Below are 57,277 nucleotides of genomic sequence, written 5' to 3'. Positions count from 1 at the left end.
TAGGGAACGGTTAAGTTGAGACAGTGCGACAACAGGAACGTTTAATTCTTTCGCTAGCGCTTTCAATGATCGTGAAATTTCTGAAATTTCTTGAGTACGGTTGTCCTGCATTCCAGGAACTCGCATTAGTTGAAGGTAATCTATCATGATCATACTTAACCCACCCGATTCACGTGCAACTCGACGAGCACGAGAACGTAGCTCTGTTGGTGTTAACCCAGAACTATCATCGATATACATATTTTTCTTTTGAGTCAAAATACCCATTGTCGATGAAATACGCGCCCAGTCTTCATCGTCTAATTGGCCGGTACGGATTTTAGTTTGGTCCACACGAGACATTGAAGCCAACATACGCATCATTAGTTGCTCGGCTGGCATCTCTAGCGAGAAAATCAATACTGGCTTATCTTGATCCATTGCGGCATTTTCACATAAGTTCATCGCAAAGGTGGTTTTACCCATCGATGGACGCGCTGCAACAATAATTAAATCAGACCCTTGAAGACCTGCGGTTTTCTTATTGAGATCAGTAAACCCTGTCGAAACACCTGTCACACCATCTTGTGGTGTTTGGTATAAAAGCTCAATACGCTCTAAGGTTCTCTCAAGAATGGTATCGACCGTCTGTGGGCCTTCATTTTCTGTCGTACGCGCTTCTGCAATAGCAAAAACCTTACTTTCGGCCATATCCAGTAAATCTTCAGAAGTACGACCTTGAGGATCATAACCCGCGTCAGCAATTTCATTGGCTACACCAATCAAGTTACGAACCATCGCACGTTCACGAACAATATCGGCATACGCATTAATGTTAGCAGCACTTGGGGTGTTTTTTACTAAATCAGCAAGATAGGCAAAGCCACCGACAGAGTCTAATCTTTCATGACGTTCAAGGTGCTCAGAAAGAGTGATCAAATCCAATGGATTACTATTTTCTAAGATGGATTTAACTGATTCAAAAATCAATCGATGTGGTCGGCTATAGAAATCACCCGCCACTACTTTTTCTGCAACGGTATCCCAACGTTCATTATCAAGCAGTAAACCACCAAGTACAGATTGCTCTGCCTCTAATGAATGTGGCGGTACTTTTAACGCATCAACTTGAGCGTCGTGTTTACGGTTTTGATTTCGATTATCGACCATTACTGCTTTTCACCATCCTAAATTTAGCTCTACATTATAACGAAAAGAAATAGGGATGAAATAACTATCCGCCTATCTCCTGATAACCTTTCGCAAAATAAAGATTTTGACTCAAATTTAACGCTTCAATCGAAGAAAACATCTATACTATCTAGTCCTCTTTATTCTTTCTGAGATTAATACGTGTTAAAAAAAGTTTTACTTACAGGGCTTATCGCAATCAGTGCATCTGTTCATGCAAGTGAGATAGAAAAAAAAGATGCTGATACGCAACTTCCCCCATCAGAAAAAAAACAAAACGAATTTGATAATGACAGTCATAATTCAACGACACTAGATTGTAAGCTAGAACCTGTCTATGCCTCTGGGCAAACAAGTCATACTGATAATGTAAAATATTACCTATCAAAAGATGATTGCGAACTAGACTCTGACCAATTAATTATTGAAACAAAAGCCATCACCAAGATAAAACCAAGTGAAGTAAGTTCGGAAGAAGTCGATACTGCACCTCCTTCACCATGGGAAAGCCAAGTTGAATTTGGTTATCAATCAAGTAAAGGGAATGATGATTCACAATCTCTTAATGGTCGTTTAGAAGCGAGTTATACTTCTGGACAGCATCGTCACACCGGTGAAGTAAAGTATTACCTATCAAAAGACGATGGCGAAACAGATAAAGACCAATTAAGCCTTAACCTACAAAGTGACTATAAAATAAGCCCAGATTATTACCTTTATGCCAACTTTAAAGGTTTAGAAACCAAATACAGTGCCTATTTTAAAGATTATACGTTTTCAGGTGGTGTCGGTTATCAAGCAAGCAACACTGAAACCTTAGTATTAGAATTAGAATTAGGTCCTGGTTACCGTTATCAAAACCCAAATTTAGATGAAATTGATGATGATGACCTTATCTTTCCAGAAACGGTCGCCGAAGCAATCATACGAACAAACATGACATTATCATGGAAACCGATGGATGTTATTACCTTAGCTTCTGACATCACCGTAATTAGCGGTAAAAGTAACACTCGTGTCGATTCTGAAGTCAGTATCACCAATAATATTACGGAAGAAATTGCCCTGAAAATAGCACAATCTCAAGAATATTTGGATCGTGTACCTCCAGGGCTAAGTAAAACCGATTCTGTATTTTCGGTTAATTTGCTCTTTTTATTTTAAGCGTTATCTTTTATTAGTGCAGTTCTTCATGTTTCTTAACTAAGCCAAAATCAGCTAATATGGCGTAAGCCGCTGGGATCATGAAGAGTACTAATAGCGTTGATGTAAAAATACCAAATACAATAGAAACGACGAGTGGCTGAATAACCTGAGCTTGTAAACTGGTTTCAAGTAATAAAGGCAACAACCCAGCAGCAGTAGTAATTGATGTCAAAAATACCGCTCTAAACCTTTCTTGGCTCGCTTTCACAACAGATTCATACACCGAATCTCCATCATCAACATGATGTCGAATGTATTGCACTAATAAAATTGAATCATTGACCACGATGCCCGCCAAAGAAACAAATCCCATAATACTCGGCATACTTAATGGATGGTTTAATAATACATGCCCCCATAGGACACCTATCAAGGCTAGTGGAATCGCAAGCATAACCACAAAAGGTTCAAGGTAACTTCTAAATTGAAAACTCAAGATAACAAAGACACCAAATAAACCCAGCATGAATCCCGTGCCCATTGATTGTCCTGTTTCTGCGGTATCTTTCGCTTCCCCTTCAAAATCAAAACGTAAGCTTGGGTATTTTTTCTGAAGTTCAGGAGCAAGCTCTTTTCTAAATTGATTTAACACTTCGGTCGAACTCACTTGTGATGCATGAACATCACCGAAGACACTTAAGGTTCTTAATCCATTAATACGTTGAATTCGAACATAATTACGCTGAAAATCTAATGTTGCAACAGAGGCTAAAGGTATTTGGCCTCCAGTAGGTAAAATGATTGGAAAGTTTTCCAGAGTATGCAAATTACCCGCTTGTTCTTTATTTAAACGCACTTCAATTTCAATATTTTCAACACCAAGTTGGATCTCATCAGCCGTTTGTCCAAAGTAAGCAGCGCGTAATTGATTAGCAACCAATTGGCCTGTAACTCCATAGGTTTCAGCCCCCGGGCGAAGCTTCACAAGCACTTCTTCCTTGCCCATTCGCATATCATCAAGAACACCATAAACCCCTGAAAATTCATTGAGATAAGCTTGTACTTCTAAGGAGGCAGACTTTAACGTATGTAAATCATCATCCATCATGCGAATTTCAATCGCTCTACCACCCGGCCCCATCGTCGGTTGTTTATAAACCATGGTTATTGGGTCTGCTAACTCTCCAACTTCTGCACGCCACGCATCAATAAAATCATCAATGAGTGTATTTCGTTTTTCTGCCCCTAATAAATCTAAACGAATGGTCGCCAAGTGAGGACCTGATTCACTCGCGTCTGCATTAGTATTAAATTGCTGAGTGATATGCTCAACAAGTTGGCGACCCTCTTCGTTCTTTTCACTCCATTCTTTATTTAGTTTCTCTGCCGCAAAGACAATTTTATCTACTACAATTTCAGTCTGAGAAAGTGATGTTCCAGGTGGTAGGATAATTCGAGCTTCTGCAATATCACCATCTAATTCAGGAAAACCGACAAACTTAAGCGCGCCACCAGAAATGAGTGAAAAAGAAATCAATAAACTGGCAATCACGGCACCTAAAAAAGCGTAACGCCACTCTACTACCTTGGTTACTGCTTTCACTAAAGTGACATTTCTAAAGTGTTCAAAACGATCTAACACTTTCTTTTTAAAACCAGTAATTGGCTTATCTTTTTTCGCTTTATGTAAAGAGTGGCTTAAATGATTTGGAAGAATTAAAAATGCTTCAATTAGGCTCAGAGTTAATACAAGAATAAGCACTTGAGGAATAACCTTCAGTACCGCCCCCATTTCTCCTTGTAGAAACATCAAGCTACCAAAAATACACACTGTCGTTAAGAAAGAAGACAATACGCCGGGAAATACTTTTTTGACGCCGTTATACACCGCATCATCTATCTCTTGTCCCCGATCTAAATGTGAGGCAATCGATTCTGCAATTACAATGGCATCATCCATCATGATCCCTATTGCCATCAACAGGGCGACGAGTGACATAATATTAATAGAAAGCCCTAAACTCGCCATTAAAAATAAGCCACCAAGAAACGCAACCGGCAAACCTGCAGCAACCCAAAAAGAGTAACGGAAAGTAAAAAATAGCCACATGGTTAAAAATACAAGAATGATCCCTTGCCAACCATTTTTTACCATCATGGTTAATCGATCCCATAATAAAGAAGAAAGATCATTCGTCATTTCTAATGAAACACCATCAGGAGCGATGGACTGCTGATATTGAACAAACTCAGTCACACGATCTTTAATGCGCAAAGCGTCTTCTTCTTTATTTTTACTGATCTTAAGTAAGGCTGACGGCTTACCATCAAACAATACTTTTTGTTCATCAAGCTCAAAGCGATCGGTTATCGTGGCAATATCATCTAAACGGATCAATGCACCATTATCCGACGCCCCCATCACCGTTTTTGCTAATTCTTGAGGTGTTGTTTTTCTTTCATCGAAACGAATTAAAAAGTTTTTCTCTGGGGTTTCAATGTTTCCACTCGGTAATTTTACATTTTGTTCAGCCAGTTTATTCGCAATATCTCCAACATTTAAGCCAAGCTGACGAATCGCACTTTCATTTAATTCAACACGGTATTGATGATCAGAAAACCCACTAACTTCAACCAAAGAAACATCATAATCAAGCTTTAAACTTTGTTTCAATTTTTCAGCATACGCCTTCAACTCTGGCCATGTGGTATCAGCCGTAATTGCCACATCCACCACTGGTTCATTCCAATCTAGCTCTTGAACTACCGGAGATTCTATCTCTTTAGGGAAATCATTAATCGAATCAATTTGAGTTTGAACATCAACCAGCATTCGTCCTATATCTGCTTTTTCATTCAGCTTAATAACTAAACGAGCAGAACCTTCAATGGCCTCACATTTTGTTTCTTCTATATTTCCTAGGCCATCAACGGCGTCCTCCATCCGAACACAAATGCTCTCTTCCACTTCTTGTGGCGACGCACCAGGATAAACGACACCAGCCAAAATATAAGGCGGGCTAAATTCAGGAAACGTTTCACGCTTTAATTGAGATAGCGACACTAAACCAAGCAGCAATATAGAGAGCATTAATAAATTGGCGGCCGTTGGGTGTCTTGCAAAAAACTTAATCATTCCACTGGCTCCTTCTTAGGAACGACTGAACGCAGTTGCATGCCATTAATAGCAGGAAGAAGATCATTTAAGATCAATAAATCACCTTGATTAAGGTCACCAGAAATGACCACTTGATTATCTCTTCTAAAGTCTATTTTTACAGGAAGAATAATTAACTGACTGTTTTCATTTAATAAGTAAATCTTATCGCCATGAAGAGCACTTTCTGGGATCACCCATTGCAGTGAGGCCTCTCCTTCAATCAACGCTTTGACAAACATGCCATTAACCAACGGAGGTAATGAATTTGGTTTGAGCATTTTATAGTCTTGTTCGATCTCTAAAATCACACCAACAGTGGCCTGATTTGGATCGACAGTTTCACTGATACGCTCAACTTGAGCTTGCCACTGGGCATTAAAACGGCCACTGCTCAACTGCACTATCGCTTGAAGGGGTAATGAATCAATATTTGGCATCCCTTGTTCATTAGACTGAAATACACGAAAGCTTTGCGCTAAAGTTTGCATATCATGAATCGATACCTGTGCTTCCATTTCCATTGTTTTAATGCCATGGGCGATGAACATGGTTTGCTGTAGATTAACCACTTGATCCGCTTCAATATCCACCTCAGAAATACGCACATCCGTTGGTAATATAATCGACGTTTTTTCTAAAGAACGCTGTGCTTCTTTTAATTTAGCTTGATTTACTTTAACCATTGCCGCAGCTACTTTTCTTTCATCTGGCAATAATAATATTTGGTTTTGAATATCTTGAACGACTTTTTGTTGCGCTAAATAAGATTGGTTCTGTTGATCTAAATCCGATTGAGAAGTTAGCCCTTTTTTCTGTAGATTTACTTTACGACTCAATTCTTTTTTACTGATCGTTAAACGATTCTTTTCAATTTTTAACGTATTTCGGATATTTTTTTCTTCTAAATCCACTTTTGCTAACTGGGTTTGACTTGACCCTAAATCAGCTTCAGCCTGAGCAAGCTTTAATTCATAATCAAGTGGATCTATACGTAAAACCTCTGTTCCCGCTAACAAGATGTTACCTTTGTTTAGCTCAGGATGACGATAAACCACTTTACCCGATACTTCTGCAATCGCTTTCCATTCAAATTTAGGCTTTATTTTACCAAAACCAATCACTTGAGGGGCTATTGATTCAGGTTCTAACACTTGAACATTGACCATCTTTGAACGATCTTCAGGTGGCTTAATTTCTGCTGAAGGACGTAATTTAGTCACGATAATAAGCGTTATTACCCCTAACGCAACAACAGGGAAAAAGAGGTATTTTTTGTTTATTTTCATTATGTGCATCTCTTCTATTTGCTAAACGCCATGCCAGATAAAGCTAGATATTTTTTAATTGTACTATTAAGAATTAAAAATACGCCTACTTTGTATAAAAACACACCCACGCAATCGTTTTATCTCTCTTTTTTAACATTTAACCCAAAAAACATTCATATAAGGTAAAACGGCTATTTAAAGGTTGACGATATGCGCCAAATACGATATTAATTTGTTAATTAATTTTATGGATTGTATTTCAAATGAAAACAGCATCTTCTTTATCTCTTCGCCTCCTCCTGATCGTGAACATCTCACGCGGGTAGGTTGTGGAACAAAAGAAGCCATAAACCAAATTTTAAAACCCGCTGAACATGGCGGGTTTTTTTATGGAAAACCGTCGTTAAAGCGCACGACATACACAAGGAAGCAAGCCCATGAGCGATCAAGTCATTATCTTCGACACCACCTTACGAGATGGCGAACAAGCACTATCAGCGAGTTTAACCGTAAAAGAAAAATTACAGATTGCGTATGCGCTTGAGCGTCTGGGTGTTGATGTCATTGAGGCGGGTTTTCCAGTTTCATCTCCAGGTGATTTTGAATCAGTTCAAACCATTGCCAAACACATTAAAAATAGTCGAATTTGTGGTTTAGCTCGCGCCGTTCCTAAAGATATTGATGCAGCAGCAGAAGCATTGAAAGTCGCAGAAGCGTTCCGAATTCATACCTTTATTTCTACTTCTACCGTTCATGTTCAAGATAAATTACGCCGTAGCTACGATGATGTGGTTGAGATGGGCGTAAGAGCGGTTAAACACGCACGTAATTATACTGATGACGTTGAGTTTTCTTGTGAAGATGCAGGTCGTACACCGATTGATAATTTATGTCGCATGGTAGAAGCAGCCATCAATGCTGGTGCAAACACCATCAATATTCCAGACACCGTTGGCTACACTATTCCTGGTGAATTTGGCGGTATTATTCAGCAATTATTTAACCGTGTTCCAAACATCGATAAAGCCATTATCTCCGTTCATTGTCATGATGACTTGGGGATGTCTGTGGCTAACTCTATTGCTGCGGTTCAAGCCGGTGCTCGTCAAGTTGAAGGAACAATAAATGGTATTGGTGAGCGTGCAGGTAACTGTTCTCTAGAAGAAATCGCAATGATCCTGCAGACTCGTTCAGAGTATCTAGGTGTGCATACGGGTCTTAAAAATGATGAGATCCACCGCACCAGTAAGTTGGTAAGTCAGCTGTGTAATATGCCAATTCAAAGCAATAAGGCTATCGTAGGCGCAAACGCCTTTAGCCACTCTTCAGGCATTCACCAAGACGGTATGCTTAAGAATAAAAACACTTATGAAATCATGACACCAGAATCTATTGGCTTAAAAAACAAAGCATTAAACCTAACCAGTCGTTCAGGTCGTGCTGCGGTTAAGAGCCACATGGATGCAATGGGTTATAAAGACGAAGAATATAACCTAGACGCTCTATATGCTGATTTTGTGAAGCTAGCGGATCGTAAAGGCCAAGTGTTTGATTACGATTTAGAAGCCCTAATGCATTTTGCTAACTTACGTGATGAAGATGATTTCTATAAGTTGAATTACCTAAGTGTGCAATCAGGCAGTGTAATGGCGACAACCAGTATCAAGCTACTTTGTGGTGATGAAGAAAAATGTGAAGCCGCTGTCGGTAATGGCCCTGTTGATGCACTTTATCAATGTATCTACAAACTAACAGGCTATGAGATTGTTCTAGATAAGTTTGATCTAACTGCAAAAGGCGAAGGCGAAGATGGATTAGGTCAAGCGGATATTATTGCGAACTATAAAGGTCGTAAGTATCACGGTACCGGTCTAGCTACCGATATTATCGAAGCCTCTGGTCAAGCACTACTTCACGTAATAAACAGCATTCACCGCGCAGATCAAATTGCTGAGATTAAGCAAAAGAAGATTACTGCGGTTTAAGAGAGTCGAAAATAATTTTAAATCAGGGAAGTCTTTATCTTCTCTGATTAACCAAATTAAATAAAAAGATTAAAGGATTAACATGACGAATAAAACATACAAAATTGCGATTTTACCGGGCGATGGTATTGGCCCTGAAGTAATGGAACAAGCACATAAAGTTCTGGATGCAATTGAGAAAAAACACGCAATTTCATTTTCACGCGAGCAGCATGATGTTGGTGGTATTGCGATTGATAACCATGGTTGTCCGCTACCAGAGAGCACAGTAAAAGGTTGTGAAGAATCAGATGCCGTATTATTTGGTTCGGTTGGTGGCCCTAAGTGGGAAAACTTACCACCTAACGATCAACCTGAGCGTGGTGCCCTACTTCCTCTGCGTAAACATTTCCAACTATTCTGTAATCTTCGTCCTGCGCAAATTCATAAAGGATTAGAAAATTTCTCTCCACTGCGTGCTGATATTTCTGGTAATGGTTTTGATATCGTCGTGGTTCGTGAGTTGACTGGCGGCATCTATTTTGGTCAGCCAAAAGGTCGTGAAGGCGAAGGTCCTCAAGAAAAAGCCTACGATACTGAAATTTACCACCGCTACGAAATCGAACGTATTGCAAAGATTGCCTTTGAATCAGCTCGTCTACGTAATAAAAACGTTTATTCAATTGATAAAGCTAACGTTCTACAAAGCTCCATTCTATGGCGTGAAGTGGTAGAGGAAGTGGCACAAGATTACCCAGATGTAAAACTAAGCCATATGTACATTGATAACGCGACCATGCAGTTAATCAAAGATCCTTCTCAGTTTGATGTAATGCTATGTTCAAACATCTTTGGTGACATTATCTCTGATGAGTGCGCGATGATCACAGGCTCTATGGGTATGCTTCCTTCTGCAAGCCTAAATAAAGATAACTTTGGTTTGTATGAACCAGCAGGTGGTTCAGCACCAGATATCGCAGGTAAAAACATCGCAAACCCAGTGGCTCAGATCTTATCTGCTGCACTGATGTTACGTTACAGCCTAGGTGAAGAAGAAGCAGCACAAAGTATTGAAGCTGCCGTATCTAAAGCGCTGTCAGCAGGTGAACTTACGGCAGATCTTGCTGGTGATAAACCCGCACTAACTACCTCAGCAATGGGCGATAAAATCGCTGAATACATTTTGAATTCGTAATTCAAGGAAGAAGCAATGTCTAACGCAAAAACATTATACGAAAAAGTTTATGATGCCCATGTTGCTGTAGCAGCAAAAGGCGAAACCCCGATTCTATACATCGATCGTCACTTGGTGCACGAAGTGACTTCGCCACAAGCGTTTGATGGGTTACGTGAAAAAGGTCGTAAAGTTCGTCAAGTAGGTAAAACTTTCGCAACAATGGATCATAATGTATCGACACAAACCAAAGACATTAATGCCTCTGGTGAAATGGCTCGAATCCAAATGGAGACGCTATCAAAAAACTGTGAAGAGTTTGGCGTGACCCTTTACGATCTAAACCATAAATACCAAGGTATTGTGCACGTTATGGGCCCAGAGCTCGGTATTACTTTACCAGGTATGACGATTGTGTGTGGTGATTCACACACTGCAACCCACGGCGCATTTGGTTCGTTAGCATTTGGTATTGGTACCTCTGAAGTAGAGCATGTATTAGCGACACAAACGCTAAAACAAGCACGTGCTAAAACCATGAAAATCGAAGTCAAAGGCAAAGTAGCTGAAGGCATTACGGCAAAAGATATCGTGCTTGCGATCATAGGTAAAACAACGGCTGCTGGTGGTACTGGCTACGTGGTTGAATTCTGTGGAGAAGCGATTACCGACCTTACGATGGAAGGTCGTATGACGGTATGTAACATGGCAATCGAATTAGGTGCTAAAGCAGGCCTTATCGCACCAGACCAAACGACATTCGACTACATTACTGACCGTAAATTCTCACCTCAAGGCGAAGACTTAACGGCGGCTATTCAATACTGGTCATCACTAAAAACGGACGATGACGCTGAGTTTGATGCTGTAGTAACACTTGAAGCCGCTGACATTAAACCTCAAGTAACTTGGGGCACCAACCCAGGTCAAGTCATTGCCGTTGATCAACCAATCCCTGCTCCTGAGAGTTTTTCTGACCCAGTAGAAAAAGCGTCAGCTGAAAAAGCACTGGCTTACATGGGACTTGAAGCGGGTAAATCTCTGTCTGATTACAATGTAGATAAAGTGTTTGTTGGCTCTTGTACTAACTCACGCATCGAAGACATGCGCGCTGCTGCCGCCGTAGCAAAAGGGAATAAAGTGGCTGCTCATGTTCAAGCGTTAATTGTTCCAGGTTCTGAGCAAGTAAAAGCACAAGCAGAAAAAGAAGGTCTAGATGTGATCTTTAAAGAGGCAGGTTTTGAATGGCGCTTACCGGGTTGCTCTATGTGTCTTGCAATGAATAACGATCGTTTAGGTCCACAAGAGCGTTGTGCATCAACATCTAACCGTAACTTTGAAGGTCGCCAAGGCCGTGATGGTCGAACTCACCTAGTTAGCCCAGCAATGGCAGCAGCAGCGGCAATTGCAGGCCACTTTGTTGATATTCGCACTGTTACAGCACAAGCATAAAGGAATTTACTATGTCAGGTTTTAAGCAACATACAGGTCTAGTCGTTCCTTTAAATACGGCAAACATTGATACCGATGCGATCATTCCAAAGCAGTTTCTACAAAAAGTAAACCGCACTGGTTTTGGTAAACACTTATTCCATGACTGGCGATTTCTTGATGATGCTGGTGAGCAAGCAAACCCTGAGTTTGTGATGAATGCACCACGTTACCAAGGCGCAAGTATTCTCCTTGCTCGTGAGAATTTTGGTTGTGGTTCATCTCGTGAACACGCCCCTTGGGCATTAGCTGATTATGGTATTCAAGTCATGATCACCCCAAGCTTTGCCGATATTTTTTATGGTAACTCAATCAATAACCAGATGATCCCAGTTCGTTTAACGGACATTGAAGTGGATGAAATTTTCCAATTCGTTGAAGCAAACGAAGGCGCAGAAATCACCGTTGATTTAGAAGCGATGTTAGTAACCGCTAACGGGAAACAATACAACTTTGAAATTGATGAATTCCGTCGCCACTGTTTATTAAATGGTTTAGACAATATAGGTTTAACGCTGCAACACGCTGATAAAATCTCAGAATATGAAGCGAAGATCCCAAGCTTCTTGAAATAGGATTCAGGATTCGTATTCAGGAAATATTAGAGGTTGATATGAACGTATCAACCTCTTTTTTGTCTATAAAACACAGGCCATCTATAATACATAATTATTAGTAAACAAAAGTCAGGTACCTTTTATGAAAACCCTTATCTCCTCGTTACTTTTGCTTTTCTCATTCAATACTTTTGCAGCACCAAAATCTGAATTATGGGATTATTGGGATGCAAGTAATGAAAAAAATGCCACCACTATTTCACACCAATATTGGCAGCAAACATTAGATAAATACCTAGAAAATCAAGGGGAATACTCTCTTTTTGATTATGCTAATGTAACTAATTCTGATGAGAAAATCTTAAATAGTTATTTACGCCAAATGCGCCGAATTGACCCTAGAAAGTATAAGAAATCTGAGCAATATGCTTATTGGGTAAATCTTTATAATGCCATCACTGTAAAAATTATTTTAGATAACTATCCAATCAAGTCGATTACAAAATTGGGAGGGCTGTTTAGTTTTGGACCTTGGGATGAAGAAGTGATTACGGTCGCAGGTAAAGCCTTAACCTTAAATGACATTGAGCATCGAATTCTTCGCCCAATTTGGAACGACCCAAGAACCCACTATGCGGTGAATTGTGCCAGTTTTGGTTGCCCTAACCTACAGGCAAAAGTATTCACAGCAAACAACAGCGAACAATTACTGAATAAAGCCGCCACAGAATTTATTAATAGTAAAAAAGGCGTACTTATTACTAATAACAAAGTTCAACTTTCATCTATCTATGAGTGGTTCGTTCTCGATTTTGGCAATCAACAGCAACTTTTTGCACACCTAAAAAAATATCGCCCAGAATTAAAACCATTCAAAGGCGATATCAGTTATGAGTACGATTGGGATCTGAATAAACAATAATATTGTTCATTCAAATAAAGGGATTATTTCATCCCTTTTGCTTTCTTAATTAAATCGTACGCACCTTGGATTTCTTGTGCTTTTTCTTTTGCCATGTTCATCATTTCAGGTGGTAAGCCTTTCGCTACTAACTTATCAGGGTGATGTTCATTCATTAGCTTACGATGCGCGCGCTTAATTGCTTTCGCATCGGCATCCTCACTAACACCTAATAAATTATATGCATCTTTCAGTTGATCTGCTGAACTGGCTTTTTGCCACTGTCCATGACTTTGATGTGAACCACCCTGCTGACCAGAGAAGCCTCCACCTTGTTGAAAACGAAAAGCGGCTTCTTGCATCTTTAAGCGTTTTTCAAGTTGTTCAGCACTAAAACCAAGTTCTTCAGCAACAATATGTAAGATGTCACGCTCACTTGGGTGAATATCACCGTCAGCAATCGCTGATGCAATTTGCAGTTCTAAAAAGAATTGCAATAGGTCATAACGACCACCGGTGATCGACCGAATTTTTTGCAGCGTTTCTCGCAATGGAAAGTCATTATCTTTACCTTCAATGAACGCTTCTTGTGCTTCTTTCTTTTGAGAAGCACTTAAGTTCATACGATCCATCATCATAGATGCTAATTGGATCTCTTGTGCTGTCACTTGCCCTTTTGCTTTCGCAACGTGCCCCATAACAGCAAAAGCAGCATGGAAAAACTCCGCTTGCTTTTGAGTTTGAGAAGCACCGCCAGTTTGAAAGGTAAAACCGCTGTTTGCCATGCGTTTTGCTTTATCAAATTGATGACCAATAAAGAGCCCTAATGCCGCGCCAAAAAAGCCGCCAAATAGGAAACCAAAAAAACCACCTAATATTTTGCCAAATATTTGCATTTTATATTCCAATTAATGAATTATTCTATTTTTACTCTGTCACACTCTGAGCAAACGCAGCCTGTTACTTTACAACCATTAATAGATGATAGCGACATCTTATGGGTGGTTTGGGTATGGCTTTTGCTTTATTATAAACAACTGACTCTGTCTAGTCTCTTTGAGTATATCAGCGGATTAATATAACGAACAGGAACGTCTAACTCGATGCCTTTTACCTCTCGCAGCCTACTTGCTTCATTTGCTGGATGCCTTCTTTACGGTTCTCCCGTCATCGCTGATGATGGAAGTAAACCTGTATCTCCAGAAAGTAGCATAATCTTCCCTTTGCAATCTGACACAGTAAACTCCTGTGAAGTACCAGATAAAACCTCAAAAGAGGAAGAAGATCAACAACCTGTGCTTATTCAAGCAGACAGCGTTGAAGCCAGTAATAATTCAAAAGCGACCTATAAAGGTAACGTTCATATTATTAAAGGCCGTCAAGAGATCAAAGCAGACAGTATTACTTTGCATCAACAAGAGAATATTGCTATTGCAGAGGGCAATGTAGATTACTCAAGCATGGATATGAGGTCAACATCGGATAAGGTCACGACTGATTTAACCACCGAAGACACCACCATGATCAACACTTCCTATAGAATGGCGTGTCAACCAATTCGAGGAGAAGCAAGTAGAGTATTAAAAACAGGACAAGCCATTTATCAACTTGAAGATGCTTCTTTTACCACTTGCCCGGCTGACGATAACAGTTGGCGTTTTAAAGCCAGTGATATCGAACTTGATCAATCTGATGAATGGGCAACATTCTACAATGCTCGCTTTGAAGTACTTGATGTCCCTATTTTATATCTTCCTTATGTCACCGTTCCTGTCGGCGATACTCGAAAAACAGGTCTACTAATACCTAGCGCTGGCTTAGACAGTAAAAATGGCTTTGAACTATCCATTCCTATCTATTGGAATATAGCACCAAATTATGACGCCACTACGACCCTTAATTATATGGAAAAACGTGGTACTCAATTCGAAGGTGAATTTCGTTATTTAGAAAACTTTGGTGAAGGTACTGTCGACCTTGAATACCTTAATGACGATGCTAAATTTAAAGATAAAGGCTCTCGTTGGGGAATCAGTTGGAATCATTCAGGAATATATGAGAAGAATTGGAAATTTGATGTTGAATACGCTCAAGTCAGTGATATTGATTATTTTCAAGACTTAAGTTCTAGCATTGGTACGCGAGATGAAGGTCAATTACAACAATCAGGTGAGGTCTCCTATCGAACTCAAGATTGGGATATGACCATGCGTGTTCGTGACTTCCAAGTATTAGTCGATGATCAAAATCCATATCGCTTAATGCCACAACTTGAATTTAATTATTACGCTCCACAGCTTTATAAAGAGCTGGATTTCACCCTACATAGTCATATAAGTAAGTTTGAAACTGATGATCCATCAAAACCATCTGCAACTCGTGTGCACATGGAGCCCAAATTAAGCTTACCATTAAGCTCAACTTGGTGGTCATTAACACCAGAAGCAAGCCTGCTTTATACATATTATTCACAAGAATTTGATTCAAAAAGTGCATCATTATCTGATTTAGAAGAAGAAACAGACAGAACAATTCCTGAAGTTCGCATCAATGGTGCGATTTATTTAGACAGCACACATAAATTTTTAGGTGAATACTTACAAACCTTAGAACCTAAAATACAATACCTGTATGTTCCAGAGGTCGATCAAAGTGAAATCTACGGTGGTACCGGTGATGGAGGCTATGACAGCAACAAATTACAACTAGACTACTACGGACTATTTAGAGATCGTCAATACAGTGGTGTTGATTACATTGCACAAGCTAACCAATTTAGTATTGGTGCAACATCGCGATTTTATGATAATTCTTATAAAGAGCGTATGAATATTTCTTTTGGTCAAATCCTCTACCTTTCAGGTACAGGTACTAAAAACGACAATAATGACAGTAAAAACTCGTCAGCTTGGGCAATTGAAAGCGACTTTAATTATGATGATTATCTATTTTATCATGGCGGCATTCAATATGACTCGAATGAGGATGAACTTCAAGTCGCAAACAGTACTTTGGAATATCGAGTACCTAAAGGATACGTTCAAGTAAATTATCGTTATGTAAGTAAAAACTACATTGAAAGTAACGTGAACTTTGAAGACTCTTTAGAAAAGATTACACAGTTCGGTATTTATCAAGCAGGACTACTCACTCAATATAATATTGGTAATAATTGGGCCCTACAAGGCCAATATTTCCATGATACAAAAGAAGACCAAATGATAGAAGCACTGGTCGGCGCTATGTATATGAGTGATTGTTGGTCATTTGGCTTAACTTACAGTAATCAATTAATTGCTCCAAACTCTGATACTCCAGGAACAATAGGTTCTTACCAACCAGAATATGAAAGTAATGTAATGCTTTCAATTGGTATTAGAGGATTAGGTACAAACACAGCTGTAACCTCAGGTTCTGCAACCAATGCTTTAGGCTATGGTCGCCCATTTTATTTAAATAATTAATTTATACGGACATACATGAAATACCTTTTCTCTAACGGTATTTCATGCTCCTTACTCTTGGATGACACTATGAAAAACTGGAAATTCCCATTGGTTAGCACCTTATTATTAATGCTAACCATCAATGTACAAGCAGCACCGGTTGAACTTGACCGAGTGGTGGCGATTGTTGACGAAGGCGTAGTCCTTCAAAGTGATATTGATACTTCACTAAAAACAATAAAAATAAACGCTCAAGAAAAAAATCAACCTTTACCAGAAGAATCTATACTTCGTGAACAAGTTCTTGAAAAGCTTATTGTAGATACGATTCAAACTCAACAAGCTGAAAAAATGGGCATTCGAATTGATGATACTCGCTTAGAAGATGCGTTGAAAAGTATTGCAAAAGAAAACAATATGACACTTGCTCAACTACAGCAGAAAACAGCCGCACAAGGGCTGTCTTATGCTAGTTTTCGAGAGCAAATTCGTAAAGAGATAGCAGCAAGTGAAGCTCGAAATGCGCAAGTTCGTCGTCGTATAAACATATTGCCACAAGAAGTAGAAAGTCTCGCCTTATTACTATCAGAAGAAACTCAGGCTACCGTTCAATACAAAATAAGCCATATTCAACTACGAATAGAAGATGGTGCAACTCAAGCGGATAAAGAAGCGTTAGAGCAACAAGCAAAAGATCTAACGGAACGATTAAAGCAAGGTGCTGATTTCGCTACCATGGCATACACTTATTCAAAAGGTCCGAAAGCACTACAAGGTGGCGATTGGGGTTGGATGCGTAAAGAAGAAATGCCTACCATCTTCGCAGACCAAATTACCGGCGAAGGTAAAAATAGTATTATTGGCCCTTTCCGTTCAGGCGTTGGTTTTCATATTCTTAAAATCGATGATGTAAAAGGGCTTGAAACAATCGCAGTAACCGAAGTAAATGCACGCCATATCTTAATCAAGACCTCGGTAATCATGAGTGATGAAGGTGCACAACGTCAGCTAAATAATATTATCGCAGACATTAAAGCAGGTAATGATACCTTTGCCGAAATGGCTAAACGCTATAGCCAAGATCCAGGCTCTGCCGCAAAAGATGGTGAATTAGGCTTCCAAACCCCTGATTTATACGTTCCTGAATTTAAGCACCAAATAGAAACATTACCAATAGGGCAGATAAGTGCACCATTTAAAACAGTTCATGGCTGGCATATTGCTGAAGTATTAGAGCGTCGCCAAGTTGATAGAACGGATGCAGCAATGAAAAATAAAGCTTACCGCATTCTAATGAACCGTAAGTTTAACGAAGAATCAGGTGCTTGGTTACAAGAAATAAGAGCAAGTGCTTACGTCGAAATATTACAAGATAATGATAGCAGTGATGAAAATGAATAATATTAAACGTATAGCTATCACCCCAGGTGAGCCCGCGGGTATTGGTCCAGATCTTGTTCTTACTATTGCACAACAAGATTGGCCTCATCAGTTGGTTATCTGTGGTAATCGAACGGCATTAGAACAAAGAGCAAAACAATTAAAGTTATCAATTAATATTGAAAACTACGATGTAAATACACCCGCAAAATCTCATCGTGCTGGGACATTAATTGTAGATAACATCGAATTAGGCACAGACGTTATTGCTGGTCAGCTAAATGAAGTGAATGGTCACTATGTATTAGAAACCTTAACGCGCGCCGCTCAAGGTAATATGGATGGTGAGTTTGATGCCGTAGTTACCGGCCCAGTACACAAAGGGGTAATTAATCGTGCAGGTGTTGCTTTTAGTGGCCATACCGAGTTCTTTGCCGAATTATCTAATACACAACAAGTTGTAATGATGCTAGCAACAGAGGGACTTCGCGTTGCGTTAGTAACTACTCACATACCTTTAGCTTATGTCGCTAAAGCAATTACTGATGACCGATTAAAACAAGTCATTCGAATCTTACATCAAGATTTAATCACTAAGTTTGGCATCATTAACCCTGCTATTTTTGTCTGTGGATTAAATCCGCATGCAGGTGAAGATGGCTGTCTTGGTCGCGAAGAAATTGATATCATAGCGCCTGCATTAAATGAATTACGTGAAGAAGAAGGCATGAACTTAATCGGTCCATTGCCAGCAGACACGTTATTTCAAGATAAATACCTACAAGAAGCGGACGCGGTACTCGCTATGTATCACGATCAAGGGCTTCCTGTGCTAAAATTTAAAGGCTTTGGAAAATCGGTAAACATTACGTTAGGTTTACCTTTCATCCGAACCTCCGTAGACCATGGTACTGCATTGGAATTAGCAGGTACTGGAAAAGCAGATGCAGGAAGCTTTATTACCGCACTTACCCATGCAATTGAACTGGTAGAAAATAAATGAGTACAAGAAATGATGTCCATTTAGGCCATAAAGCGAAGAAACGCTTTGGTCAGAACTTCTTAAATGACCCTTATGTGATCGATGGAATCGTATCTGCAATTAATCCTCTACCAGGCCAAAACCTAGTAGAAATTGGTCCAGGTCTTGGTGCTATCACTGAACCTGTTGGCCGTGAAATTGACAAATTTACCGTTATTGAACTTGACCGTGACTTGGCTGCTCGTTTACGTACGCACCCAGAACTAGGTAGCAAACTAACGATTCATGAAGGCGACGCAATGCGCTTCGACTTCACGCAACTTATCCAAGAAGGTAATAAATTACGTATTTTTGGTAACTTGCCATATAACATCTCAACACCTTTAATGTTCCACCTTTTTGAGTTTCATAAAGACATCCAAGACATGCACTTTATGCTACAAAAAGAAGTGGTTAACCGTCTAGCTGCGGGTCCTGGGACTAAAGCTTATGGTCGCCTAACCGTTATGGCACAATATTACTGTAGAGTAATGCCTGTACTTGAAGTGCCACCAACAGCATTTGTTCCACCACCGAAAGTTGATTCTGCGGTTGTTCGCTTAGTGCCTTATGAAGTACTTCCATATCCGGCAAAAAACCTAAAGTGGCTTGATCGTGTATGTCGTGAAGGCTTTAATCAGCGTCGTAAAACAGTTCGTAACTGTTTTAAAGCATTACTAACTAGAGAGCAGCTAGAAGAATTAGGCATCAATCCTACTCTTCGCCCTGAAAACTTAACGTTAGAACAATTTGTAACGATGGCAAACTGGTTAAATGATAACTTCCAAGCTGAATCAAAAGAATCAGCTTAAGTCTTTATACATGACTAACAACTAGTAAATAAAAGGTGACTTCATTGTCACCTTTTTTCTATCTATTTTATACCCAACTAATAAAAGGAAAGGGACATGGCAACGTATTTTGTGGGTGATATTCAAGGGTGTTTAGACGAACTACTTTTACTTTTAGAACAGGTTAATTTCGATAGAGAATACGACCAGCTCTGGTTAACTGGCGATCTTGTTGCTCGCGGACCTAAATCATTAGAAACCCTTCGCTTTGTAAAATCATTAGGGAAAGCCGCTGTCACCATTCTTGGAAACCATGACCTTCACTTACTTGCTGTATCTCAGGGCATTTCTCGTGTCAAAGAGAAAGATAAAACCGCCCCTATTTTCTCCGCGCCAGACAGTAAAGAATTATTAACGTGGTTACGCCAACAACCTTTATTAGCCATTCACCCTGAGCATAATATTGTAATGAGTCATGCTGGTATTTCTCCTCAATGGGACATCAATATAGCGATGGAATGCGCTCGTGAAGTTGAAGCGATTTTACAATCAGATAAATGGGTTTGGTTATTAGAGAATATGTACGAAAACCATCCTGATTTATGGCGAGCAGATCTTACTGGTATCGAGCGTTATCGCTATATTATCAACGCCTTTACACGCATGCGTTTTTGTTTTAATGACGCAAGATTAGATATGGATTGTAAACAACCTCCACAGGACTTATCAGCAGAAGATAAAGATAAATTAGTCCCTTGGTTTGAGTTAAGCTCCCGCCTTCCTCTAACTCATAGAGTCATATTTGGTCATTGGGCTGCTCTGATGGGGTATGATGGAAATGACGTGATAGCGTTGGATACAGGTTGTGTTTGGGGTGAGTATATGACGATGTATCGTGTTGATGATGGGAAGTATTTTACGCAGAAGGCAATAGAGCAGTAACGAGATACGAGGACGCTACGCTCGAGGGACGAGTAAGTACAGAAACTAGAAACGATACGCTTCGCTGACTAGAGACTATAAGAGCAAAGAATGAGGTTTCCGGAAAATCAAAAGCGAGTACACCTGAAACCTGCAAGCGAAGCGATCTGAACCCTGCTCTTATAGAAGCGAAGCGGTCTAGTTTCTAGTTAGCCTAGCGTATAGTCTCTATCGTTCAAGAACCACAAATTCCATATCATATTTATTCTTTTCATCTTTCAAATACGTTTCAGAATGAGCCGGCTTCCAACCCTCACCCCAATCTGGAAATTGAGTATCACCTTCGATATCAGCATCGATAAACGTAAGATACAGTTTGTCAGCATCAGCAAGACAGGCTTGATAAATTGAACCACCACCAATGACCATTAGCTCGTCAATATCACCAGCGACTTGTTTCGCTTCATCAATTGAAGTCACACAAGTGACCCCTTCAATCTTCAGATTCACATCGCGGCTTAATACAATATTTAAACGACCCGGCAAAGGGCGACCAATCGATTCATAGGTTTTACGCCCCATTACAATTGGCTTACCCATAGTGCATTGCTTAAACCATCCAAAATCAGCAGGTAAGTGCCATGGCATTTGGTTATCAATACCAATAATACGATTCTTTGCCATTGCGGCGATCATGCTAATTTTCAAAACTATTCCTTATATATTCAGATTTAAACAATCGACTTTCTACGGTAAAACAGTAGACCAGGCATAGCAAGACCAATTGCTAATGCTGCTATTGTAAATAAAGTTTTAACTAGATTATCAATCATCAACCCCCACAGTTCCGGTGAATAACCAAGATGGTTAATCTCTACAACAGCAATCATTGCCTTAAAGGCAAAAACACCAGGGATCATCGGAATTAGTGCTGCTACGGTAAATACTTTAGGATGAGCAAGAAAACGATGAGACCAATGTACTCCGATCATACCCACCGTTGTTGCGGCGCATAGTGTCGCCCACTCTAATGGTGCACCATAATGCATTAGTAAGAATCGAGTACCATGTCCAATTGCTCCACCAATTGCACAATATTTTAAAGCCTTTACCGGTACATTAAAAACGAGAGCAAAACCTACCGCGGGGATCATTGCAAAAAACATATCGTTTAATAATGCTAAGAATAATTCAACCATCGCATTCGTCATTATATTGTCCATCAGTTAATCCACCCCCATACGCCGACTAAATTCATAGCACCAACAATACCAATACTGGTTGATAACGTAAGCAGAGTGGCAAATGTCCAACGCGCAATTCCCATATTCACGTAGCCTTTCACCATATCTGCAACAGCATTAATTAAGGGAAAACCGGGAACCAACATCAAAACAGAAGAAGCCATTGCAAGAAAGGGAGTATTTCCAATATTAAAAACAACAGCTTGAGAAGAAATAATAGTAGTAACGAAGGCTGTTATGCCGAAGTTCAGTAATGGATTGAAGTGCCGATGCCCAATCTCTTGTCTAACAATCATCCCTAAAGAAGAAGCAAGAAATGTCATTATAAAAACAGGCCAATCACCACCGGCTAAGCGACAAAAACTGGCGCAAGATAATCCAATCATCACAACTACAAGCCAACGATTATATCTTTCCGGACTAATCGCATCTAACTTTATAGCGGCTTCATGTCTATCTAATAAGCCTTTTTCAGACATAATGCAGATCCGTTGGATCTCTGTCACGGCTCTCATATTTATACCGCGATCTGGCGCTCTACGAGCTGTTGTCATGCAATGTTCATTTATCACTGTCGTAATTACAAGTGAGCTTGCTGATAGTGATATTTCAACGTCATCAGCTCCAACTGCAAGTCCTAATCGTCGACTCACATCTGAAACTAAGCTACTTTCAGCACCATGTTGAAGTAACATTTGCCCAGTTTTGGCGACTAGGCGTGATATTTCCCTTTGCTTTTCGTCCATTTTCTTCGTAATAGTTAACTAAATGAACCTCCATTCTAAGCTATTCATTTTTATCTTTAATGACTTAAATAAAAAAAACCGCAACAAGTGCGGTTTTTTATAATAATTATCTTGATTAAGACTTAATCACGAGCATAGATAACATGACCGTCATCTTCTTCGTCATCCCAATCATCATCATCGTCACCGTCTTCAGTAACTACGTTTTTACCTGACATTGCGTCTTTATGGTAATCATCCCACATGAAGTCAACTTTAAGCTCTGCTTTTTCTTCATCTGTCATAATTTCTTTTGGTAAAGTATCCATAAAGTCAGACAGCTCATTACAAACTTCTTGAGTACCTGTACGACTTACCGCAGCAATCTTAAAGTGAGCGCCTTCCCAAGCTAACGCTTCTAAGATCTCAGAGATCTTTTCATTCGCTTCTTCTTCAAGAAGAAGATCCGTCTTGTTAAATAATAACCAACGAGGTTTTCTAGCTACTTTTTCACTGTAACGCTCTAACTCATCAATGATAGTTAATGCATTTTGAACAGGATCACTGCCATCAATAGGAAGAATATCAATCACATGAAGCAAGACACGACAACGCTCAAGGTGTTTCAAGAAACGAACACCAAGGCCTGCACCTTCAGCTGCACCTTCAATCAGACCAGGAATATCCGCAATAACGAAGCTCTTATTACCACGAGCACGAACCACACCTAAGCTAGGGATAAGGGTCGTAAATGGATAATCAGCTACTTTTGGTTTTGCTGCAGATACTGCACGAATAAAGGTTGATTTACCGGCATTTGGTAAACCAAGCATACCAACATCAGCAAGCAAAAGAAGCTCTAGACGAAGCTCACGAACTTCACCTTTTGTTCCCATTGTCTTTTGACGAGGAGCACGGTTAACCGATGATTTAAAACGAGTATTACCTAAACCATGCCAGCCGCCTTTAGCAACCATGATCTTCATACCGTGAGCCATTAGTTCTGCAACTTTCTCACCAGTATCAATATCAATAGCACGCGTACCTACAGGTACTTTCAACGTAATGTCTGCACCACGTCGACCAGTACTATTAGTACCACCACCATTTTTACCACGCTCAGCGTCGTAAAAACGATTGAAGCGGTAATCAATAAGTGTATTTAGGTTTTCATCCGCTTCTAGGTAAACATCACCACCGTCGCCGCCATCACCGCCATCAGGGCCGCCTTTAGCAACAAACTTTTCACGCCAAAAACTAACAGTACCGTTACCGCCGTCGCCTGCATCTACTTTAATTGTCGCTTCATCAACGAATTTCATTTTCTTCTCCGAGCTGTAGCGCTGGTAATCTTTTCAGTAATTGTCCATTCTGATACAAGCTTTTCACTGTAAATCAAAATGACATTATGAGAATGGATCTTCTATGATCTTTACGCTACGTAATATATAAACATAGTCACTAGTTAAGTATTCTAGCATTTAAACTCATTAGTAATACCAACCTAATAGAAGTATAAATGACAAAATAATTAACTGGTGACTATCCATAAATAAAAAGCCCCGCCAAGTGGCAGGGCTTTTAAAATTAGTTTTTAAAAACGATTATTCAGCGTCGATAGAAACGAATTTACGGTTTTTAGGACCTTTAACTTCAAATTTCACTTTACCTTCAGATAGAGCGAATAGAGTATGGTCTTTACCGATGCCTACGTTAGTACCAGCGTGGAATTTAGTACCACGCTGACGAACGATGATGTTACCTGCAAGAACAGATTCGCCACCGAAACGCTTAACACCAAGACGTTTACTTTCTGAATCGCGGCCGTTACGAGTAGAACCGCCAGCTTTTTTATGTGCCATTTTTTATTCTCCTTAAATTAAGCGCTGATGCCAGTGATTCTGACTTCAGTGAACCATTGACGATGGCCCTGTTGCTTACGAGAATGCTTACGACGACGGAACTTAACGATTTTAATTTTATCGCCACGACCGTGCTGAACTACTTCCGCAGTTACTTTACCGCCAGCTACTAAAGGTGCACCAACAGTGATTTCTTCACCGTTAGCAATCATAAGAACGTTGTCGAAATCAACTGTTGCGCCAGTCTCAACGTCTAATTTTTCCAAGCGAAGAGTTTGACCTTCACTTACACGGTGTTGTTTACCACCAGATTGGAAAACAGCGTACATATTTTACTCCGCTACTTTCGCACTACCATATATTTTGTTTACTCAACAATTTTGGTGTGCGTTAAACTTGTCATCAATAGGGTCCGGATTCTACGCGAATGATTTCAATCTGACAACCCAAAATTGAAGAAAAATGATGAAAAGATAAACGAAATAGTCAATCGGCTAAAAGAGAGGAATTTTCGACTGTATTGCTACCCTCAATTTAGTGTATTATTTATGTAATCACTTATTACAATAAAGCCTAACTTAGGCCCTAACCTTGCTGGAAGAATAATGGATTTTAAAGCTATCCAAGCCCTCACGGCTGATGACATGGCAATCGTAAATGAAACCATCCTAGCTCAACTGAATTCAGACGTTGCGCTTATCAACCAACTTGGTTTTTACATTGTAAGCGGCGGTGGTAAACGCTTGCGTCCAGTGCTTGCCATTTTATCTGCAAAAGCACTTGGATACGAAGGTAAAGATCACACTATGGCTGCGGCCTTTATTGAGTTTATTCATACTGCCACGCTGCTTCACGATGACGTGGTAGATGAATCAGATATGCGTCGCGGAAAAGCAACAGCTAACGCTGAATTTGGTAATGCTGCAAGCGTACTCGTTGGTGACTTTATCTACACTCGCTCATTTCAAATGATGACAAGCCTAGGATCCATAAAGATCCTTAGTCTTATGAGTGAATCTGTTAACGTGATCGCCGAAGGTGAAGTACTTCAATTAATGAATTGTAATGATCCTAACACCACCGAAGAAAGCTATATGCAGGTTATCTATTCTAAAACCGCTCGTTTATTTGAAGCTGCAACTCAGATTGGCGCGATCCTAAATGATGCACCCCAAGAGATCGAAACCGCATTACAAAACTACGGTAAATACTTAGGTACCGCTTTCCAATTGATCGATGACGTAATGGATTACACCTCAGACGGTGAAGACATGGGTAAAAATGTCGGTGACGATCTTGCTGAAGGAAAACCAACCCTTCCTCTATTACATGCAATGAATCATGGTAATAAAGAGCAAGCGGCAATGATCCGTGAAGCAATAGAAAACGGAAACGGCTTAGATAAACTAGAACCTATTCTTGCCTGTATGAAAGAAGTAGGATCTTTAGAATACACAAAACAAAAAGCCGATGAAGAAGCGGATAAAGCAATTGCTGAATTAACCATGTTGCCAGAGTCTGAATATAAAGAGGCATTAAAAGCGTTAGCCCATTTAGCGGTAAAACGCAGTAAGTAGTCTTAATAAAAATACAATATAAAAAGGGCAGATAGATCACTATCTGCCCTTTTTTAAATCAGTTAATAATTCGTTATTTAACGAACTCTTCACCAATCGTAATATCGCCTTTCAATGTTTCTAGCATATTAGAAAGTGCTTCTTGCTCAAATGCACTCAGTTCACCATAAGACTGAACTTCTTCTACGCCATTTTTACCAAGTAGGATTGGTTGTGCAAAGAAACGAGTATGCTCGCCATTACCTTCAACATAAGCACATTCAACAACACCTTTCTCACCACTAAGCGCTCTTACTAGCGATAAACCAAAACGACATGCCGCTTGGCCCATTGAAAGTGTCGCAGAACCACCACCGGCTTTTGCTTCTACTACTTCAGTACCCGCATTTTGAATGCGCGGCGTTAATGCAGCAACCTCTTCAGCAGTAAACTCAACCCCTTCAACTTGAGAAAGAAGAGGAAGTATTGTAACCCCTGAATGACCGCCAATAACAGGAACACGGATCTCTCTTGGATCTTTATCTTTTAGCTCAGCGACAAACGTTTCAGAACGGATCACATCCAGTGTTGTAATACCAAACAGTTTATTCTTATCGTATACACCTGCTTTTTTAAGTACTTCTGCAGCTATTGCTACTGTTGTATTTACAGGGTTAGTGATAATACCAATGCATGCATTTGGGCATGTCACTGCAATTTTTTCAGCTAATGACTTCACGATGCCAGCATTTATATTGAAAAGATCTGAACGATCCATACCTGGTTTACGGGCAACACCTGCTGAGATTAAAACAACATCTGCATTATCAAGAGCAGGTGTTGGATCTTCACCACAGTAACCTTTAATAGAAACAGGTGTTGGGATATGGCTAAGATCCGCAGCCACACCTGGCGTTACTGGTGCAATATCATAAAGCGCAAGATCAGATCCTGCAGGTAATTGATTCTTAAGAAGTAATGCTAAAGCTTGTCCGATGCCACCTGCGGCGCCAATAACAGCAACTTTCATGTTGGTTCTCCTTGAGTATGTAGAGGTAATATTTTTATTATTAATTTATTTTCAAACTGAAAGTGACGTTATAGCAAGCTTAAATTAAATTCAATGCTATTCGCTTCGCTTTGCGACCTTACGCAATGACATCCTAATCGTGCTATAAATTCCCCGCGACTCTACTTGCATTTATCCTTGTTTGTAAATGAAATTGTCTTACGAATTAGAGATATTGAATCAGGTAAAGTGAATAATACATGAGTAAGTATTCACAGAAATGCCATTATGATTTGGTTATACCTAAATAATTATGCGAGAATAGTTAGAATTATTGCAAAAAGAATCAGACATCATGCGAAATAGTGAAAAGCAAGAACTACTAGTTAAAGAATTTAAATCCATTCTGAAAGCAGAACGATTTGGTTCGCAAGGTGAAATAGTTGATGCGCTTCGAAACTCAGGTTTCGATAACATCAATCAATCAAAAGTTTCACGAATGCTAACTAAATTTGGCGCTGTTCGTACTCGTAATGCAAAAATGGAAATGGTGTACTGCCTTCCTATTGAACTGGGTGTACCAACGGTTTCAAGTTCTTTACGTGAACTGGTTATGGATATTGATTATAACAATGCGCTGGTAGTCATTCATACTGGACCTGGTGCAGCTCAGTTAATTGCTCGCTTATTAGATTCTTTGGGGAAATCTGAAGGTATTTTAGGTGTTGTTGCTGGTGATGATACTATCTTCATTACACCAACAAGAAGCATCGAAGTATCAAAACTATTCGATTCTGTTTGTGATCTATTCGAATACAGTATTTAAAAATCAATTCTTTAATAAAGATCGCTTTTGAGATAAAAACGATCTTTTTCCTACAAGTTCTCCTCATAAAACTCACCATCAAATGCTAAATAAATGTTAACACCGCACATTATGCTAACTATTAATAGAATCAATAGTTATTTATTTCACAGTTTTGACATAATTTAATTAACACTATTTTAAAAAGTACGCATTAGTTTGCTATCATTCATACGCCATTTCTGTAACAGGAAATTTAAAGCGCTTCACAATGAAGTGAATAAATACGGTTTCTTACTCTCATTATCTCTCTCGTTTTAGAGATTATTTTAAATAGCAAAGAAACTCCATAATAAAGGAAGGGAATAACATGGCATTAGGAAAAGTACTTAAAGCAAGCGCTATCGCTACAGCAATGATAGGTGCGAGCATGGGTAGCGTAAGTGCTCAAGAATTTATTACGATTGGTACAGGTTCAGTAACTGGTGTTTACTACCCAACGGGTGGTGCTATCTGTAAATTAGTAAACAAAGATCGTAAAGAGCATAATGTTCGTTGTTCTGTTGAATCTACTGGTGGTTCTATCTACAACGTAAATACGATGCGTTCAGGCGAACTAGACTTTGGTATCGTTCAATCAGATTGGCAGTACCATGGTTATAACGGCACAAGCAAATTTGAAGCTCAAGGCCCTTACAAGAAACTGCGTGCTATGTTCTCTCTTCATACCGAACCTTTTAACATTATCGCTCGTACTGATTCAGGCATTAACAACGTCGCTGACCTTGAAGGAAAACGTGTAAACATTGGTAACCCAGGCTCTGGTGACCGTGCAACAATGGGTGTTGTTATGGATGCAATGGGTTGGACAAATGATAGCTTTAAGCTTGCTTCAGAACTAAAAGGATCTGAGCGCTCTCAAGCACTTTGTGACAACAAAATTGATGCATTTATCTATATGGTTGGTCACCCAAATGGTTCAATCAAAGAAGCAACAACATCATGTGATGCAAAACTAGTATCCGCGACTGGTCCTAAAATTGATAAGATCGTAGCTGATAACCCTTACTACGCATACAGTACAGTTCCTGCTGGCATGTACCGTGGCACGGAAGGCGATGTAAATAGTTTTGGTGTAGCTGCAACAATGGTGACTACTTCAGATGTTTCTGATGACGTTGCCTACAGCGTAGCAAAGGCTGTATTTGAAAACTTCAATACATTCAAACGTCTTCACCCTGCATTTGCAACACTGAAAAAAGAAGACATGGTAAAAGCCGGTCTTTCTATCCCGCTACACCCAGGTGCAGTGAAATATTACAAAGAAGTTGGTCTACTAAAATAGTATTTCTTCTGCGTGCGCGACATGTAATAAATAGCGCAACTATAAATCGAAGAGGCCAAATGGTCTCTTCGTTTCTTCGCAACACTTCTGATCTTTCCATGCAACGGATAACAATTAATAAGAAAACGGATTTGAAGATCAGTTCTTTCTAGCCTATATATTGGCTACATCCAGTAATCTAATACTTAATGATTGAGTATTAGCTTCGACCATCACTAAGGAAAAGTACATGACGCAGTCGTCACAAGATGTGCAAGAAATGGTGGCCCAATCTGATACTGGTGCTCGTTCACCGCACGGATTATCTGGCCGTATTTTATGGTTTGTTCCACTATGTTGGTCTTTATTCCAACTTTGGTATGCTTCCCCTTTACCGTTCATTTTTGATTTCGGCATACTTAACGATACAGAAGCTCGTTCAATACATTTAGCATTCGCTATCTTTTTAGCTTTCACTGCTTATCCTGCACTTAAAAATTCACCAAGAGATCGTATTCCTGCAATAGATTGGGTTCTTGCTTTTGCAGGTAGTTTTTCTGCTGCTTATATTTATATTTTCTATGCTCAATTGGCCGATCGTTCTGGTGCACCAACAACCCCTGATATTATTGCTTCAGTCGTAGGTATGGTGCTATTACTTGAAGCAACTCGACGAGCTTTAGGTCCACCACTAATGGTTGTAGCAGCCGTGTTCTTGCTTTACACCTTTGCTGGTCCTCATATGCCAGATGTGATCGCACATAAAGGCGCAAGCTTAAATAAAGCAATGTCACATCTATGGTTAACAACAGAAGGTGTTTTTGGTGTTGCCTTAGGCGTTTCAACCTCTTTCGTTTTCTTGTTTGTACTTTTTGGTGCCATGCTAGAAAAGGCGGGGGCTGGTGCTTACTTCATTAAAGTCGCCTTCTCTTTACTTGGTCATATGAAAGGCGGTCCTGCAAAAGCAGCCGTTGTGGCTTCTGGTTTATCAGGCCTTGTTTCTGGTTCATCGATTGCAAACGTAGTAACAACGGGAACTTTTACTATCCCATTAATGAAACGAGTGGGATTCTCTGGCGAAAAAGCGGGGGCCGTTGAAGTTGCCGCATCAACAAATGGTCAATTAACACCACCAATTATGGGCGCTGCTGCATTCTTGATGGTTGAATATGTTGGTATCTCTTATGTTGAAGTAATTAAAGCCGCTTTATTGCCAGCCTTAATCTCTTATATTGCACTGCTTTATATTGTTCACCTTGAAGCCTGTAAAGCTGGGATGAAAGGTCTTCCTCGTCGCCATACTCCAACATTAGTACATAGCTTATTGTCTTTTACAGGCACGATTCTTGGCTTGTGCGTCATGAGTGCAGCCGTGTATTACGGTATTGGTTGGACAAAAGATGTCTTCGGTGCCGCAGCAACACCAATTGTCACTGTTGCCCTACTGCTTTCTTATGTCGGCTTAGTTAGTATTTCTGCTAGATATCAAGAGCATGCCATGATGGATATTGATGAAGAACTGACTGAAGTTCCGGATCCCGGTCCAACCATCAAATCAGGCTTACATTTCTTATTACCTATTGTGGTATTAGTTTGGTGTTTGACCGTTGAACGCTTCTCTCCAGGATTATCTGCATTTTGGGCATCTGTATTTATGATCTTCATTTTACTGACTCAACGCCCATTAATAGGCTTCTTTGCTAAAGAAGGTAATGCCGTAAACCACGTAAAACAAGGGTTTGATGACTTACTAGAAAGTTTGGTCTCTGGAGCTCGAAACATGATCGGTATCGGCGTTGCTACAGCAGCAGCAGGTACCGTCGTGGGGGTTGTCACCTTAACGGGTATTGGTCTAGTAATGACTGATTTCGTTGAGTTTATTTCTGGTGGCAATATTATTCTTATGTTGTTATTTACTGCCGTGATCAGTTTGATTTTAGGTATGGGTCTACCAACAACAGCTAACTATATTGTTGTCTCTACCTTAATGGCTCCTGTTATCGTGACTTTAGGCGCTGCTCACGGTTTAATTATCCCATTAATTGCCGTACATCTATTCGTGTTCTATTTTGGTATTTTAGCCGATGATACACCGCCTGTGGGTCTTGCTGCATTCGCAGCCGCTGCAATAGCAAAATCAGACCCAATACGTACCGGTATTCAAGGTTTCACTTACGATATCCGTACCGCGATATTGCCTTTCATGTTTGTTTTTAATACGCAATTACTGTTAATGGGGATCGATTCTTGGTGGCACTTAGCTCTCACCATTATTTCATCAATCATTGCGATGTTGACCTTCTCTGCTGCAACGCAAGGCTGGTGGTTTACAAAAACAAAATGGTGGGAAGTTGTTCTATTACTCTTAATCACGTTCTCATTATTCCGTCCCGGTTTTTGGTGGGATAAGATCTATCCTGCTAAAGATTATTATCAAGGTATTGAGATTGCTCAAATTGCTGAAGACCTAAATGTGGGACAATCCCTCACATTAGAAGTTGTTGGTCAAAACCTTGAAGGCGATGTCATTAGTAAAACGGTTCGTTTACCTTTTGAAGATCGAGCCGTCTCTGGTGAAGAACGAGTCAGCTCTATGGGTCTAATGTTATCTGAAATTGATAATAAGATGATTGTAGATATGGTCGAATTTGGCAGCCCAGCCGAAGCTTCAGGTATAGATTTTGATTGGGAAATAAAGAATGTGGTTCTTGATGCAGACCGCCCATTAAAAGAGTGGGTATTTGTACCAACCCTTCTTCTTCTGTTTGCACTTGGCTTTAATCAGCGTCGTCGAGCTAAAAAGGAAAACTTGGCGGCATAAATTAATGAATGGAATCTAAGGGGAGAAGAACTCCCCTAATTAGGTAATAAAAAATTATGTATAAACAAATTTTGGTTCCAGTAGATTTAAATGACAAAGGCTTCGCTGATAAAGCGGTTGAACTTGCAGTTTGGCACGCAAAACATTCTAACGCTGAACTGCATTTATTAAATGTGTTACCTGGGATCCATATGTCAATGGTGTCGACTTATTTTCCTAAAGGTGCAGCAAAGCAAATGAAGGAAGATGTGTCAAAGCAACTGAATGAATTTGCGGCTAAGTTTGTAGACGAAGACGTGGTATACAGAGTACACGTTGCAGAAGGCAAACCTTATGTCACTATTTTAGATTACGCTGAACGCCTAGGTGCAGATCTAATCGTAATGCCAAGCCATAAACGATCTAAAATTGATAAAGTAATGTTGGGGTCTGTGGCGAGCAAAGTCGTAGAAAACTCACCAATTAATGTTATGGTTGTTAAACCTCAGGGTTAATTTTCCTATAACTGAAAATAAAAAAGGAGCCGGTGAGCTCCTTTTTTTTAGTTATATATTAAACGGCTACTGCTTAGGTAACGTTTTATAGTCAGGTCTTATTGGCGCAATATTCATTGAATCTAATACGCCTGATTTCGCTTCAGGATAAAACTCACAAGGTGCGAATAAACTGATGAATTTTTCCGTTTCTGGATGGTAAAAGCTCAGCTCAGCAGAGTGCAGTTGCAAACGCTCAGAAGACGCCAGAGCCTCTTCACAAGCATAAAACTCATCTCCGACAATCTCATGCCCCTCTTCCATCATATGCACTCGCAGTTGATGAGAACGGCCCGTAATCGGTAATAAGCGCACTAATGTTGTCTTATCTTCAACTTGTATCACTTGATACCCAGTTTGTGAGGGCTTTCCATGCTCGTAACACACCATTTGGCGTGGACGATTTGGCCAATCACAAATTAACGGTAAATCGATATGCCCTTCTGTTTTCTCAACTTTTCCCCATACTCGTGCGTAATACACTTTATGAGTTAAGCGATACTGAAACTGCTTTTTAATGTGCCTTTCCGCTTCTTTATATAAAGCAAAAATCATCAGCCCAGACGTCGACATATCAAGGCGGTGCACAAGCTGAGCATCTGGAAACTCAGCAATAACACGAGACCATACACTGTCATAGTGCTCTGGAGCTCTGCCGGGATTAGAGAGTAATCCCGCAGGTTTATTCACCGCAAGAATCGCTTCATCTTGATAAACAATATTAAGCGGTTCCATTGGTGGGTTGTACTCAAGCATTGCCATGATTAGTTATGGCTCACGACGATTAAACGCAGTGAATCAAGCTGTACTTGAGCTTTACCAATATAAGCTGAAAGCTCGCTCATTTGTGTTTCAATTTGAGTTAACTCTTCATCGCGAATATTTGGGTTTACTGCCTTTAACGCTTGCAAACGCTCTAGCTCAGTATTTAATGCCGTTTTCATTTCAGCGTTTGCATCGACTCGGACAGCTTCAATACGATCTTCAATGCTAACTTCAGCTTTATCAATCAGCGCGTGAATGTCTTTTTGCACAGAGTTAACCAGCTTACTTGCCATATGGCGATTAACAGGACTGAGTTGACGGTTAAAGCTTTCAAATTCAACTTGAGCCGATAAATCATTACCTTTGCTATCCATCATCAAACGAATTGGCGTCTTAGGTAAGAAGCGCCCAATACCACTTTGCTTAGGTGCTTGTGCATCCACCACATAGATCAATTCAAGTAATAATGTACCTACTGGTAAGGCTTTGTTTTTCAATAAAGAAACAGCCGTTGCACCGACACCCTCGGTAAGAACTAAATCAATGCCACCTTGAATCATTGGATGTTCCCAACTGATTAAGTTCATATCCTCACGAGATAGTGCTGTTTCACGATCAAACGTGATAGTACAACCTTCATAAGGTAAACCTGGGTAGCTCGACACCAACATATTTTCTGCAGGTGTAACAACAATGGCATTTTCACCTTTGTCATCCTGATTCAAACCAATAGTATCAAACAGGTTTAATGCAAAATTAACTAGATTAATATCGCCATCTGTCGCCGCAATTTTTTCGGCAAGTTTTTTTGCTTTATCACCACCATTAGAATGAACTTCTAATAAACGATCTCGCCCTTGTTCTAACTGTACTTTTAACGCTTTGTTTAATGCCGCTGACTCTTCAATCAGAGGTTCTAATCCATCTGATTTACCCGTTGCTAAAATAGCGATAATCGCATCCGAGAATTTTTCATACACAGCACGACCAGTAGGACAGGTTTCACCAAAGGCATTAAGGCCTTCATCAAACCAACGAGCCAGTAATTCTTGAGATGTGCCTTGTAGATACGGAACATGGATTTCAATATCACGTTTTTGACCAATACGGTCCAAACGACCAATACGTTGCTCAAGTAGATCAGGATTAAACGGTAGATCAAACATCACTAATTGATTAGCAAACTGGAAGTTACGACCTTCAGAACCGATTTCAGAACAGATAAGAACCTGAGCCCCACCTTCTTCTTGTGCAAAATAAGCAGCGGCTTTATCTCGTTCGATAATAGACATGCCTTCATGGAAAACCGTACCACGAATACCTTCACGCTCACGTAATGCTTGTTCTAGTTGCAATGCAGTTGAAGCACGAGAAGCGATAATCAATACTTTCTCGTTACGGTTTTCTTTTAGTAATTCAAGCAACCAGTTTACACGGGGATCAAACTGCCACCACGTCGCACTATCACCTTCAAATTCTTGAAAGATTTCTTCTGGATAAAGCATTTTCATTGCACGAGCTTCATCACTCATGCGGCCGCCCATCATAGTCGCAACACGCATTGACGTTGCGTACTGCGATGGTAGAGGCATTGGCATTAAATTTAAGTTACGTAATGGGAAACCTTTAATTGCAGCACGAGTATTACGGAATAACACACGCCCTGTACCATGACGATCCATTAAGTTATCGACTAACTCTTGACGTGCCTTTGCTTGTTCTTCTTCTGATGCAGAAGATTCAATAATTCTAAATAGAGGCTCAGCATCTTGCTCAGAAAGCAGATCTGCAATGCGATTTTTCGCTTCATTCGATAGCTTATCACCACTCATTAACGCTGTGACCGCATCAGCAACAGGCTGATATTGACGCTCTTCTTCAACAAACGCGTCATAATCGTAGAAACGATCTGGATCTAATAAACGTAAACGAGCAAAGTGGCTTTCATGACCTAGCTGTTCAGGCGTTGCCGTTAGCAGTAAAACACCTGCCGTTTCTTCTGCAATCGCTTCAATCACTTGATATTCACGGCTTGGTTTTGTTTGATTCCACTCAAGGTGATGTGCTTCATCGACAACAAGAAGATCCCAATCAGCTTCAACCACTTGCTCAAATCGACGTTTACTTCTGCGAATAAAATCTAATGAACACAATACAAGTTGTGCCGTATCAAATGGGTTTTCTGAATCCGCATAAGACTCAATGCAACGCTCTTCATCAAAAATAGAAAAATGCAGGTTGAAACGACGCATCATTTCGACCAACCATTGATGTTGCAACGTTTCAGGAACAACAATTAATACACGCTCTGCACGACCAGAAAGTACTTGTTGGTGAATGATCATACCGGCTTCAATCGTTTTACCTAAACCCACTTCATCGGCAAGTAAAACACGAGGGGCATAACGACGGCCAACTTCTTGAGCAATATATAGCTGATGAGGGATCAAACCAGCACGCATACCACACAAACCACGCATTGGGTTTTTATGTTGTTCATATTGATTTTTAAGTGCACGGAAACGTAGCGCAAAACGATCCATACGGTCAATTTGACCAGCGAATAATTTATCTTGAGGTTTATTAAAACGGATTTGGTGGCTTAATAACGTTTCTCGAAGAACTACGTTTGCTTCATCAGTATCTGTTCTTGTACCAATATAAGTTAATAATCCACCCTCTTCGATAACGTCTTCAACTTCCAAAGACCAACCTTCATGACTTTCAATTGTATCGCCTTTATTGAACATCACTCGGGTAACGGGTGCATCCTGTTTTGCGTATAAACGGTTTTCTTCTGATGCGGCAAAAAGTATAGATACGGTTCTATCGTCAACAGCAACCACTGTTCCTAAACCCAAATCACTTTCTGTATCACTGATCCAACGTTGGCCCAAAGCAAATGACATAGTAGTAATACACCTCAAAATTAATTAATTTATTTTATATAGAGTGAGAATTTATAATGAACCGAGAATAGACAGCCTTAAAATGGCGAGGTTCAAAAGGGCGCCAATCTTACTGTATGAGAGCAGTTAGGTCACGCCTATTTATCATAAAACTGAGTGTAGTCGATTATACCCAATTTGAGAGTGAAAAGTTTACTTAACCGCTTGTAAGTATCGCACTAATTGCATCGGATTATCTTGCGTTTCTAGGTCGCTCATATTTCCATAACTCAATATTTTCTGCTGACATATAAAAGCATAATGAGAAGCCAATGCTTTTGCATCCTGCAAACTGTGCGTTACCATCAGTACAGTTAAATTTTGTGTTTCAATTAATTGCTTTATCAACAAAATCATCTCCTCTTTTAACATGGGGTCAAGAGCAGAAAAAGGCTCATCTAAGAGTAACACTGGCTTCTTTTGAACAAGACATCGAGCTAATGCTACACGCTGTTTTTGTCCTCCTGAAAGTTGATCAGGCAAACGATGTAATAATGTATCGACACCAACTTGTTGAGCTGCATTTTGTACCTGATTTTTCTCAATATCTGTCAGACGCAAATTTGCTTTTATACCCAAACCAATATTATCTGCAATCGATAAATGGGCAAAAAGATTATGCTCTTGAAATAGCATCGACAATGGGCGTTGATGAGGCGCTTGTGATAACAAGGATTGTTGCTCAATAGTGATATCACCAGATTCAGGTGTAATAAATCCTGCTAATAAACTGAGTAATGTACTTTTCCCTGCGCCACTAGGCCCTAGAATTGCAACGACATCACCTTGATTTACTGCCAACTCAAATTCAAACAACTCTGAATGGTAACGATATTTCACATCAGAAAAACTTAACATTATGCTTCACCTTGATCCTTAGAGGAAAATAGCCATTCCACGATGCTAAATACCCCCACACTCAAAACTAATAAACTTAGAGAAATAACGGCGGCAGCCTCCATTTGATAGCTACCTAATAATTGAAATAGGTATAACGGCAAGGTTCTAAAATCTTGACTGCCAAACAAGGCGATAGCACTTAAATCTCCTACTGACATAATAAATGCTATCGCAAATGCATGAGCCATTGGCTTTCTTAACGCTCGCCATTCAATCAATCGAAAACGAGTAAATCCGTAAAGCCCTAAGCTTGCTGATAATAGTTGATATTGTTGTGCAATATGAAGTAATGGTTGAGCTAATGTTTTTATCACATAAGGCAGAGCCATTAATGCATTAACCAGTACCACAACCCAAATCGCTATTGAAAATACGTCCGTTATGTTTCGCAACAATAAAAATAACCCAGTGCTAATCACTAATCCTGGGGTGACTAAGATCATCGTCCCGATCAAATCTAATTTATCCGCTAATAAACGCTTTTGATTTAGTCTTAATGCTCTTGTCGTATGCAATAAAATAACGCCAAAAACCATAGCTAGTATTGCTGCACTTAACGCTACAATCAAAGAGTTGACCAATGCCAACCAAAATTCAGACGATGTTAGCACTGTTATCAACGCTGAATTTAGACCACTAATCACAACCATAAATAGCGGCGGTAATAAGAATAAAATAAGAAATACAATCCAAACTCTATCCCATAGTCGCTCTTTGGTTGAATCTTGATATAGCACTGCTTGATGTATAGACGCCGAATCAACAGCTACCGATGTTGAAAAACGTTGGATAATTAAAGAAAGTACGCCGCATAATAACATCTGCCACAAAGCTAAAATTGCACCTGATTGTAAATCAAAATCAAATTTAATTGCTTGATAAATAGCGAGTTCAATTGTCGTTGACTTAGGCCCCCCCCCTAACGCCATGACCGTAGCAAAACTGGTAAAGCACAACATAAAAACCAAACCAGCAACATGAGGAAGTTGCTGTTTAACTCTAGGCCAAGCAACCAATCTATACTTATTCCAACCAGCTAATCCTAAATGAGCCGATAATTGGTGCTGCTCAGTAGGAATTGAATCTAAGGTTTGTAAAAAAAGTCGTGTCGCAAAGGGAAAATTAAAAAAAACATGCGCCAGTAAAATGCCATTTAAACCATAAATAGAAAAAGGAAGTGAATAACCAAAAGACGCCAATAGATCAGCAAGGAGACCGCTATTCCCATAGATAGACAATAAACCAAACACACCAACCAACACTGGTAAAACAAGCGTTGTAGCACAGAGTTTTAGCAACAAGCCTCGACCTAAAAATTGTCGACGTGATAATGCATATGCGGTCGGAATCGCAAGACTAATACTAAGTAAAGTGGATAGAAATGCTTGGTATAAACTAAATTTCGTAATATAGCGGTAATAAGGATCAAACCAAATTAGACTTAAATCCAAGCTTGGTGATTCAAAAAACAAAGCACTGATCGCTCCACCAACAAAGCCAACGATAACAATTGCAATGAAATATCCCAAAACAGGGACAGAGTTATAAGAAGAGGTAATTTTCATAGTTGCCAAAAGAAAGGAGCACAATAGTGCCCCTTATTTCAATATTAGAATGTCAGGGCGTGTTGCCACTCACGGATCCATGATTTACGTTGTTGCGAAATCACTTGTGAATTAAATGACAGTGCTTTACTTGGTACTGTTAAGCTATCAAACCCCTTAGGTAAAGCGACATCCGTCACAGGATACATCCAGTTACCTGTTGGCATCGCTGATTGAAACTTATCACTTAAAACAAATTCAAGGAACTCATCCGCTAGTTTATTATTTTGAGAGCTTTTTACTTTCGCCGCCACTTCTACTTGAGTGTAGTGACCTTCAGAAAAATTAGCCGCTGCAAATCTATCGTCTTTTTCAGCAACCAAATGATACGCTGGAGAAGAGGTATAAGATAAAACTAAATCAGATTCGCCTTCTAAAAACATATTGTAAGCTTCAGACCAACCTTTAGTTACGGTAACCGTTTTCTTAGCCAGTTGTTTCCATGCTTGCGGCGCATCATCACCATAGACTGATTTCATCCACAGCAATAAACCTTGACCTGGTGTTGACGTTCTTGGGTCTTGATAAATAACTTTTAAATCATCACGAGTTTCAACTAACTCTTTTAAACTTTTTGGTGGATTTTTTACTTTTTCTTTATTGTAAACAAAGGCAAAGTAACCAAAGTCATAAGGAACAAAGGTAGTATCGTTCCAGCCACCCGGTAAAGTGACAGAATCGGTATTAACTTGATGCTGAGCTAATAACCCTGTCGCCTTCGCTTCTGCCATTAAGTTATTATCTAAACCTAACACGACATCTGCTTTTGCATTTTTTCCTTCTAAACGAAGTCGATTCAAAATAGAAACACCATCATCAAGTGCAACCAATTTTAAATCACAACCACATTGCGCTTCAAAAGCCGCTTCAATGGTTGGTCCTGGGCCCCAATCAGCGGCAAAAGAATCATAGGTATAAACAGTTAGGGTATCTGCAGCAGAAACAGAAAAAGAAGATGCCGCGACGATAGCTAACGCTGTCGGCAATAATTTAAATGGAGAGGAAATAGAAAGAGTGTTCATTATGTGCGCTTACATCCTTTTGAGCGGCACAGAATTAAGTTGATATTCTCAAGGAGGATGTCATCTCAATCCCTACGCCAGCATTATCTGATTCAGGTAGTACGGGTTTAAGCCAGTATTCTCCAATACTCACTAATCTCAGCTAGTCGCTCCCCGATGAGAGGCCATATTGTATGTGTGAATGATTTAATGAGCCAGAGGTTTATTAAACCTTCTGGCGCTGATCATATCCCCAGCGAGGAACAAGCCCTTGCTCTACACCTAAATGGTCTAATATCCGGGCAACCATAAAATCAATTAAGTCTTCAATAGATTTAGGTTGATGATAAAAGCCTGGCGCTGCTGGCATAATCGTTGTGCCCATTTGAGATAGCTTCAACATATTCTCTAAATGCAACGTTGAAAATGGGGTTTCTCGGACAACAAGAATTAATTGACCACGTTCCTTTAATACGACATCAGCAGCGCGTTCAATAAGATTATCTGAAATACCGTGAGCAATAGAGGCAACACTACCTGCAGAGCACGGGCACACAATCATTTGTTTTGGTGCCGCTGAACCTGAAGCGACAGGAGAGAACCAATCTTCTTTGCCGCACACTGTTAAATTCTCAGCCTTACAGGCTAAGTGCTCAACCAAAGCCACTTTCATTGCATCAGGGCCACTTGGTAGCTTTAAATCATGCTCTGTTGCCATCACTACTCGAGCAGCTGACGATATTAAAAAATAAACATGATAATCAGCAGCAAGTAAGCACTCTAACAGCCTTAATCCATAAGGAGCGCCTGATGCTCCTGTCATGGCTAATGTGATCGCTTTCTTTTTGGATTTCATTTATTGGCTCAACTTATCAAGTAATTTACCGTGAATGCCTTCAAAACCACCATTGCTCATGACTAATATCTGATCGCCTGGTTGTGCTTCTGCCACAATCATATCAACAAAGCAGTCAATATCATTATGGGTATAAGCGGGCTGAGTGCATTGTTGTGCAACATCATCTACCGACCAAGTGATATTATCTGGCTGGAAAAGATAAACCGAATCGGCTGCATGCAGAGAAGCCGCCAACGTATCTTTGTGAACGCCTAATTTCATGGTGCTTGATCGAGGCTCTAGTACCGCAATAATTTTCTTATCGCCCACTTTATTACGTAAGCCACCTAGCGTTAGATCAATCGCTGTCGGATGATGTGCGAAATCATCATAAACGCTCACACCATTCACTTCACCTTTCAACTCAAGACGACGCTTAGTATTAATGAATTTACCTAACGCTTCACAAGCTAAATCGGGAGTAACACCCACATGACGAGCAGAAGCTACCACCATCAATGCATTACTGACATTATGATCGCCGACTAAATCCCAATCAACCTGACCAACTTTCTCATCTTCAAAGTAAAGTTCAAATGAACTGCCGTCTTTCTTAAGCTTATTGGCTTTCCATTGACCACCTTCACCAGTAAATTCAAGCTCACTCCAACAACCTTGAGCGAGTACTTGCTCTAGTGGCTTATCTTGTGTTGGTGCAAAAATACGTCCGGTACTTGGAACCGTTCTAATTAAATGGTGGAATTGACGCTGAATAGCAGCAAGATCATCAAAAATATCCGCATGATCAAACTCTAGGTTATTCAGCACTAAAGTTCGTGGACGGTAATGAACAAACTTTGAACGTTTATCAAAAAAAGCACTGTCATATTCATCCGCTTCAACGACAAAAAACATACTTTCGCCTAATCGAGCGGATTCTCCAAAATTACCAAGTACGCCACCAACTAAGAAACCAGGTTTGTAACCACACTCTTCAAGAACCCATGCAAGCATACTTGCTGTCGTTGTTTTACCATGCGTTCCTGCAACAGCCATAACCCAGCGATCTTGCAATAGAAACTCTTGTAACCATTGTGGCCCTGAGGTGTATTTAAGATTTTTATCTAATACATACTCGACACAAGGGTTACCACGACTCATCGCATTACCAATCACAACAAGGTCTGGAGCAGGATCTAGCTGACTTGGATTAAAGCCTTCAATAATCTCAATGCCTTGAGATTCTAATAACGTACTCATCGGGGGATATACGTTAGCATCGCATCCCGTAACTTTATGCCCAAGTTGACGAGCCAATGTTGCTGCGCCTCCCATGAAGGTGCCACAAATACCAAGAATATGAATATGCATAATAAAAAACCGTCTTATATTAAATTAAGTGAGTAACCTCGATACAGAGTTACTTCAATACTCTTAAAAAGTTCTATGTTATAGAATGAATTACAGCAAACAGTAACACAACTACTGTAAAAATAAATCAGTACCTAACCCCACTTATCATTGATATCTAATAACAGAGAATAAAGGAATAACTATGTCTGAAATAAGAACCCTCGGTGAGTTTATTGTTGCAAAGCAACATGACTTTCCTCATGCAAGTGGAGAGTTATCATCACTAATTGGTTCAATTAAGTTGGCTGCTAAAATTGTAAACCGTGAAATTAACAAAGCTGGACTTGTTGATATTACTGGTGCTTCTGGTGAAGAAAATATTCAAGGTGAACAACAACAAAAACTGGACCTTTACGCTAACGATAAATTTAAAGCCGCATTAGAAAATCGAGATCAAGTCTGTGGCGTTGCGAGTGAAGAAGAAGATGAAGCGGTTGCTTTTAATAAAGAACTAAATCAAAACGCTAAATACGTCGTATTAATGGATCCATTAGATGGCTCATCAAATATTGATGTAAATGTCTCTGTAGGTACTATTTTCTCTATATACCGTCGTATATCCCCAATTGGAACTCCGGCAATAGAAGAAGATTTCCTCCAACCAGGTAATAAACAAGTAGCTGCGGGTTATATTATCTATGGCTCTTCTACCATGCTTGTTTACACAACAGGAAATGGTGTTCATGGGTTTACTTATGACCCATCCCTTGGGGTATTTTGTTTATCTCATGAGAATATGAAAGTCCCTGAAGATGGAAGTATCTATTCTATTAATGAGGGGAATTACATTCGATTCCCTGAAGGAGTTAAACAATATCTAAAGTATTGCCAAGAAATAAAACCAGAAGATAACCGCCCATATACTTCACGTTATATCGGGTCTCTTGTTGCAGATTTCCATAGGAACTTACTTAAAGGTGGGATCTATCTCTACCCAAGTACTCAAGCTTACCCAAATGGTAAATTAAGACTACTTTATGAATGTAATCCAATGGCAATGCTAATCGAGGAAGCGGGGGGTAAAGCGACAGATGGTGAGCAACGTATCCTTGATATCAAACCAACAGAATTGCACCAACGTGTTCCCTTCTTTGTTGGGTCTATCAATATGGTAAATAAAGTTCAGGATTTTCTGGATGAATGGCAAGATTAATAATTAATTTCATATAGTTCAGATACAAAAAAACCGAGTCCTAAGACTCGGTTTTTTCTTGAAACTACTACTGATTACTCAGCTGCAGCTTCTACTTCTGGGCGATCTACAAGCTCAATGTAAGCCATTGGCGCTTTATCACCTGTACGGAAACCGCACTTCAGAATACGAGTATAACCACCAGCACGTTGTGCAAAGCGTGGACCTAACTCGGTAAATAGTTTTGCTACAACTTCGTTATCACGAGTGCGAGCAAACGCTAGACGACGGTTAGCAACACTGTCTGTCTTAGCTAATGTAATCAAAGGCTCAACTACACGACGAAGCTCTTTTGCTTTTGGTACAGTCGTCTTGATAATCTCGTGACGAACCAAAGAGCAAGCCATATTGCTAAACATAGCTTTACGGTGGCTGCTGTTGCGGTTGAGTTGACGACCACTCTTACGATGGCGCATGACCTAATCCTTCTAACTAGATAATTAGTGAACTGATTAATCTTCAGCGATAGACGCTGGTGGCCAATTCTCTAGGCGCATGCCCAAAGAAAGTCCACGTGAAGCTAGAACATCTTTAATTTCAGTTAAAGACTTCTTACCAAGGTTTGGCGTTTTAAGTAGCTCAACCTCAGTGCGCTGCACCAGATCACCAATGTAGTGAATCGCTTCTGCTTTCAAACAGTTAGCAGAGCGAACCGTTAGTTCAAGATCGTCTACAGGACGCAGTAGGATCGGATCGAACTCTGGCTTTTCTTCTTTCTCTTCAGGAACTCGTACATCACGAAGATCTACAAATGCATCCAGTTGTTCAGCTAAAATTGTAGCTGCACGACGGATAGCTTCCTCAGGATCAAGTGTACCATTTGTTTCCATATCGATAACAAGTTTGTCTAAGTCAGTACGTTGCTCAACACGTGCCGCTTCAACCGAGTAAGAAATTTTATCTACTGGGCTGTAAGTTGCATCGATAAGCAAACGACCAATTGGACGCTCATCTTCTTCAGTATGGATACGCGCTGTTGACGGTACATAGCCGCGACCACGCTCTACCTTGATTCTCATGCTGATTTCAGCATTGTCATCAGTTAAGTGGCAGATTACATGCTCTGGGTTCGCAATCTCAACATCACCATCATGGGTGATGTCACCTGCAACAACAGGGCCTGCACCAGACTTGTTAAGAGTAATGATAACTTCATCTTTACCCTCAACCTTAACGGCAAGGCCTTTAAGGTTTAGAAGGATTTCAAGGATATCTTCCTGAACACCTTCTTTGGTGCTGTACTCATGTAATACGCCTTCGATTTCTACTTCAGTTACGGCACAACCCGGCATTGAAGATAGTAAAATACGACGTAGAGCGTTACCTAGAGTGTGGCCAAAACCACGCTCTAATGGCTCAAGAGTTACTTTTGCGTGAGTCTGGCTAACTTGTTCTATGTCAACTAGACGCGGCTTTAGAAATTCTGTTACAGAACCCTGCATTGTGTCCTCTCTTTATTTAAACCTTACTTAGAGTAAAGCTCGACGATCAAGTGTTCGTTGATGTCGGCAGACAAATCAGAACGTTCAGGAAGACGCTTAAACGTACCTTCCATTTTGCCAGCATCTACTTCAATCCAAGTTGGTTTTTCGCGTTGTTCAGCAACTTCTAGAGCAGCTTTAATACGTGATTGCAGTTTAGCTTTCTCACGAATTGAAACAACGTCGTTAGCCGCAACTTTGAAAGAAGGAACGTTAACTACTTTACCATTAACTAGAATAGACTTATGGCTAACTAGTTGACGAGATTCGGCACGTGTAGAACCAAAACCCATACGGTAAACTACGTTATCTAGACGACCTTCAAGAAGTTGAAGTAGGTTTTCACCTGTGTTGCCTTTAATACGAGCAGCATCTTTGTAGTAGTTACGGAATTGTTTTTCTAGAACGCCATACATACGACGAACTTTTTGCTTCTCACGAAGCTGAACGCCATATTCAGATAGACGACCGCGACGAGCGCCGTGTACACCTGGAGCGTTATCGATCTTACACTTGGTATCGATCGCACGTACGCCTGATTTAAGGAATAAATCAGTGCCTTCGCGACGGCTAAGCTTCAGCTTAGGACCCAAATATCTTGCCATGTTCTTTCTCCAATATTCCTAGAAACGAAACTTAAACGCGACGTTTCTTAGGTGGACGACAACCGTTATGAGGGATCGGAGTAGCATCAACAATATTAGTGATGCGGTATCCAGCAGCGTTTAACGCACGGATAGTTGACTCACGACCAGGACCAGGGCCCTTAACCATAACTTCAAGGTTCTTAACGCCATATTCTTTGGCCATTTCACCACAACGCTCAGCAGCAACTTGTGCAGCAAACGGTGTAGATTTACGAGAACCACGGAAACCAGAACCACCTGCAGTAGCCCAAGCTAGTGCATTACCTTGACGGTCAGTAATGGTTACGATTGTATTATTGAAAGAAGCATGGATGTGCGCTACGCCATCCGCTACTTGCTTGCGAACGCGCTTACGAGCGCGAGTAGGTTGTTTTGCCATTGTACTCTCTACCTTATCCGATTATTTTTTGATCGGCTTGCGCGGACCTTTACGGGTACGTGCGTTGGTTTTAGTACGCTGTCCACGTAATGGTAGACTGCGACGGTGACGAAGACCACGATAACAACCAAGATCCATAAGACGCTTAATGTTCATCGATACTTCACGACGTAAGTCGCCTTCGACAGTGTATTTGGCAACACCATCACGCAGAATATCAATCTGCTCATCATTCAGTTCACTGATCTTAACATCTTCAGCAATACCAACTGCAGCTAAAATAGCTTGCGAGCGAGTCTTACCGATGCCGTAGATTGCAGTCAATGCAATTACAGCGTGTTTATGATCAGGAATGTTAATGCCTGCTATACGGGCCACTATTCACTCCTAGTACTTTTTCTTAAGAAGAGTCACAACAAAGCCCGATGAGGATACGTTGTGACTATAACTACTTCTTTTGCACACAAAAGGTAGGCCGAGAATAATACTCGGCCTAACTTAATATATCAAGTAAAAATTTCTGCTAATTAACCTTGGCGTTGTTTATGCTTTGGTTCAACACAAATTATACGCACAACACCGTTGCGCTTAATAACTTTACAGTTGCGGCAGATTTTCTTAACGGAAGCACGAACTTTCATTGCTAAACTCCGTAAATGGACCTGAAATTAACGGCCGTAGCCTTTCAGATTAGCTTTCTTCAAAACGGACTCATACTGCTGAGACATCAGATGAGTCTGAACCTGTGCCATAAAGTCCATGATAACAACAACTACGATTAGTAGGGAAGTACCGCCGAAATAAAAGCGAACGTTCCAAGCTATCATCATAAACTCAGGGATCAGACAGATAAAGGTAATATACATCGCACCAGCTAAGGTTAAGCGAGTCATAACTTTATCAATATATTTCGTTGTCTGTTCACCTGGGCGGATTCCGGGTACGAATGCACCAGACTTCTTCAAGTTATCAGCTGTTTCACGTGGGTTAAAAACCAACGCTGTATAGAAGAAACAGAAGAAGATAATTGCTGCTGCATAAAGCATTACATATAAAGGCTGACCAGGGCTTAACGCCATGGAAACATCAGTTAACCAACCGAATGTTCCTTCACCATTACCACCAAACCACTGAGCCAATGTCCCAGGGAATAGTATAATACTTGATGCAAATATTGCAGGAATTACACCAGCCATATTAATTTTAAGAGGCAAGTGAGTACTTTGAGCTGCAAATACCTTACGGCCTTGCTGACGTTTCGCATAGTTAACGACGATACGACGTTGACCACGCTCCATGAACACTACAAAGTATATTACTGCAAACGATAACACTGCAATTAGTAATAGAAGAAGCACGTGCAGTTCACCTTGACGCGCCTGCTGGATCGTTTCACCGATAGCTGGTGGTAGACCTGCAACGATACCTGTGAAAATAATCAAAGATATACCGTTACCGATGCCACGCTCAGTAATTTGTTCGCCTAACCACATTAAGAACATGGTACCAGTTACTAAACTTACTGTAGCTGTCAGATAGAACATCATGTCAGGGTTAGAAACTAACCCTGGAATCATGCTTGGTAGACCGGTTGCAATACCAATTGCTTGGAATGTAGCCAGAACCAAGGTGCCATAACGTGTGTACTGATTTATCTTACGACGACCAGACTCACCTTCTTTTTTCAATTCTGCTAGAGGTGGATGAACAACTGTTAACAGTTGAACAACGATAGATGCCGAAATATACGGCATAATACCTAGAGCAAGAATTGAGGCACGCGACAGTGCACCACCAGAAAACATGTTAAACAGTTCAATGATGGTACCCTGCTGCTGTTCGAAAAGATCAGCAAGGACAGCAGCGTCAATCCCAGGAATTGGCACAAATGAGCCAGCTCGGAACACTAAAAGCGCACCTATAACAAATAACAGACGCGATTTCAGTTCAGCTAGGCCGTTCTGAGCACTATTTACTTCTTTTCCTGGTTTCTTTGCCATTGTACCTCATCCTTCGAGGATTATTCCTCGATCTTACCGCCTGCAGCTTCAATCGCAGCTTTAGCGCCTTTCGTTACGCGTAGACCTTTAACAGTTACAGCAGTAGCGATTTCACCAGAAAGTACAACTTTCGCGAACACAATGTTCTTAGTGATTACGTTAGCAGCTTTAAGGCTGTTTAGATCGATAACGTTACCTTCAACTTTAGCAAGTTCGCTTAAACGAACCTCTGCAGTCACTAGGCTCTTACGTGAAGTAAAGCCAAATTTAGGTAGACGTTGTTTCAGAGGCATTTGACCACCTTCAAAACCAACACGAACTTTACCGCCAGAGCGTGATTTTTGACCTTTATGGCCACGGCCAGCAGTTTTACCTAGGCCTGAACCGATACCGCGACCTACGCGCTTCTTAGAAGCGTTAGAGCCAGCAGCCGGTGATAGAGTATTCAAAAACATTACTGATTACTCCTCAATATTAACCATATAGCGAACTTTGTTGATCATACCGCGGTTACACGGAGTATCAGCAATTTCTACTGTATGGTTGATGCGACGAAGACCTAGACCTTTAAGACACAAAATGTGCTTAGGTAGGCGACCGATAGAGCTTTTAGTCTGAGTTACTTTGATAGTTTTAGACATGGTACTTACTCCGAAATAGATTCAACAGTTAGACCACGCTTAGCAGCTACCATTTCAGGTGACTTAACACTAGTTAGACCAGCAACCGTTGCGCGAACAACGTTAATTGGGTTAGTAGAGCCGTAAGCTTTAGCTAGTACGTTGCGGACACCCACAACTTCTAGTACTGCACGCATAGCACCACCAGCAATGATACCTGTACCTTCTGAAGCAGGTTGCATGTACACTTTAGAACCAGTGTGGCGACCTTTAACAGAGTGGTGAAGAGTACCTTCGTTAAGTGCAATCGTAAACATGTTACGACGTGCTTTTTCCATTGATTTTTGAATCGCTGCAGGTACTTCACGGGCTTTGCCGTAACCGAAACCTACACGACCATTACCGTCACCAACTACTGTTAGTGCAGTAAAGCTAAAGATTCGACCGCCTTTAACCGTTTTAGAAACACGGTTAACAGCAATTAGCTTCTCGTTCAAATCTGTAGCTTGTTGTTGTTCTTTAGCCATCTTCCAACCCTACCTTAGAATTTCAGACCAGCTTCGCGAGCAGAATCTGCTAGCGCCGCTACTCGGCCGTGGTATTGGAAACCAGAACGATCGAAAGCAACATTAGTAATGCCTTTTTCGATAGCGCGCTCAGCAATTAGTTTACCAATTGCTTCAGCAGCAGCTTTGTTGCTGGTGTTTCCAAGTTGCTCACGGATTGCCTTTTCTACAGTAGAAGCGGCAGCGATAACCTCTGAGCCGTTTGGTGCGATTACCTGAGCATACGTATGACGCGGAGTACGATGCACTACAAGGCGAGTTGCACACAGTTCAGCAATCTTACGACGTGCACGTGTAGCACGACGGATGCGAGATGCTTTCTTATCCATAGTGATACCCTACTTCTTCTTAGCTTCTTTAGTACGCACGATTTCATCGGCGTAACGAACACCCTTGCCTTTATAAGGCTCAGGTCGACGGTATGAACGAAGGTCCGCAGCAACTTGACCAACTACTTGCTTATCACAACCAGTTATAACGATCTCAGTTTGAGTTGGACACTCAGCTTTAATACCTTCCGGCAGAGCATGCTCTACTGGATGTGAGAAGCCAAGAGTAAGGCCTACAGCGTTGCCTTTCATAGCAGCACGGTAACCTACGCCTTTAAGAATTAGCTTCTTAGTAAAGCCTTCATTTACACCAATAACCATATTGTTTACTAGTGCACGAGCTGTACCAGCTTGTGCCCAAGCATTGGTAACGCCTTCGCGTGGACCAAATACAATAGAGTTATCTTCTTGTGAAACAACTACAGCGTTATTAAGAACGCGAGTTAGTTCACCTTTACCACCTTTAATAGTGATTTCCTGGCCGTTCAGTTTAACTTCTACGCCAGCAGGAAGAACCACAGGTGCTTTAGCAACACGAGACATATCCTACTCCTATTAAGCTACGTAGCAGATAATTTCGCCACCAAGACCAGCTTTACGCGCAGCGCGGTCAGACATAAGGCCTTTTGATGTAGAAACAACAGCAATACCAAGACCACCCATAACAGATGGTAACGCGTCGTTCTTCTTGTAAACACGAAGACCTGGACGAGAAACTCGTTGGATTTGCTCGATAACTGGTTTAGCTTGGAAATACTTAAGAGTAATTTCTAGCTCAGGTTTGATTTCGCCTTCAACAGCGAATTCAGCGATGTAGCCTTCAGCTTTAAGTAGTGCAGCAATTGCAACTTTAAGCTTTGAAGAAGGCATTTTAACAGCAACTTTATTTGCTGATTGACCGTTGCGAACGCGGGTCAGCATATCCGAAATCGGATCTTGCATGCTCATAAGATTTACTCCAAATGATTAAGTGGCAATTACCAGCTAGCCTTACGAAGACCCGGAATCTCGCCTTTCATGCAAGCTTCGCGAACCTTAATACGGCTTAAACCGAATTTACGTAGGTAACCGTGTGGACGACCAGTTTGGTTGCAACGATTACGCTGACGAGATGCACTTGAATCACGAGGTAGAGCTTGCAATTTAAGAACTGCATCCCAACGCTCTTCTTCAGAAGCATTTACATCGCTAATTAGAACTTTTAACGCAGCACGCTTTTGAGCGAACTGAGCTACAAGTTTTGCACGTTTAGCTTCACGTGCTTTCATAGATTGTTTAGCCATAACAGTAACCCTTCACCTTACTTACGGAATGGGAAGTTAAAGGCAGTCAGCAGAGCTCGGCCTTCCGCATCTGTATTCGCTGACGTCGTGATAGTAATATCAAGACCGCGTACACGATCAACTTTATCATAGTCGATCTCAGGGAAGATTATTTGCTCGCGAACGCCCATGCTGTAGTTACCGCGACCGTCAAAAGACTTCGCGCTAACACCACGGAAATCACGTACTCGTGGAAGAGCAATAGAGATTAAACGCTCTAAAAACTCCCACATACGTTCGCCACGCAGGGTTACTTTACAACCGATTGGGTAGCCTTCACGGATTTTGAAACCAGCAACAGATTTACGTGCTTTTGTAATCAATGGCTTTTGGCCAGAGATAATTGCCATATCGGCAGCAGCGTTTTCTAGTAGCTTCTTATCGTTGATTGCTTCACCAACACCCATATTTAGGGTGATTTTTTCAACCCTAGGGACTTGCATGACGCTTGTGTAGCTGAACTCTTTGGTAAGCTCAGCGACTACAGACGACTTGTAGTAATCATGCAGTTTCGCCATAGTAGAACTCCAAATTACTTCTATTAATTAGAAACAGTTTCGCCGTTAGATTTAAAGAAACGAACTTTCTTACCATCTTCAAAACGGAAACCGATACGGTCCGCTTTACCAGTAGCTTCATTGTAGACTGCGATGTTAGAAGCATCAATTGCTGCTTCTTTCTCGACGATACCACCTTGTTGACCAAGAGCCGGAACAGGCTTCTGGTGTTTTTTAACAAGATTAATACCTTCAACAATAACTTTACCAGTTTCAAGAACCTTAGTTACTTTACCTTTCTTGCCTTTATCTTTACCGACAAGAACGATTACTTCGTCATTACGACGGATTTTAGCTGCCATCTGACCGCTCCTTACAGAACTTCTGGTGCTAGTGAAACAATTTTCATGAATTTCGCATTGCGAAGTTCACGAGTCACTGGACCAAAGATACGTGTACCGACTGGTTGCTCAGTAGTGTCATTCAACAATACGCAAGCGTTACGGTCAAAGCGAATGATAGAACCGTCTGGGCGACGAACGCCTTTACGGGTGCGCACTACTACCGCCTTCAGAACATCACCTTTTTTAACTTTACCGCGAGGAATTGCTTCCTTAACAGTAACTTTAATGACGTCTCCGATATGTGCATAACGGCGGTGAGAGCCACCCAGGACCTTAATACACATTACCTTGCGCGCGCCAGAGTTATCTGCAGCGTCAAGTGTACTTTGCATTTGGATCATTGTTAGTGCTCCGCTAAATATTTAAATAGACCCATCACGGGTCGGACTGCCTCTCTTAAAGAGGATGGGGAGTGTATCACCATTCTTTTCATAAAGGTAGTCAAAAAATAAACAGCTCCAAAAAAAATCAATTGGAGCTGTTTACATGTATCGCTATCAAATCAGCAAAAATTAAGCTTTTGCTTTTTCAATAATGTTTACCAGAGTCCAAGACTTAGTCTTAGACAGTGGACGACATTCATGAATCGCAACTAGGTCGCCAAGGCCACATTCGTTGTTTTCATCATGTGCGTGAAGCTTAGTCGTACGCTTGATGTATTTACCGTAGATCGGGTGTTTCACCATGCGTTCAATAGCAACAACAATAGACTTGTCCATTTTGTCGCTAATTACACGACCTTGCATAGTACGAATTTTCTCGCTCATTATGCGCCAGCCTTCTCATTCAGTAAAGTTTTAACACGTGCGATATCACGGCGTACAGCTTTAAGAGTATGAGTTTGCTGTAGTTGACCAGTCGCAGCTTGCATACGCAAGTTAAACTGTTCACGTAGCAATTTCAAAAGCTCTTCATTTAGCTCTTCAACGTTTTTCTCGCGTAGATCTTGTGCTTTCATCACATCACCTGCTTAGTTACAAAAGTAGTTTTGATAGGCAGTTTACGTGCCGCTAGGCGGAACGCTTCACGTGCCAACTCTTCAGGTACGCCGTTCATTTCGTACATAACCTTTCCAGGTTGGATTTGGGCTACCCAGTACTCAACGTTACCTTTACCCTTACCTTGACGAACTTCAAGCGGTTTTTCTGTGATAGGTTTGTCTGGGAACACACGGATCCAGATTTGACCTTGACGTTTAACATGACGTGTCATAGCACGACGTGCCGCTTCGATCTGACGTGCAGTTAGACGACCACGGCCTACAGCTTTAAGACCGAATTCGCCGAAGCTCACTTCAGTACCTTTAGCAAGACCACGGTTACGACCAGTCATAACCTTACGGAACTTAGTACGTTTTGGTTGTAGCATCAGTCAGCTCCTTACTTACGGCTTCTACGCTGCTTCTTAGGCTTGTCAGCCTTAGGCTCTACTGCATTAGCAGCTGGCATACCGCCTAGAACTTCACCTTTGAAGATCCAAACTTTAACGCCGATCACACCGTATTGGGTGTGAGCCGAAGAAGTTGCGTAATCAATGTCAGCACGTAAAGTATGTAGAGGTACACGACCTTCACGATACCATTCAGAACGTGCGATTTCAGCACCGCCAAGACGGCCGCCTACTTGTACTTTGATGCCTTGAGCGCCTAGACGCATTGCATTTTGTACCGCACGCTTCATAGCGCGACGGAACATAACACGACGTTCTAGTTGAGAAGCAATGCTGTCAGCTACAAGTTGAGCGTCTAGCTCTGGCTTGCGAACTTCTGCAATGTTGATTTGCGCTGGAACACCGGCAATTTTTGCTACGCCTGCGCGTAGTTTTTCTACGTCTTCGCCTTTCTTACCGATTACTACGCCTGGACGAGCAGTGTGAATAGTCACACGGATGCTCTTCGCAGGACGCTCGATAACGATGCGAGATAGAGATGCTTTTTTCAGTTCTTTAGTAAGATACTGACGTACCTTGAAGTCGCCGTCTAGGTTGTCAGCGAACTCTTGGCTACTAGCAAACCATGTAGCATTCCAAGGCTTAACGATGCCAAGACGAATACCATTAGGATGTACTTTTTGACCCATTTGCTTAATCTCCTAGTCTTTAACGATCAGCTACAACGATAGTGATGTGGCTTGAACGCTTCAAGATGCGATCTGCACGACCTTTAGCACGAGGCATAATACGCTTCATGATAGGGCCTTCGTCTACGAAGATTTTAGCGACATTTAGATCGTCGATATCTGCACCTTCGTTGTGTTCAGCGTTTGCGATAGCAGACTCAACAACTTTTTTAATTAATACTGCAGCTTTTTTATTGCTGAAAGTAAGAATTTCAAGAGCTTGGTCTACTGATTTCCCACGAATTTGGTCCGCAACTAAGCGAGCCTTTTGTGGAGAAATGCTGGCAAAACGATGTTTAGCAATAGCTTCCATATTCTACCTCCTAACGCTTTTTAGCTTTCTTATCTGCAGCATGGCCGCGATAAGTACGAGTAGGTGCAAATTCGCCCAGCTTGTGACCAATCATGTCTTCTGTAACGAAAACTGGTACATGCTGGCGACCATTATGGACAGCGATGGTCAAATTGATCATAGTTGGAATGATCATTGAACGACGGGACCAAGTCTTAATAGGCTTTTTGTCTCCGCTTTCCACCGCTTTCTCTACCTTCTTCAGCAAGTGTAGGTCAATGAAAGGACCTTTCTTGAGAGAACGTGGCATGGCGATTCCTCTTTATATATTATTTGTTACGACGACGTACAATGTACTTGTCAGTAGATTTATTCTTACGAGTCTTGAAGCCCTTAGTTGGCATACCCCAAGGTGATACTGGGTGACGACCGCCTGATGTACGACCTTCACCACCACCATGTGGGTGATCAACTGGGTTCATTGCAACACCACGTACCGTTGGACGAACACCGCGCCAGCGTGTAGCACCGGCTTTGCCTAGCTCACGTAGCATGTGTTCAGAGTTACCAACTTCACCGATAGTCGCACGACCTTCAGAAAGAACTTTACGCATCTCACCAGAGCGTAGACGTAATGTCACGTAAGCGCCATCACGAGCAATGATTTGTGCGTATGCACCAGCAGAACGTGCAACTTGCGCGCCCTTACCAGGTTTTAATTCAACACAGTGAACAGTAGAACCTACTGGGATGTTGCGCAATGGTAAGCAGTTACCTGCTTTGATTGGCGCATCAACACCTGATTGAACTGTATCGCCGGCTTTAAGACCTTTTGGTGCGATAATGTAACGACGCTCACCGTCTGCGAACAGAACTAGTGCAATATTTGCACTACGGTTTGGATCGTATTCTAAACGTTCAACGATAGCTGGAATGCCATCTTTAGTACGTTTAAAGTCAATTAGACGGTAGTGTTGCTTATGACCACCACCAACGTGACGTACTGTAATACGACCGTTATTGTTACGACCACCAGATTTAGATTTTTTCTCTAAAAGAGGTGCGTATGGCTTACCCTTATGTAGGTCAGCGTTAACGATTTTTACAACGTGACGACGACCAGGGGAAGTCGGCTTACATTTAACAATAGCCATTTTTAACTACTCCTGTTATTCCGCGCCGCCAACGAAGTCTAGGTCTTGACCTTCTTTCAAGATTACGTACGCTTTTTTCACGTCTGAACGACGGCCTTGGCGTGCACCTTGACGTTTGGTCTTGCCCTTAGTGATAAGGGTATTTACAGACTTAACTTCAACTTCAAACAACTTTTGTACAGCTGCTTTAATCTCTTTCTTAGTTGCATTGATTGCTACTTTGAAAACAATAGTGTTATTGCCTTCAGCAGCCATCGTTGCTTTTTCAGAGATATGTGGGCCGCGTAGGACTTTTAGTAGACGCTCTTCACTGATCATGCCAGCATCTCCTCAACTTGCTTGACTGCAGCTGCAGTCATTAGAACCTTGTTGAATGCAACTAGGCTTACTGGATCAATACCAGCAACGTCACGTGCGTCAACTTTATATAGGTTACGAGCAGCTAAGAATAGATTCTCGTCTACTTCGCCAGTTACGATAAGAACATCGTTAAGCTCAAGTTCTTTAAGCTTAGCAACTAGCTCTTTTGTCTTTGGTGCTTCAATTGAGAAGTCTTCAACAACGATCAAACGATCTTGACGAACTAACTCAGAAAGAATGCTCTTTAGAGCACCGCGGTACATTTTTTTGTTTACTTTTAAGCTGTGATCTTGTGGTTTCGCAGCAAAAGTAACACCACCTGAACGCCAGATTGGGCTACGAATCGTACCCGCACGAGCTCGGCCTGTACCTTTTTGACGCCATGGCTTAGCGCCACCGCCAGATACTTCTGAACGTGTTTTTTGAGCGCGTGTACCTTGACGAGCACCTGCTGCATAAGCAACAACTACTTGGTGTACAAGAGCTTCGTTAAACTCACGTCCGAAAGTAGTTTCGGATACAGTTAGTGCCGCAGCACCTTTAACCATAAGTTCCATTACATACTCCTAAGACGTTATGCTTTAACAGCTGGTTTAACGATCACGTTGCCACCTGTTGAGCCTGGTACTGCACCTTTAATAAGAAGCAGATTGCGCTCAGCGTCAACACGTACGATCTCTAGGTTTTGAGTAGTACAACGCTCAGCACCCATGTGACCTGCCATTTTTTTGCCTTTAAATACGCGACCTGGAGTTTGACATTGGCCAATTGAACCCGGAGCACGGTGAGACAAAGAGTTACCGTGAGTCATATCTTGAGTACGGAAGTTCCAACGCTTAACAGCGCCTTGGAAGCCCTTACCTTTAGATGTACCAGTAACGTCTACTTTTTTGATTTCGTTAAAGATTTCAACACTTAGCTCAGCGCCAACTGCGAATTCTTCACCGCTTTCTAAACGGAATTCCCAAAGACCGCGACCTGCTTCAACACCTGCTTTCGCAAAGTGACCAGCTTCAGGCTTAGATACGCGGTTAGCTTTCTTAGAACCACAAGTAACTTGAATTGCGTTGTAGCCATCAGTTTCTACAGTTTTCACTTGAGAAACACGGTTAACTTCAACTTCAACAACTGTTACTGGGATAGAAACGCCTTCTTCGGTAAAGATGCGGGTCATGCCCACTTTACGACCGACTAGACCAATCATAATAATCTCCCCTTAACCTAGGCTAATTTGAACATCAACACCAGCAGCAAGGTCTAAACGCATTAGTGCGTCAACAGTTTTATCTGTTGGCTCAACAATGTCGATTAAACGCTTGTGAGTACGAATTTCGTACTGGTCACGTGCGTCTTTGTTAACGTGAGGAGAAGTAAGAACAGTAAAACGCTCTTTACGAGTAGGAAGTGGAATAGGACCACGAACCTGAGCGCCAGTGCGCTTAGCTGTTTCAACGATTTCCGCCGTAGACTGATCGATTAACTTGTAATCGAATGCTTTTAGGCGAATACGTATACGTTGGTTCTGCATGAGACAGAGCTCCAATAATAAATACACAAACAATATCGCCACTCAATCCCGTTAAAACGAGAGAATGCCGATTGATTTATGTGAAACCATAGGTCCAAAATTAGGACACATTGTCAGTTAACTTATATTACAATTTATTTTAATGATTACTCAAAAAATAAGCTCTAATAATATTAACCGCGAACATAAGCTGAGTATTCATTCTAAGTACTAACCCTACTCTGTAGGAATCAGCACTTTCCTCGCTGCTCATTGGTTCACAACCGACTTAAGCCAGTGCGTTGCATTATACAGATCACACTTTTAGATGCAAGCATTGTTTGAAAAACAAACGAAAAAAATATAACCAGAAACGATACGCTTTGCTAACTAGAAACTATAAGAGAAAAAAGCAAACACAGCCCCCCCCTCTCTGAATGATATTTTCATTTTCAACATATCAAATTAATACCAACATAATTAAATGCTTATTATTGGTAGGACTAGGCTTGGCTTTCTCTTATAGTTTCTAGAGCAAAGCTTTCTAGTTAGCGAAGCCTATAATCTTTTCTTACAGGCAACAAAAAGGGAAGCCTAAGCTTCCCTTTTTTTTAGTCATGCGATTTATCGCAAAATCTTTAGCTATTAAGCGAAGATTTTAGCAACAACACC

63 protein-coding genes and 1 riboswitch (1 of these 64 cut by a window edge) are annotated in these 57,277 nt (G+C 40.9%); of the genes, 17 read left to right on the top strand and 46 right to left on the bottom strand.

The window, feature by feature from the left end:
- Window positions 1-1,149, bottom strand: the 5' portion of a protein-coding gene (locus A6E06_RS14965) for a replicative DNA helicase (RefSeq protein WP_065592228.1). 249 nt of this gene lie to the left of the window's left edge; the window shows 1,149 of its 1,398 coding nt (coding positions 1-1,149); the start codon lies at window positions 1,147-1,149; its stop codon lies off the left edge, out of view.
- 459 nt (window positions 1,150-1,608) lie between these two features.
- Between A6E06_RS14965 and A6E06_RS14960 the strand changes: the two genes are divergently transcribed.
- Entirely contained in the window at window positions 1,609-2,334 is a 726-nt protein-coding gene (locus A6E06_RS14960) for a YdiY family protein (RefSeq protein ID WP_255310679.1), read from the top strand.
- A gap of 13 nt (window positions 2,335-2,347) precedes the next feature.
- Here the strand turns inward: A6E06_RS14960 and A6E06_RS14955 are convergent, their stop codons facing one another.
- Together A6E06_RS14955 and A6E06_RS14950 are read right to left on the bottom strand one after the other, a co-directional pair.
- Window positions 2,348-5,452 carry an efflux RND transporter permease subunit gene (locus A6E06_RS14955; RefSeq protein WP_065592230.1) on the bottom strand — a complete coding sequence of 1,035 codons (3,105 nt, stop codon included), beginning with the start codon at window positions 5,450-5,452 and terminating at the stop codon, window positions 2,348-2,350.
- The gene (locus A6E06_RS14950; RefSeq protein ID WP_065592231.1) at window positions 5,449-6,762 is read right to left on the bottom strand and encodes an efflux RND transporter periplasmic adaptor subunit; all 1,314 of its coding nucleotides are present in this window, start codon (window positions 6,760-6,762) and stop codon (window positions 5,449-5,451) included. The genes A6E06_RS14955 and A6E06_RS14950 overlap by 4 nt, the downstream gene beginning before the upstream one ends.
- Window positions 6,763-7,181: 419 nt before the next feature.
- Here A6E06_RS14950 and leuA point away from each other — a divergent pair, with 419 nt between their 5' ends.
- The 5 genes from leuA (at window position 7,182) to A6E06_RS14925 (ending at window position 12,852) form a co-directional block, all read left to right on the top strand.
- Window positions 7,182-8,729: a 2-isopropylmalate synthase gene (leuA, locus tag A6E06_RS14945; RefSeq protein WP_065592232.1), complete on the top strand. Its 1,548-nt coding sequence runs from the start codon at window positions 7,182-7,184 to the stop codon at window positions 8,727-8,729.
- Window positions 8,730-8,811: 82 nt separating this feature from the next.
- Window positions 8,812-9,903, top strand: coding sequence for a 3-isopropylmalate dehydrogenase (gene leuB, locus A6E06_RS14940; protein WP_065592233.1), 1,092 nt, complete (start codon window positions 8,812-8,814; stop codon window positions 9,901-9,903).
- A 15-nt stretch (window positions 9,904-9,918) separates the two neighbouring features.
- Window positions 9,919-11,334, top strand: a complete 1,416-nt coding sequence (leuC, locus tag A6E06_RS14935; RefSeq protein WP_065592234.1) for a 3-isopropylmalate dehydratase large subunit — start codon at window positions 9,919-9,921, stop codon at window positions 11,332-11,334.
- 11 nt (window positions 11,335-11,345) lie between these two features.
- Complete coding sequence (gene leuD, locus A6E06_RS14930) at window positions 11,346-11,948, top strand: 3-isopropylmalate dehydratase small subunit (RefSeq protein WP_065592235.1); 603 nt, start codon at window positions 11,346-11,348, stop codon at window positions 11,946-11,948.
- A 124-nt stretch (window positions 11,949-12,072) separates the two neighbouring features.
- A complete protein-coding gene (locus A6E06_RS14925) occupies window positions 12,073-12,852 on the top strand; it encodes a DUF547 domain-containing protein (protein ID WP_065592236.1) in 780 nt (259 codons plus the stop codon).
- Window positions 12,853-12,875: 23 nt separating this feature from the next.
- Here the strand turns inward: A6E06_RS14925 and djlA are convergent, their stop codons facing one another.
- Window positions 12,876-13,727, bottom strand: a complete 852-nt coding sequence (djlA, locus tag A6E06_RS14920) for a co-chaperone DjlA (RefSeq protein ID WP_065592237.1) — start codon at window positions 13,725-13,727, stop codon at window positions 12,876-12,878.
- A 207-nt stretch (window positions 13,728-13,934) separates the two neighbouring features.
- Between djlA and lptD the strand changes: the two genes are divergently transcribed.
- The 5 genes from lptD (at window position 13,935) to apaH (ending at window position 20,411) form a co-directional block, all read left to right on the top strand.
- Window positions 13,935-16,295, top strand: coding sequence for an LPS assembly protein LptD (gene lptD, locus A6E06_RS14915; protein WP_065592238.1), 2,361 nt, complete (start codon window positions 13,935-13,937; stop codon window positions 16,293-16,295).
- A gap of 69 nt (window positions 16,296-16,364) precedes the next feature.
- Window positions 16,365-17,678: a peptidylprolyl isomerase SurA gene (surA, locus tag A6E06_RS14910; RefSeq protein ID WP_065592239.1), complete on the top strand. Its 1,314-nt coding sequence runs from the start codon at window positions 16,365-16,367 to the stop codon at window positions 17,676-17,678.
- Window positions 17,671-18,660: a 4-hydroxythreonine-4-phosphate dehydrogenase PdxA gene (gene pdxA, locus A6E06_RS14905; protein ID WP_083190355.1), complete on the top strand. Its 990-nt coding sequence runs from the start codon at window positions 17,671-17,673 to the stop codon at window positions 18,658-18,660. The genes surA and pdxA overlap by 8 nt, the downstream gene beginning before the upstream one ends.
- Window positions 18,657-19,490: a 16S rRNA (adenine(1518)-N(6)/adenine(1519)-N(6))-dimethyltransferase RsmA gene (rsmA, locus tag A6E06_RS14900; RefSeq protein WP_065592241.1), complete on the top strand. Its 834-nt coding sequence runs from the start codon at window positions 18,657-18,659 to the stop codon at window positions 19,488-19,490. The genes pdxA and rsmA overlap by 4 nt, the downstream gene beginning before the upstream one ends.
- A gap of 96 nt (window positions 19,491-19,586) precedes the next feature.
- Window positions 19,587-20,411: a bis(5'-nucleosyl)-tetraphosphatase (symmetrical) ApaH gene (gene apaH / locus A6E06_RS14895; protein ID WP_065592242.1), complete on the top strand. Its 825-nt coding sequence runs from the start codon at window positions 19,587-19,589 to the stop codon at window positions 20,409-20,411.
- A 207-nt stretch (window positions 20,412-20,618) separates the two neighbouring features.
- Here apaH and folA read toward each other — a convergent pair whose 3' ends face one another.
- The 6 genes from folA to rplU all read right to left on the bottom strand — a co-directional run bounded on the left by folA (window position 20,619) and on the right by rplU (window position 24,550).
- Window positions 20,619-21,098 carry a type 3 dihydrofolate reductase gene (gene folA / locus A6E06_RS14890; RefSeq protein WP_065592243.1) on the bottom strand — a complete coding sequence of 160 codons (480 nt, stop codon included), beginning with the start codon at window positions 21,096-21,098 and terminating at the stop codon, window positions 20,619-20,621.
- 23 nt (window positions 21,099-21,121) lie between these two features.
- On the bottom strand, window positions 21,122-21,613 hold the full coding sequence (locus tag A6E06_RS14885; protein ID WP_065592244.1) for a threonine/serine exporter family protein: 492 nt from the start codon (window positions 21,611-21,613) through the stop codon (window positions 21,122-21,124).
- Window positions 21,613-22,380 (bottom strand): threonine/serine exporter ThrE family protein, encoded by a 768-nt coding sequence (locus A6E06_RS14880; RefSeq protein WP_065592245.1) that lies wholly within the window; start codon window positions 22,378-22,380, stop codon window positions 21,613-21,615. Before A6E06_RS14880 ends, A6E06_RS14885 begins: the two co-directional genes overlap by 1 nt.
- A gap of 122 nt (window positions 22,381-22,502) precedes the next feature.
- A complete protein-coding gene (gene cgtA, locus A6E06_RS14875) occupies window positions 22,503-23,681 on the bottom strand; it encodes an Obg family GTPase CgtA (RefSeq protein WP_065592246.1) in 1,179 nt (392 codons plus the stop codon).
- Window positions 23,682-23,963: 282 nt separating this feature from the next.
- Window positions 23,964-24,221, bottom strand: coding sequence for a 50S ribosomal protein L27 (gene rpmA / locus A6E06_RS14870; RefSeq protein ID WP_012549189.1), 258 nt, complete (start codon window positions 24,219-24,221; stop codon window positions 23,964-23,966).
- 17 nt (window positions 24,222-24,238) lie between these two features.
- A complete protein-coding gene (gene rplU, locus A6E06_RS14865) occupies window positions 24,239-24,550 on the bottom strand; it encodes a 50S ribosomal protein L21 (RefSeq protein ID WP_060993942.1) in 312 nt (103 codons plus the stop codon).
- Window positions 24,551-24,826: 276 nt separating this feature from the next.
- On the opposite strand from rplU, the gene ispB reads away from it, so the two are divergent.
- Window positions 24,827-25,798: an octaprenyl diphosphate synthase gene (gene ispB / locus A6E06_RS14860; RefSeq protein WP_065592247.1), complete on the top strand. Its 972-nt coding sequence runs from the start codon at window positions 24,827-24,829 to the stop codon at window positions 25,796-25,798.
- A gap of 73 nt (window positions 25,799-25,871) precedes the next feature.
- On the opposite strand, the gene mdh is transcribed toward ispB, so the two are convergent.
- Window positions 25,872-26,807, bottom strand: coding sequence for a malate dehydrogenase (gene mdh, locus A6E06_RS14855; protein ID WP_065592248.1), 936 nt, complete (start codon window positions 26,805-26,807; stop codon window positions 25,872-25,874).
- Between the two features lie 334 nt (window positions 26,808-27,141).
- Between mdh and argR the strand changes: the two genes are divergently transcribed.
- From argR to A6E06_RS14835, 4 genes are all read left to right on the top strand, one after another.
- Window positions 27,142-27,612 (top strand): transcriptional regulator ArgR, encoded by a 471-nt coding sequence (gene argR / locus A6E06_RS14850; protein ID WP_065592249.1) that lies wholly within the window; start codon window positions 27,142-27,144, stop codon window positions 27,610-27,612.
- 349 nt (window positions 27,613-27,961) lie between these two features.
- Window positions 27,962-28,936, top strand: coding sequence for a TAXI family TRAP transporter solute-binding subunit (locus A6E06_RS14845; protein ID WP_065592250.1), 975 nt, complete (start codon window positions 27,962-27,964; stop codon window positions 28,934-28,936).
- 229 nt (window positions 28,937-29,165) lie between these two features.
- The gene (locus A6E06_RS14840) at window positions 29,166-31,736 is read left to right on the top strand and encodes a TRAP transporter permease (RefSeq protein WP_065592251.1); all 2,571 of its coding nucleotides are present in this window, start codon (window positions 29,166-29,168) and stop codon (window positions 31,734-31,736) included.
- 56 nt (window positions 31,737-31,792) lie between these two features.
- Window positions 31,793-32,230: a universal stress protein gene (locus tag A6E06_RS14835; RefSeq protein WP_065592252.1), complete on the top strand. Its 438-nt coding sequence runs from the start codon at window positions 31,793-31,795 to the stop codon at window positions 32,228-32,230.
- A 66-nt stretch (window positions 32,231-32,296) separates the two neighbouring features.
- On the opposite strand, the gene A6E06_RS14830 is transcribed toward A6E06_RS14835, so the two are convergent.
- The 7 genes from A6E06_RS14830 to mpl all read right to left on the bottom strand — a co-directional run bounded on the left by A6E06_RS14830 (window position 32,297) and on the right by mpl (window position 41,696).
- Window positions 32,297-33,031 (bottom strand): pseudouridine synthase, encoded by a 735-nt coding sequence (locus A6E06_RS14830; RefSeq protein ID WP_065592253.1) that lies wholly within the window; start codon window positions 33,029-33,031, stop codon window positions 32,297-32,299.
- A gap of 2 nt (window positions 33,032-33,033) precedes the next feature.
- On the bottom strand, window positions 33,034-35,943 hold the full coding sequence (rapA, locus tag A6E06_RS14825) for an RNA polymerase-associated protein RapA (RefSeq protein ID WP_065592254.1): 2,910 nt from the start codon (window positions 35,941-35,943) through the stop codon (window positions 33,034-33,036).
- Between the two features lie 192 nt (window positions 35,944-36,135).
- Window positions 36,136-36,840 carry a thiamine ABC transporter ATP-binding protein gene (gene thiQ, locus A6E06_RS14820; protein ID WP_065592255.1) on the bottom strand — a complete coding sequence of 235 codons (705 nt, stop codon included), beginning with the start codon at window positions 36,838-36,840 and terminating at the stop codon, window positions 36,136-36,138.
- Window positions 36,840-38,447 (bottom strand): thiamine/thiamine pyrophosphate ABC transporter permease ThiP, encoded by a 1,608-nt coding sequence (gene thiP / locus A6E06_RS14815; RefSeq protein ID WP_065592256.1) that lies wholly within the window; start codon window positions 38,445-38,447, stop codon window positions 36,840-36,842. Before thiP ends, thiQ begins: the two co-directional genes overlap by 1 nt.
- 44 nt (window positions 38,448-38,491) lie before the next feature.
- Window positions 38,492-39,508 (bottom strand): thiamine ABC transporter substrate binding subunit, encoded by a 1,017-nt coding sequence (thiB, locus tag A6E06_RS14810; protein WP_065592257.1) that lies wholly within the window; start codon window positions 39,506-39,508, stop codon window positions 38,492-38,494.
- Window positions 39,509-39,560: 52 nt separating this feature from the next.
- Window positions 39,561-39,674, bottom strand: a riboswitch (TPP riboswitch).
- A gap of 39 nt (window positions 39,675-39,713) precedes the next feature.
- Entirely contained in the window at window positions 39,714-40,343 is a 630-nt protein-coding gene (locus A6E06_RS14805; protein ID WP_065592258.1) for a flavin prenyltransferase UbiX, read from the bottom strand.
- Entirely contained in the window at window positions 40,344-41,696 is a 1,353-nt protein-coding gene (mpl, locus tag A6E06_RS14800) for a UDP-N-acetylmuramate:L-alanyl-gamma-D-glutamyl-meso-diaminopimelate ligase (RefSeq protein WP_065592259.1), read from the bottom strand.
- Between the two features lie 184 nt (window positions 41,697-41,880).
- On the opposite strand from mpl, the gene fbp reads away from it, so the two are divergent.
- On the top strand, window positions 41,881-42,891 hold the full coding sequence (gene fbp, locus A6E06_RS14795) for a class 1 fructose-bisphosphatase (RefSeq protein ID WP_065592260.1): 1,011 nt from the start codon (window positions 41,881-41,883) through the stop codon (window positions 42,889-42,891).
- 74 nt (window positions 42,892-42,965) lie between these two features.
- Here fbp and rplQ read toward each other — a convergent pair whose 3' ends face one another.
- The 28 genes from rplQ to rpsJ all read right to left on the bottom strand — a co-directional run bounded on the left by rplQ (window position 42,966) and on the right by rpsJ (window position 56,626).
- Entirely contained in the window at window positions 42,966-43,346 is a 381-nt protein-coding gene (gene rplQ / locus A6E06_RS14790) for a 50S ribosomal protein L17 (RefSeq protein ID WP_012549173.1), read from the bottom strand.
- 36 nt (window positions 43,347-43,382) lie between these two features.
- The gene (rpoA, locus tag A6E06_RS14785; protein WP_060993957.1) at window positions 43,383-44,372 is read right to left on the bottom strand and encodes a DNA-directed RNA polymerase subunit alpha; all 990 of its coding nucleotides are present in this window, start codon (window positions 44,370-44,372) and stop codon (window positions 43,383-43,385) included.
- 23 nt (window positions 44,373-44,395) lie between these two features.
- A complete protein-coding gene (gene rpsD / locus A6E06_RS14780) occupies window positions 44,396-45,016 on the bottom strand; it encodes a 30S ribosomal protein S4 (protein WP_065592261.1) in 621 nt (206 codons plus the stop codon).
- A gap of 31 nt (window positions 45,017-45,047) precedes the next feature.
- The gene (gene rpsK, locus A6E06_RS14775; protein ID WP_005303517.1) at window positions 45,048-45,437 is read right to left on the bottom strand and encodes a 30S ribosomal protein S11; all 390 of its coding nucleotides are present in this window, start codon (window positions 45,435-45,437) and stop codon (window positions 45,048-45,050) included.
- Between the two features lie 21 nt (window positions 45,438-45,458).
- Window positions 45,459-45,815: a 30S ribosomal protein S13 gene (rpsM, locus tag A6E06_RS14770; RefSeq protein ID WP_012549170.1), complete on the bottom strand. Its 357-nt coding sequence runs from the start codon at window positions 45,813-45,815 to the stop codon at window positions 45,459-45,461.
- A 149-nt stretch (window positions 45,816-45,964) separates the two neighbouring features.
- Window positions 45,965-46,078: a 50S ribosomal protein L36 gene (gene rpmJ, locus A6E06_RS19690; RefSeq protein WP_044583162.1), complete on the bottom strand. Its 114-nt coding sequence runs from the start codon at window positions 46,076-46,078 to the stop codon at window positions 45,965-45,967.
- A gap of 27 nt (window positions 46,079-46,105) precedes the next feature.
- Complete coding sequence (secY, locus tag A6E06_RS14765; RefSeq protein WP_065592262.1) at window positions 46,106-47,437, bottom strand: preprotein translocase subunit SecY; 1,332 nt, start codon at window positions 47,435-47,437, stop codon at window positions 46,106-46,108.
- A 20-nt stretch (window positions 47,438-47,457) separates the two neighbouring features.
- On the bottom strand, window positions 47,458-47,892 hold the full coding sequence (gene rplO, locus A6E06_RS14760) for a 50S ribosomal protein L15 (protein ID WP_065592263.1): 435 nt from the start codon (window positions 47,890-47,892) through the stop codon (window positions 47,458-47,460).
- Between the two features lie 6 nt (window positions 47,893-47,898).
- Window positions 47,899-48,078, bottom strand: coding sequence for a 50S ribosomal protein L30 (gene rpmD, locus A6E06_RS14755; protein ID WP_065592264.1), 180 nt, complete (start codon window positions 48,076-48,078; stop codon window positions 47,899-47,901).
- A 5-nt stretch (window positions 48,079-48,083) separates the two neighbouring features.
- Entirely contained in the window at window positions 48,084-48,584 is a 501-nt protein-coding gene (rpsE, locus tag A6E06_RS14750) for a 30S ribosomal protein S5 (RefSeq protein ID WP_065592265.1), read from the bottom strand.
- Between the two features lie 14 nt (window positions 48,585-48,598).
- A complete protein-coding gene (gene rplR, locus A6E06_RS14745; RefSeq protein WP_065592266.1) occupies window positions 48,599-48,952 on the bottom strand; it encodes a 50S ribosomal protein L18 in 354 nt (117 codons plus the stop codon).
- Between the two features lie 9 nt (window positions 48,953-48,961).
- A complete protein-coding gene (rplF, locus tag A6E06_RS14740; protein WP_065592267.1) occupies window positions 48,962-49,495 on the bottom strand; it encodes a 50S ribosomal protein L6 in 534 nt (177 codons plus the stop codon).
- A gap of 12 nt (window positions 49,496-49,507) precedes the next feature.
- A complete protein-coding gene (rpsH, locus tag A6E06_RS14735) occupies window positions 49,508-49,900 on the bottom strand; it encodes a 30S ribosomal protein S8 (RefSeq protein ID WP_045103042.1) in 393 nt (130 codons plus the stop codon).
- A gap of 29 nt (window positions 49,901-49,929) precedes the next feature.
- Window positions 49,930-50,235: a 30S ribosomal protein S14 gene (gene rpsN / locus A6E06_RS14730; protein WP_060993962.1), complete on the bottom strand. Its 306-nt coding sequence runs from the start codon at window positions 50,233-50,235 to the stop codon at window positions 49,930-49,932.
- A 17-nt stretch (window positions 50,236-50,252) separates the two neighbouring features.
- A complete protein-coding gene (gene rplE / locus A6E06_RS14725) occupies window positions 50,253-50,792 on the bottom strand; it encodes a 50S ribosomal protein L5 (protein WP_061005632.1) in 540 nt (179 codons plus the stop codon).
- Window positions 50,793-50,815: 23 nt separating this feature from the next.
- Window positions 50,816-51,133 (bottom strand): 50S ribosomal protein L24, encoded by a 318-nt coding sequence (rplX, locus tag A6E06_RS14720; protein WP_060993964.1) that lies wholly within the window; start codon window positions 51,131-51,133, stop codon window positions 50,816-50,818.
- Between the two features lie 11 nt (window positions 51,134-51,144).
- Complete coding sequence (gene rplN / locus A6E06_RS14715) at window positions 51,145-51,516, bottom strand: 50S ribosomal protein L14 (RefSeq protein WP_012549159.1); 372 nt, start codon at window positions 51,514-51,516, stop codon at window positions 51,145-51,147.
- Window positions 51,517-51,687: 171 nt separating this feature from the next.
- Complete coding sequence (gene rpsQ / locus A6E06_RS14710) at window positions 51,688-51,942, bottom strand: 30S ribosomal protein S17 (protein ID WP_065592268.1); 255 nt, start codon at window positions 51,940-51,942, stop codon at window positions 51,688-51,690.
- Window positions 51,942-52,133, bottom strand: coding sequence for a 50S ribosomal protein L29 (rpmC, locus tag A6E06_RS14705; RefSeq protein ID WP_065592269.1), 192 nt, complete (start codon window positions 52,131-52,133; stop codon window positions 51,942-51,944). The genes rpsQ and rpmC overlap by 1 nt, the downstream gene beginning before the upstream one ends.
- Window positions 52,133-52,543 carry a 50S ribosomal protein L16 gene (gene rplP / locus A6E06_RS14700; RefSeq protein ID WP_012549157.1) on the bottom strand — a complete coding sequence of 137 codons (411 nt, stop codon included), beginning with the start codon at window positions 52,541-52,543 and terminating at the stop codon, window positions 52,133-52,135. Before rplP ends, rpmC begins: the two co-directional genes overlap by 1 nt.
- Window positions 52,544-52,554: 11 nt before the next feature.
- Window positions 52,555-53,253: a 30S ribosomal protein S3 gene (gene rpsC / locus A6E06_RS14695; protein WP_065592270.1), complete on the bottom strand. Its 699-nt coding sequence runs from the start codon at window positions 53,251-53,253 to the stop codon at window positions 52,555-52,557.
- A gap of 19 nt (window positions 53,254-53,272) precedes the next feature.
- Window positions 53,273-53,605, bottom strand: a complete 333-nt coding sequence (rplV, locus tag A6E06_RS14690; RefSeq protein WP_045103050.1) for a 50S ribosomal protein L22 — start codon at window positions 53,603-53,605, stop codon at window positions 53,273-53,275.
- A gap of 10 nt (window positions 53,606-53,615) precedes the next feature.
- Window positions 53,616-53,894 (bottom strand): 30S ribosomal protein S19, encoded by a 279-nt coding sequence (rpsS, locus tag A6E06_RS14685; protein WP_012549154.1) that lies wholly within the window; start codon window positions 53,892-53,894, stop codon window positions 53,616-53,618.
- Between the two features lie 19 nt (window positions 53,895-53,913).
- A complete protein-coding gene (rplB, locus tag A6E06_RS14680) occupies window positions 53,914-54,738 on the bottom strand; it encodes a 50S ribosomal protein L2 (RefSeq protein ID WP_065592271.1) in 825 nt (274 codons plus the stop codon).
- A 15-nt stretch (window positions 54,739-54,753) separates the two neighbouring features.
- Entirely contained in the window at window positions 54,754-55,056 is a 303-nt protein-coding gene (gene rplW / locus A6E06_RS14675) for a 50S ribosomal protein L23 (protein WP_065592272.1), read from the bottom strand.
- Entirely contained in the window at window positions 55,053-55,655 is a 603-nt protein-coding gene (gene rplD, locus A6E06_RS14670) for a 50S ribosomal protein L4 (RefSeq protein ID WP_012549151.1), read from the bottom strand. Before rplD ends, rplW begins: the two co-directional genes overlap by 4 nt.
- A gap of 17 nt (window positions 55,656-55,672) precedes the next feature.
- Window positions 55,673-56,302, bottom strand: coding sequence for a 50S ribosomal protein L3 (gene rplC / locus A6E06_RS14665; protein WP_060993968.1), 630 nt, complete (start codon window positions 56,300-56,302; stop codon window positions 55,673-55,675).
- Between the two features lie 12 nt (window positions 56,303-56,314).
- Window positions 56,315-56,626 (bottom strand): 30S ribosomal protein S10, encoded by a 312-nt coding sequence (gene rpsJ, locus A6E06_RS14660; RefSeq protein WP_005417222.1) that lies wholly within the window; start codon window positions 56,624-56,626, stop codon window positions 56,315-56,317.
- Window positions 56,627-57,277 lie beyond the last annotated feature (651 nt).

It is taken from the genome of Aliivibrio sp. 1S175, from assembly GCF_001690985.1.
In the GTDB taxonomy this organism is placed as follows: Bacteria; Pseudomonadota; Gammaproteobacteria; order Enterobacterales; family Vibrionaceae; genus Aliivibrio.
Note: the sequence above shows the minus strand (reverse complement) of the source record. Positions and strands in the feature narration are given on the sequence as shown.

Bases quoted from the DNA above. Each gene is read 5' to 3' on its own strand.
- apaH (WP_065592242.1), top strand. From the start codon at position 19,587: ATGGCAACGTATTTTGTGGGTGATATTCAAGGGTGTTTAGACGAACTA.
- rplU (WP_060993942.1), bottom strand. From the start codon at position 24,550: ATGTACGCTGTTTTCCAATCTGGTGGTAAACAACACCGTGTAAGTGAA.
- leuB (WP_065592233.1), top strand. From the start codon at position 8,812: ATGACGAATAAAACATACAAAATTGCGATTTTACCGGGCGATGGTATT.
- cgtA (WP_065592246.1), bottom strand. From the start codon at position 23,681: ATGAAATTCGTTGATGAAGCGACAATTAAAGTAGATGCAGGCGACGGC.
- surA (WP_065592239.1), top strand. From the start codon at position 16,365: ATGAAAAACTGGAAATTCCCATTGGTTAGCACCTTATTATTAATGCTA.
- rpoA (WP_060993957.1), bottom strand. From the start codon at position 44,372: ATGCAGGGTTCTGTAACAGAATTTCTAAAGCCGCGTCTAGTTGACATA.
- rsmA (WP_065592241.1), top strand. From the start codon at position 18,657: ATGAGTACAAGAAATGATGTCCATTTAGGCCATAAAGCGAAGAAACGC.
- rplB (WP_065592271.1), bottom strand. From the start codon at position 54,738: ATGGCTATTGTTAAATGTAAGCCGACTTCCCCTGGTCGTCGTCACGTT.
- A6E06_RS14955 (WP_065592230.1), bottom strand. From the start codon at position 5,452: ATGATTAAGTTTTTTGCAAGACACCCAACGGCCGCCAATTTATTAATG.
- thiP (WP_065592256.1), bottom strand. From the start codon at position 38,447: ATGAAAATTACCTCTTCTTATAACTCTGTCCCTGTTTTGGGATATTTC.
- rapA (WP_065592254.1), bottom strand. From the start codon at position 35,943: ATGTCATTTGCTTTGGGCCAACGTTGGATCAGTGATACAGAAAGTGAT.
- A6E06_RS14885 (WP_065592244.1), bottom strand. From the start codon at position 21,613: ATGGACAATATAATGACGAATGCGATGGTTGAATTATTCTTAGCATTA.
- rplP (WP_012549157.1), bottom strand. From the start codon at position 52,543: ATGCTACAACCAAAACGTACTAAGTTCCGTAAGGTTATGACTGGTCGT.
- rplW (WP_065592272.1), bottom strand. From the start codon at position 55,056: ATGATCAGTGAAGAGCGTCTACTAAAAGTCCTACGCGGCCCACATATC.
- A6E06_RS14830 (WP_065592253.1), bottom strand. From the start codon at position 33,031: ATGGCAATGCTTGAGTACAACCCACCAATGGAACCGCTTAATATTGTT.
- rplD (WP_012549151.1), bottom strand. From the start codon at position 55,655: ATGGAACTTATGGTTAAAGGTGCTGCGGCACTAACTGTATCCGAAACT.
- thiB (WP_065592257.1), bottom strand. From the start codon at position 39,508: ATGAACACTCTTTCTATTTCCTCTCCATTTAAATTATTGCCGACAGCG.
- pdxA (WP_083190355.1), top strand. From the start codon at position 17,671: ATGAATAATATTAAACGTATAGCTATCACCCCAGGTGAGCCCGCGGGT.
- mpl (WP_065592259.1), bottom strand. From the start codon at position 41,696: ATGCATATTCATATTCTTGGTATTTGTGGCACCTTCATGGGAGGCGCA.
- rpsS (WP_012549154.1), bottom strand. From the start codon at position 53,894: ATGCCACGTTCTCTCAAGAAAGGTCCTTTCATTGACCTACACTTGCTG.
- rplE (WP_061005632.1), bottom strand. From the start codon at position 50,792: ATGGCGAAACTGCATGATTACTACAAGTCGTCTGTAGTCGCTGAGCTT.
- rplV (WP_045103050.1), bottom strand. From the start codon at position 53,605: ATGGAAGCTATTGCTAAACATCGTTTTGCCAGCATTTCTCCACAAAAG.
- rpsE (WP_065592265.1), bottom strand. From the start codon at position 48,584: ATGGCTAAAGAACAACAACAAGCTACAGATTTGAACGAGAAGCTAATT.
- A6E06_RS14925 (WP_065592236.1), top strand. From the start codon at position 12,073: ATGAAAACCCTTATCTCCTCGTTACTTTTGCTTTTCTCATTCAATACT.
- leuC (WP_065592234.1), top strand. From the start codon at position 9,919: ATGTCTAACGCAAAAACATTATACGAAAAAGTTTATGATGCCCATGTT.
- mdh (WP_065592248.1), bottom strand. From the start codon at position 26,807: ATGAAAGTTGCTGTTATTGGCGCCGCAGGTGGCATCGGACAAGCTTTA.
- A6E06_RS14950 (WP_065592231.1), bottom strand. From the start codon at position 6,762: ATGAAAATAAACAAAAAATACCTCTTTTTCCCTGTTGTTGCGTTAGGG.
- rplQ (WP_012549173.1), bottom strand. From the start codon at position 43,346: ATGCGCCATCGTAAGAGTGGTCGTCAACTCAACCGCAACAGCAGCCAC.
- leuA (WP_065592232.1), top strand. From the start codon at position 7,182: ATGAGCGATCAAGTCATTATCTTCGACACCACCTTACGAGATGGCGAA.
- leuD (WP_065592235.1), top strand. From the start codon at position 11,346: ATGTCAGGTTTTAAGCAACATACAGGTCTAGTCGTTCCTTTAAATACG.
- rplN (WP_012549159.1), bottom strand. From the start codon at position 51,516: ATGATCCAAATGCAAAGTACACTTGACGCTGCAGATAACTCTGGCGCG.
- rpsK (WP_005303517.1), bottom strand. From the start codon at position 45,437: ATGGCAAAACAACCTACTCGCGCTCGTAAGCGCGTTCGCAAGCAAGTA.
- secY (WP_065592262.1), bottom strand. From the start codon at position 47,437: ATGGCAAAGAAACCAGGAAAAGAAGTAAATAGTGCTCAGAACGGCCTA.
- rpsH (WP_045103042.1), bottom strand. From the start codon at position 49,900: ATGAGCATGCAAGATCCGATTTCGGATATGCTGACCCGCGTTCGCAAC.
- rpsJ (WP_005417222.1), bottom strand. From the start codon at position 56,626: ATGCAGAACCAACGTATACGTATTCGCCTAAAAGCATTCGATTACAAG.
- rpsN (WP_060993962.1), bottom strand. From the start codon at position 50,235: ATGGCTAAACAATCTATGAAAGCACGTGAAGCTAAACGTGCAAAACTT.
- rplF (WP_065592267.1), bottom strand. From the start codon at position 49,495: ATGTCTCGTGTTGCTAAAGCACCTGTGGTTCTTCCTGCTGGCGTAGAA.
- rplX (WP_060993964.1), bottom strand. From the start codon at position 51,133: ATGGCAGCTAAAATCCGTCGTAATGACGAAGTAATCGTTCTTGTCGGT.
- argR (WP_065592249.1), top strand. From the start codon at position 27,142: ATGCGAAATAGTGAAAAGCAAGAACTACTAGTTAAAGAATTTAAATCC.
- fbp (WP_065592260.1), top strand. From the start codon at position 41,881: ATGTCTGAAATAAGAACCCTCGGTGAGTTTATTGTTGCAAAGCAACAT.
- rpsC (WP_065592270.1), bottom strand. From the start codon at position 53,253: ATGGGTCAAAAAGTACATCCTAATGGTATTCGTCTTGGCATCGTTAAG.
- A6E06_RS14835 (WP_065592252.1), top strand. From the start codon at position 31,793: ATGTATAAACAAATTTTGGTTCCAGTAGATTTAAATGACAAAGGCTTC.
- rpmC (WP_065592269.1), bottom strand. From the start codon at position 52,133: ATGAAAGCACAAGATCTACGCGAGAAAAACGTTGAAGAGCTAAATGAA.
- rpmA (WP_012549189.1), bottom strand. From the start codon at position 24,221: ATGGCACATAAAAAAGCTGGCGGTTCTACTCGTAACGGCCGCGATTCA.
- thiQ (WP_065592255.1), bottom strand. From the start codon at position 36,840: ATGTTAAGTTTTTCTGATGTGAAATATCGTTACCATTCAGAGTTGTTT.
- lptD (WP_065592238.1), top strand. From the start codon at position 13,935: ATGCCTTTTACCTCTCGCAGCCTACTTGCTTCATTTGCTGGATGCCTT.
- rplR (WP_065592266.1), bottom strand. From the start codon at position 48,952: ATGGATAAGAAAGCATCTCGCATCCGTCGTGCTACACGTGCACGTCGT.
- A6E06_RS14845 (WP_065592250.1), top strand. From the start codon at position 27,962: ATGGCATTAGGAAAAGTACTTAAAGCAAGCGCTATCGCTACAGCAATG.
- rpsD (WP_065592261.1), bottom strand. From the start codon at position 45,016: ATGGCAAGATATTTGGGTCCTAAGCTGAAGCTTAGCCGTCGCGAAGGC.
- rplC (WP_060993968.1), bottom strand. From the start codon at position 56,302: ATGATTGGTCTAGTCGGTCGTAAAGTGGGCATGACCCGCATCTTTACC.
- djlA (WP_065592237.1), bottom strand. From the start codon at position 13,727: ATGCAAATATTTGGCAAAATATTAGGTGGTTTTTTTGGTTTCCTATTT.
- A6E06_RS14840 (WP_065592251.1), top strand. From the start codon at position 29,166: ATGACGCAGTCGTCACAAGATGTGCAAGAAATGGTGGCCCAATCTGAT.
- rpsQ (WP_065592268.1), bottom strand. From the start codon at position 51,942: ATGAGCGAGAAAATTCGTACTATGCAAGGTCGTGTAATTAGCGACAAA.
- A6E06_RS14880 (WP_065592245.1), bottom strand. From the start codon at position 22,380: ATGGACGAAAAGCAAAGGGAAATATCACGCCTAGTCGCCAAAACTGGG.
- rplO (WP_065592263.1), bottom strand. From the start codon at position 47,892: ATGTTTTTGAATACTCTATCACCGGCTGCTGGCTCTAACGCTTCTAAG.
- rpmD (WP_065592264.1), bottom strand. From the start codon at position 48,078: ATGTCTAAAACTATCAAAGTAACTCAGACTAAAAGCTCTATCGGTCGC.
- ispB (WP_065592247.1), top strand. From the start codon at position 24,827: ATGGATTTTAAAGCTATCCAAGCCCTCACGGCTGATGACATGGCAATC.
- A6E06_RS14805 (WP_065592258.1), bottom strand. From the start codon at position 40,343: ATGAAATCCAAAAAGAAAGCGATCACATTAGCCATGACAGGAGCATCA.
- rpmJ (WP_044583162.1), bottom strand. From the start codon at position 46,078: ATGAAAGTTCGTGCTTCCGTTAAGAAAATCTGCCGCAACTGTAAAGTT.